Source organism: Mongoliimonas terrestris, from assembly GCF_001927285.1.
In the GTDB taxonomy this organism is placed as follows: Bacteria; Pseudomonadota; Alphaproteobacteria; order Rhizobiales; family Pleomorphomonadaceae; genus Chthonobacter; species Chthonobacter terrestris.
Window position 1 is genome coordinate 1 of sequence record NZ_MSIG01000023.1, and the last position, 47,000, is coordinate 47,000.

Below are 47,000 nucleotides of genomic sequence, written 5' to 3' on the forward strand. Positions count from 1 at the left end.
AACCTGCAGAACTGAGTTGATGACGATGGCGGAGGGTGGGGGGAGGGGTGGGGGGGTAGTTTGGGGGGTGACGTTGCGCTCAAGGCGCGCGATCGTCATCCCGACGGAAGTCGGGATCCAGCCGACGGCGGGGGCGGTGGGGCGGGTGCGGGTAATGGTGCGGACGGTGCGGGTGAGGGTGCGGACGGTTGGGCCCCGGCGTTCGCCGGGGTGACGACCTTCACCAAGCCGGGCGGTTCGTGCGGCCATCGTCGGGGTGCGGTTCAGCCGGACCGGCCACGCTTTGCTCCGGGCGCGGTTCATGCCGCCTATCCCACCCTCACCCCGTGACCGAGGTGCCGATGCGGGAGGCGGGGGCGGCGAGGAGGTCGGGGAGGCGGGGGTGGGTGGAGGGGCCGAGGAGGCGGATGGGGCAGGTGAGGCGGGCGGCGAAGGTGGGGAAGGCGCTGTCGACGAGGCCGTCGGCGGACAGGGCGGCGGCGCCGGAGAGGTTGGGGCCGTCGGTGGACTTCACCAGAATCAGGCCGGCGGCGGAGAGTTCGAAGGCGAGCCAGGCGGCGAGGCTGTCGGAGGTGACGTGCCAGCCGACCGGGATGCCGCCGCCGCCGGTGAGCAGCCGGTCCATGCGGAAGACCGGGACTCGGCCGGCGGCGTGGGCGGCGTCCACGTCGGAGCGGGTGGCCGCAAGGACGAGCGGCTTGTAGAGGTCGGCCAGCACCTCGGCGAAGAGGTTCATGGCGGCAAGGGCCTGGACGTGGGCGAGCCGGTCGGAATAGCCGAGGCTGGCCTGGACGGCGCGGACCGCGTCGGCGAAGAGGCCACCGCCGGGCACGATCACCACCCGGGCGGACGTGGTGGCGAAGGCGTCGGCGAGGGTGTCGAGGGTGGCGCGGTCATCGGCGAGGCTGCCGCCGATCTTGACGACCACGAGCTGTCCAGTGCGGGGCCATGCCATCGCCCGTCACTCCACCGGGGCGCGGCGCGCCCCGTGGACGGCGAGCGCGGTGGCGACCGCGCGGACGCGGGTCGGATCGAGCGGATTGGTGCGGATTCCGTCGACGCAGACGCCGCCGCGAAAGCCGATGACGTCCGGCTTGAAGGGAAGGAGCGTGCCGACGTCCACCACCTTCAGCGAGCCGGCGAGGCCGACCATCAGCTTGGCCCGGCGGGCGGCGGCGACGAACTGGGCGATGTCGGCAAGCTCCATGGCGTCCAGGAGGCCGGCGCCCTTGTCGGTGGTGTCCAGCATGACGCCGGAGAAGCCCGCAAAGGCGGCCACGGGCACGAGGCCGGCGTCGGGCGCCCGGTCGGCGGCGAACACGGCGACGAGGCGGGCGGTGCCGCCGAGCGCGGCGCCGAAAGTGGCCAGCGCCTGGGCGCCCGCTTCGCCGGACGGCACGGGCACCTTCACGGTGACGACTCCGGCCTCGTAGAGGGTGCGGGCGTCGTCCACGGTGGCGGCGTCTCCGGCGGCGGCGGTGAGCGTGCCGCGATGGCCGACCGCGGCGACGACGGCCTTGACGGTCTCCACCGGCAGGGCGCCGAGGGCGCCGGCGGTGGGGTCCTTCAGGTCGATGACGGTGGCGCCGGCGTCGAGGGCGAGGAGGGCCTCCTCCGGCGTTGTGACGGACACCAGAAGCTCGGTCATCGGTCCGTCTCCCCGGATCCCGGCGGCAGCCTGACGATGCCGGTGGCGTCGAACTGCAGGGCGTGCGCGGCGATGGTGGTGCCGCCGACCGTGAGGTCCGGGGCGATCTCGGCGAGCGGCACGAGCACGAAGGCCCGGTCGAGCATGTAGCGGTGCGGCACGATCAGGTCCGGCGTGTCGATCACCCGCTCCTCGTAGACGAGAACGTCGATGTCGATGACGCGCGGTCCCCATTTCTCGAACCGGATCCGGCCGAGTTCGGCCTCGACCGACAGGCAGAGGGCGAGGAGTTCGTGCGGGGAGAGGGAGGTCTCCACCACCGCGCAGGCGTTGACGAAGCTCTGCTGGTCGGTCTTGCCCCAGGGCGGCGTCTCGTAGTCGGCGGAGCGGCGCACGAGCCGGGCGCCCTTCTCTTCGAGGAGCACGAGGGCGTCCGCGATGGTGGCGCGCACGTCGCCGATGTTGCCGCCAAGGCCGAGGTAGGCGAGGGCGGGCTTGTGGAGCTGGAACGGCGGATGGTTGGGTGACTTCAGCGGCTCAGCCATCACGGCTCCGTTCGATCTCCACCGTCACGCCGTCGATGAGGGCCGGAACGGGGGCGGACGGCTTGTCCACCCGGACCACGATACTCTTGACGAGGGGGAGCCGCGCAAGGATTTCCGCCGCGATGGTCTCGGCGAGCGCCTCGATGAGCTTGAAGGTGCGGCCGGTGGCGACCTGAAGGGCGATGTCCGTCAGGTCCGCGTAGGAGACGGTCTTCTCAAAGTCGTCGGCAAGGCCGGCGGGGCGGGTGTCCACGCGCGCCTCCAGCCAGATGTAGAAGCGCTGGCCGAGCTTGGTCTCCTCCGGATGGAGGCCGTGGTGGGCGAAGACGGCGATGTTCTTCACGAAGATCCGGTCGGTCAACGCATCCGCTCCTTGATGGCTTCGACGACCCGGGCCGCCTCGATGTGGGCGCGCACGTCGTGGACGCGGAGGATGTCGGCGCCGAGCAGGATGGCGACGGCGTTCGACGCGATGGTGCCGTTGAGACGGTCCTTCGGGGCGAGCTTGTTGTCGTTGAGGATGCCGATCAGGGACTTGCGCGACGTGCCCATGAGGAGGGGATAGCCGAGCGCCCTGATCTCCGGCAGGCGGGAGACGGCGGCGAGGTTCTGCTCGAAGGTCTTGCCGAAGCCGACGCCCGGATCGAGCACGATGTGATCGTCGGGAATGCCGGCCTTGAGGGCGGTCTCGATGGAGCGGGCGAAGAAGGCCTTCATGTCCTCGATGATGTCGAGGGTCTCGTCGATGGTCTGCCGGTTGTGCATGACGAAGACCGGGGCGCCGTGGTCGGCGGCCACCTTGGCGATGTCCGGCTCCCGCTGGAGGCCCCAGACGTCGTTGACCATGCGGGCGCCGGCCCTGAGGGCCGCCTCGGCGGTGCCGGCCTTGTAGGTGTCGATGGAGACGGGCGTGCCGTGCCGGGCGACGATCTGGCGGATGACCGGCTCGACGCGGCGGATCTCCTCGTCCATCGGCACCGGCGTGTGGCCGGGGCGGGTGGATTCGCCGCCGATGTCGAGGATGTCGGCGCCCTCCTCCACCAGCGCGTCCGCATGGGCGACGGCCGCGTCGATGGCGGCGAAGCGCCCGCCGTCGGAGAAGGAATCCGGGGTGACGTTGAGGATGCCCATCACCAGGGTCTTGACCCCGAGTTTCGGCAGAAAGGCGATGCGGGACGGCATGTTCGGCACCCGATGCGGACGACGCGGTCAGACGCGCGTTCTACTCCGGGAACGGGGGATGATCCACCGGGGCGGGGAAGATTGTGCGCGCGGCGATGCCGCAGTGGGGGGTGGGGGGCGGTTGGGCGTGCGACGGGGATGCTGGCGGGCGATCGTCATCCCGACGGAAGTCGGGATCCAGCTGCGGCGTCCGCATCGCGACCGTCGAGGCAGCCGGCAACGACGGTTGGGCCCCGGCTTTCGCCGGGGTGACGCCTTGGGGAGAGGGCGGTGGGTTGCCAATGGCCCTCGGCGCTCCCGCATCGTCATGGTCCGCTTCTGGCGGACGAGCCACGCTTTCCTGCCGGGGTGGTTCGGGGAATGCGTGGGTGGTCCGCCTTCGCGGACCATGACGAGCGGGGAGGTGGAGGGGAGTGTGCGGGCCGATGGGAGCGCCATGCTTTTCCGCAGGAAACCGTGGGGTGGGGCGCACGGGCGGTTGCCACAAAGCGTTCCTGATTCTACCCATGCCGCATGGGAAAAGATCTGATTCCACCCGGTAGCGGCATCGAGCCTGTCAATCTGCGTTCGGCGCTGGAGGAACGCTACCTCGCCTATGCGCTCTCCACCATCATGCACCGGGCGCTGCCGGACGTGCGGGACGGGCTGAAGCCCGTGCACCGGCGGGTGCTCTATGCGATGCGGCTGCTCCGGCTCGATCCGGGGGCGGCGTTCAAGAAGTGCGCGCGCGTCGTCGGCGACGTGATCGGCAAGTATCACCCGCACGGCGACCAGTCGGTCTACGACGCGCTGGTGCGGCTGGCGCAGGACTTCTCGCAGCGCTATCCGCTGGTCGACGGGCAGGGCAACTTCGGCAATATCGACGGCGATAACGCCGCGGCCATGCGCTACACGGAGGCGCGGCTGACGGAGGTGGCGCGGCTGCTGCTCGACGGGCTCGACGAGGACGCGGTCGACTTCCGCGAGACCTACGACGGCGAGGACAAGGAGCCGATCGTCCTGCCGGGGGCGTTCCCGAACCTCCTCGCCAACGGGTCGTCGGGCATCGCGGTGGGAATGGCGACGTCGATTCCGCCGCACAACGCGGCGGAGCTCTGCGACGCCGCCATGCACCTGATCGACAAGCCGGACGCCACGGTGGAGGACCTCGTGGCCTTCGTGAAGGGGCCGGACTTTCCGACCGGCGGCATCCTGATTGAGCGCCAGGCCGACATCATCGAGGCCTACCGCACCGGGCGGGGCGGCTTCCGGGTGCGGGCGCGCTGGGAGAAGGAGGAACTGGACCGTGGCATGTGGCAGGCGGTCATCACCGAGATCCCCTACCAGGTGCAGAAGTCCCGCCTGATCGAGAAGATCGCCGAGCTGGTGCAGGAGCGAAAGCTGCCGCTCGTCGAGGACGTGCGCGACGAGAGCGCGGAGGACGTGCGGGTCGTCATCGTGCCGAAGAGCCGGAACGTGGACGAGACCATCATGATGGAGGCGCTGTTCCGCCTGTCGGAGCTGGAGAGCCGCATCCCGCTCAACATGAACGTGCTTTCGCGCGGGCAGGTGCCGAACGTCATCGGCCTGAAGCAGGTGCTGGTGGAATGGCTGGCGCACCGGCGCGAGGTGCTGATCCGGCGCACGAACTTCCGCCTCGGCGAGATCGTGCGGCGGCTGGAGCTCCTGGACGGCTACATCATCGCCTACCTGAACCTCGACGAGGTGATCCGCATCATCCGCGAGGAGGATGAGCCGAAGAAGGAGCTGATGGCCGCCTTCGGGCTGAACGACACCCAGGCGGACGCCATCCTCAACATGCGCCTCAGGAACCTCCGCAAGCTGGAGGAGATGGAGATCCGCAAGGAGCACGAGGAGCTGTCCGACGAGAAGCGCGACATCGAGGACCTGCTCGCCTCCGAGGCCAAGCAGTGGAAGACGGTGCGCTGGGAAATCTCCAAGGTGCGCAAGACCTTCGGGCCGGACACCCCGCTCGGCAAGCGGCGCACCACGTTCGGCGAAGCGCCGACCCACGGGGCCGAGGCGGTGAGCCAGGCGCTGATCGAGCGCGAGCCGATCACCGTGGTGATCTCCGAGAAGGGCTGGATCCGGGCGCTGAAGGGCCACGTGACCGACCTCTCCGGCCTGCAGTTCAAGGCCGGCGACAAGCGCGCCATCTCGTTCACAGCCCAGACCACCGACAAGCTGATGGTCTTCTCAGACTCGGGCAAGATGTACACCCTCGGCGCCGACAAGCTGCCGGGCGGCCGCTCCACCGGCGAGCCGGTGCGGCTGATGGTGGACATGGACGACGGCACCGACGTGATCGACGTGTTCGTGCATGCGCCGGAGCGCAAGCTGCTGCTCGTCTCCTCCGACGGCTACGGCTTCGTGACGGCGGAGTCGGACCTCGTCGCCAACACCCGCAAGGGCAAGCAGGCGCTGAACCTTTCCGCCGGCGCCAAGGCCCTGAAGGTGGTGCCGGTCGACGGCGACCACGTGGCCATCATCGGCGAGAACCGCAAGCTCCTGGTCTTCCCGCTCGGCCAAGTGCCGGAGATGAGCCGGGGCAAGGGCGTGCGGCTGCAGCGCTACCAGAGCGGCGGCGTGGCGGACGTGAAGGTGTTCCAGGGCGAGAAGGGCCTGACCTGGACGGATCCGGGCGGGCGGGTGTTCCTGCGCACGCTCGCCGACCTCGCCGACTGGTTGAGCGACCGGGCCATGGCGGGCCGGCTGCCGCCGACAGGCTTCCCGCGGTCGAACAGCTTCGGCGAGCGGGGGTTCTGACCGGGGGCGGCGAGCGGAGGAATGATTCCAGGCGGCCGGGCGGGGCGTTCAGGAATGGGAGCGCGCCCGCGACGGGCCGGGCGCGCCGGTGTCGGTCACGCCTTCTTGCGGCGGTTCTGCAGCGTCTTGCGGGCGGCCTGCTCGGCGGCGAACGCATCCTTGAAGACGATGCCCTCCAGGTCGCCGAGGCCCGGTTCCAGGGCGTGGAACGCGTAGGCGTCCCCTTCCCGGACCAGGATGCCGACCGGGTTGTTCTGCACTTCCACGAGATAATTGTTGAACATTTCCAGACCTAAACGTCGGCCGCTTCAAGTGCGGCTTCACCTTTGGACCAGGGGACGGGCCCCCGTGTGTCAGCGCTGATCGCGGCGCCCCGGACAACGCTTTCGCCAGACGGTTCGTTGCATCGATCGCGAACGCGCGACGAACGTCGGAGCGGGGACTGAAGCGCTGGGCTGACCTGGCGTCTGGTGGTGCATGTCGGTCATGGTCGTCGTCTCAGCCACGGCGGACCGTGGCACGGTTAGCGTTTGGTGTCGCGGCGCAACTGCCGGATGGAAAATCACCGCGGCCGTCGCCATGAGACTCTCGTGGCGGCGGCAAGAGCAACCGTAGCGGGTTTCAGCCGCGTTGGCGACCAACGCCGTTTCGGATCGTCGCTTGGATCCGCATCAGAAAACCGATTCCGGTTGCCGATAGAGCATGTGGTTCCGCAGCGTCACCCACGCAAGAGGAGTGGGGCTCGGGGCGCGGTGGTTGGTGCCATGGGAATGGTCGTAGAAACAAATGACAATCGGATTAAGCGGGCGGGGGAAAGGTGTGAGTGGTTCGTGTGACGATGGAGGAGGGGTGGGGAGGGGAAGGATGGGGGGGCGGTGCGGCCGGCGGGGCGCGGTTGACGCGAGACGCTCCATCCTCGTCATGGTCCGGTTCAGCCGGACCAGCCACGCATTGGGGCCGTGAGAATGCGTGGGTGGTCCGCCTGCGCGGACCATGACGATGGCGGAGGGGTGGGGAGGGAAAGGCGGGGACGTCGGGCGGCGGGCGGAAATGTTGTGCCGCTCCGCCCTGTCCTGCCTGGCCGTCATCCCAACGGAAGTCGGGATCCAGCCGGCGGTTCAGATGCCGTGACAGTGAGAGTGAAACCGCAGTCGGTTGTATCCCGGCGTTCGCCGGGATGACGATCTCGGCGGTAGGGGAAGTGTAAGTGCTGCTCCGCCCTATCCTGCCTGGCCGTCATCCCGACGGAAGTCGGGATCCAACCGGCGGTTCAGATGCCGTGGGGTGTTCCTGGGACGTGAAGAAGCCCGCTGCCGTGGGGTCGGCAGCGGGCTTTGAATGCGAGTCTCTGGTCAGGCTCGGTCAGGTGAGGAGGAACGCCTCACATCACGGCTGGTTCCGCCCGGACGCGAATGAGATTGGAAATGCCAGCGTCGAGGTTCACCTCTTCGATGGTGATCGTTTCGGGCGCGGCCGGGACCGTGGGGGCGATCAGGTCGCCCTTGATCATCAGGTCGCCGCGCGGCGCCGGCGTGTCGATCGCGTAGGCGGCGCCGACGAGCGCCATCGCCACGGCCGCAGCGCATCCCATCGTCACGAGAGTCGTGGAGGACTTCGTCATGATGTCCCACCCCTTCATGCCTGTGGCCTCGAATGCGCCTTTGGCGATGCCTTCGCCGACCGGCTTCGAAGCGCTTGCGAATGTTGATCCAGTGCCGAAGAGCATACGCGGTAAACTTTCTACGGCCCAATCACAGGTCAGAGATGACCTTGTGTTGCTTCAACGTGTCGGGGTGGGAATGGTTCCGCGGGGGCTCAGCCCCGCGATTCCACTTGTTCGATGATGGAGAGGCCGGGCATCACCTGATAGGCCTCAGTCGTCGTGGTGGGAAGCGTCACACCGGTACAGATCTCGGTGGTGATCATCTCGGCTTTACGGCAGTCGGCGACCGACGGCAGGCGATCGTCCTTGCCGACCACTGACCATTCGTAGCTGGATGCGCCGATGAACATGGAAAGAGCGGTGGCGCCCACGAGGCCGGCGGCGGCGACGCGCTTCAGCGTGTTCGGGATCGTCCGGGTCATGATCGGTTGTCCTTCGCTCTGAAGTGCCCCTTGAAGATCACTCTCGGCTGCGCCGGTTACTCGGATATGAATCGAAAGCCCCTGGTGGCCGGTGACGATCGAGCAAGCTTAACAAAGGGTTAAGCGGGTGGCGCGGGCGCCCGGGGACGGCCGGGCGCGGCGGAAATCCGGACTTTCCGGGCCGAACGGCGGGGTAGGCCGTTGTGGTGCGCGGCGGGCTTCTGTAATGACGAACCATGAAGACCGCGCTCTATTCCGGATCGTTCGATCCGGTTCATCTTGGCCATGTGGATGTGGTGCGCCGGGCCGCCCGCCTGTTCGACCGGGTGGTGCTGGCCATCGGCGTGCACCACGCCAAGGCCGGCCTGTTGTCGCCCGAGGACCGCGCCGCCATGCTGCGGGCGGTGGCGGACCCGATCACCGCGGAGACCGGCACGCCGATCGAGATCGTGACGTTCGACGGCCTGGTGGTGGACGCGGCGCGGGCGGCGGGCGCAGTGGCGATCGTACGCGGCCTCCGGAACACCACGGACTTCGAGTACGAGGCCCAGATGGCCGGGATGAACGCGGTGCTGGCGCCGGCGGTCGACACGATCTATCTCGGCGCGGCGCCGGAGGTGCGGCACATCGCGTCGAGCCTCGTGCGCCAGATCGCGGCGCTCGGCGGCGACATCGATGCCTTTGTTCCGCCTCACGTGGCGGAAAAGCTCCGCGCGCTGTATAGGCGCTGACGAAACAGGCGCCGACCGGGCCTTTGACGAGGTGAGGAGACCCCATGATCGCGAAATTCGCCACGGCCACCGCTGCCGCCCTCTGGCTTGCCCTGACGCCGCTCTCGGCGCTGGCCGCCGGCCCGGAGGACACGCTGGTGATGGAGACCACCAAGGGCCGGGTGGTGATCGAACTCAAGCCCGATCTTGCGCCCAAGCACGTGGCGCAGGTGAAGGCTCTGGTGGCCGACAAGTTCTATGACGGCATCGTCTTCCACCGGGTCATCCCCGGCTTCATGGCGCAGACCGGCGACCCGACCGGCACAGGCATGGGCGGCTCCGACCTGCCGGACATTCCGGCGGAATTCACTGCCGAGCCGTTCGAGCGCGGCACCGTGGGCATGGCGCGGGCGCAGAACCCGAACAGCGCCAACAGCCAGTTCTTCATCATGTTCGACGAGGGCAGCTTCCTCAACGGCCAGTACACGGTGTGGGGCGAAGTCACCGAGGGCATGGACGTGGTCGACCAGATCGCCAAGGGCGAGCCCCCGGCCAACCCGGACAAGATCGTGACGATGCGCCTCGCCTCCGAGGCCAACTGAGCGGACTGAAGACCCGCGCACGATCGCGACATACAGAAGGAGAGACGAGACATGGCCGACTACAAGGATCCCGAAAACACCCTGGTGATCGAGACCACCAAGGGCACCGTCGTCATCGAGATGCGGCCGGACCTGGCGCCGAACCACGTGGCGCACATCAAGAAGCTCGCCCGCGAGGGGTTCTACGACGGCATCGTGTTCCACCGGGTGATCGACGGCTTCATGGCCCAGACCGGCTGCCCGAACGGCACCGGCACCGGCGGGTCCAAGTACCCGGACCTCAAGGCCGAGTTCAACGCCGAGCCGCACGTGCGCGGCGTCGCCTCCATGGCCCGCGCGCAGAACCCGAACAGCGCCAACAGCCAGTTCTTCATCGTCTTCGACGACGCCCGCTTCCTGGACAAGCAGTACACGGTCTGGGGCAAGGTGATCGAAGGCATGGACAACGTGGACAAGATCAAGCGCGGCGAGCCCGTGCGCGATCCGGACCGCATGGTGAGCGTGAAGGTGGCGGCCGACATGGCGGCGTGAGGCTGCGGAGCCTGGGCTGTCCGCTCGGGCCTGCACCAACAAGAAGACGATCAGAGGCCGCGCTGGTGCAGCGCGGCCTTCTTCAATGCCGGCAAGGTCGCCGGAACCGTCCCCCAAGGTGGAGGCCGCGGCCCGCTCGGCGGCAAGTGGTCCGCGCCGGCGGAGGGGAGCCGCGCCTTTGGTTGGATCCCGGCTTTCGCCGGGATGACGGCAACCGGGGTTGGGGATCGCGCCGAGGTCCGTGCGGCGGTTGCCTCCGGCGTTGCCGTCGCGTATCGGTCGCTCCATGCACGTTTCCCTGTTCGACTTCGACCTGCCGCCCGAGCGGATCGCCCTTCGGCCAGCGTCGCCGCGCGATGCGGCGCGGATGCTTGTGGTGCGGCCGGGGGAAGTGCTTGAGGATCGGATCGTGCGCGACCTGCCGGCGCTGTTGGAGCCGGGGGATGCGCTCGTCTTCAACGATACAAGGGTGATTCCGGCGCAACTGGAGGGCGTGCGGCTGCGCGAGGGGGCGGAGCCGGTGCGGATTTCCGCGACGCTGCACATGCGTGTGGGGGATGACCGCTGGAAGGCGTTCGTCAAGGGCGCGCGCAAGCTGAAGGCGGGCGACCGGGTGCGGTTCGGCGCGGAGGAGGACGGCAGCGCGTGCCTGCTGGGGCGCCTGGAGGCGACCGTGGCGGAAAAGGGCGAGGACGGGGAGGCGACGTTCGCCTTCGACCTCGCCGGGCCGGTGCTGGACGAGGCGCTGGGGACGGTGGGGCACATTCCGCTGCCGCCCTATATCGCCGCGCGCCGGCCGGAGGACGCGCGGGACCGGGCGGACTACCAGACGGTCTATGCGCGCGAGGACGGCGCGGTGGCGGCGCCGACGGCGGGGCTGCACATCACGCCGGAGCTCCTGGCGCGGCTTGAGGCGCGCGGGATCGAGCGGCATTTCGTGACGCTGCACGTGGGCGCGGGCACCTTCCTGCCGATGAAGGCGGAGGACACGCGCGACCACCGGATGCACGCCGAGATCGGCCATGTGTCGGCCGAGACGGCGGCGGCGCTGAACGCCGTGCGGGCTCGGGGCGGGCGGGTGGTTTCGGTCGGCACCACGTCGCTGCGGCTCCTGGAGAGCGCGGTGGACGCGGACGGGCGGATCCAGGCGTTCGCCGGGCCGACGGACATCTTCATCACGCCGGGCTACCGGTTTCGCGCAATCGACGCGCTGATGACCAATTTCCACCTGCCGAAGTCGACGCTCTTCATGCTGGTGTCGGCCTTCTCCGGGCTTGAGACCATGAAGGCGGCCTACGGGCACGCCATTGCGGCGGACTACCGCTTCTATTCCTATGGCGATGCGTCGCTGCTCTTTCCGGACCTCTCATGACCGCGCCCTTCGCCTTCCGCCTGATCGCCACCGACGGCATGGCCCGCCGGGGCCAGATCACGACGCCGCACGGCACCGTGCAGACGCCGGCCTTCATGCCGGTGGGCACGCAAGGGACCGTGAAGGCCATGTTCATGGACGACGTGCGGGCGACCGGGGCGGAGGTGGTGCTCGGCAACGTCTACCACCTGATGCTCCGGCCCGGGGCGGAGCGGGTGGCGGCGCTCGGCGGGCTGCACCGCTTCTCCACCTGGCCGCACACCATCCTGACCGATTCGGGCGGCTTCCAGGTGATGTCCCTGGCGCAGCTGCGCAAGCTGACCGAGCACGGGGTGACGTTCCAGAGCCACATCGACGGGTCGCGCCATGAGCTGACGCCGGAGCGGTCGGTGGAGATCCAGGGGCTGCTCGGCTCCGACATCCAGATGCAGCTCGACGAGTGCGTGCGCCTGCCGGCGACGCCGGAGGAGGTGGAGCGCGGCATGCGGCTGTCGCTGCGCTGGGCGGAACGCTCGCGCCGGCGGTTCGAGGATCTGGGCGGGCCGGGCAAGGGGCAGGGGCTCTACGGGATCGTGCAGGGCGGGGACGTGCCGCACCTGCGCGTGGCGAGCGCCGAGGGGCTGCGGGCGCTGCCGTTCGAGGGCTATTCGGTGGGCGGGCTCGCCGTCGGGGAGCCGCAGGCGGTGATGCTCGCCATGCTGGACATCACCACGCCGGTGCTGCCGGCCGACAAGCCGCGCTACCTGATGGGCGTCGGCACGCCCGACGACATCGTGGAGAGCGTGGCGCGCGGCATCGACCAGTTCGACTGCGTGATGCCGACGCGCGCCGGGCGGCACGGGCTTGCCTACACGCGCTTCGGCAAGATCAACCTGAAGAACGCCCGGCACATGGACGACCCCCGGCCGCTCGACGAGGAGAGCGACTGCCCGGCTGCGCGCGACTACAGCCGCGCCTACCTGCACCACCTGGTGCGCACCGGCGAGGCGCTGGGCGCCATGCTGCTGACCTGGGTGAACGTCGCCTACTACCAGAGCCTGATGAAGGGCATCCGGACGGCGATCGAGGAAGGACGCTACGCGGCCTTCGTGGCGGAGACGAAGGAGGGGTGGGCCAAGGGCGACCTGCCACCGCTGTGACGGTGGAGTGGGGACGCGCGGGCGCTTGACAGGGTGACGGAGATGGGCGAGCTTCGTTAGTATACTAACGATAAAGGTTGCCGCCGTGCCTCAGTGCGCATCCTCGTCGGACATGACCGACCCGCCCGCCGAGCCGTCGGTGGTGGCCGGGATCGACGTCGGTGGCACCTTCACGGACCTTCTCCTTTTCGACGCGGCGCGCGGGACCGTCCGGCTCGCCAAGACGCCTTCGACGCTGGACAACCAGGCGGACGGGGTGATCCACGCCCTGGAGGCGGCGGACGCCGACATCGCGGCGCTGGACCTCATCGTGCACGGCACGACGACCACCACCAACGCGGTGCTGGAGCGGCGGCTCTGCCGGACGGGGCTCGTCACCACGGCGGGCTTCCGCGACGTGCTGGAGCTTGGACGGCGGACCCGGCCGCGGCCCTACGGCATGACGGGCACGTTCCGGCCGATCATTCCGCGCGACCTCCGCCTGGAGGTGCCGGAGCGGATGGACGCGCGGGGCGCGGTGGTGACGCCGCTCGACGAGGATGCGCTGCGGGCGGCGCTGCGGCGGCTCGCCGAGAGCGGCTGCGAGGCGCTGGTCATCCATTTTCTCCATGCCTACGCCAACCCGGCGCACGAGATCCGCGCCGGGGAGATCGCCCGGGAGGTCTGGCCGAATGGCAACATCACGCTCGGCCACGCGCTGCTGTCGGAGAGCCGGGAGTTCGAGCGCGGGGTGACGGCGGCGGTCAACGCGTCGGTGCAGCCGCTGCTGCGGCGCTATGTGGAGCGGCTGGCCGACACGCTGGCCGGGCGGGGCTACCGGCACGACGTGCTGGTGATGAACGGCAACGGCGGCATGGTCTCGGCGCGCTTCGTCGCCGACGAGGCGGCGAAGACGGTGATGTCGGGTCCGGCCTCCGGCGTGATGGCGGCGGCCTACACGGGGCGGCGGGCCGGGCGGCCCGACCTCATCACCTACGACATGGGCGGCACCTCCACGGACGTGGCGCTAATCCGGGGCGCGGAGCCGACGGTCTCCAACGAGATCGAGGTGGAATATGCCATGCCGATCCACGTGCCCATGGTGGACGTGCGCACCGTGGGGGCGGGCGGCGGCTCGATCGCGCGGGTGACCGCCGCCGGCCTGCTGCAGGTGGGGCCGGAGAGCGCCGGGGCGACGCCGGGGCCGATCTGCTACGGCAAGGGCGGCACGCGGCCGACCATCTCGGACGCGAACCTCCTGCTCGGGCGGCTCGATCCGGGCCGGCTCGCCAAGGTGCCGGGGGGCGTGACGGTCGCCGATGTGGCGGCGGTGTTCGGGCGGGCGATCGGCGATCCGCTCGGGCTCGACCCGGTGGCGGCGGCGGCGGCGGTGATCCGCATCGGCAACGCCCGCATGGCGGACGCGGTGCGCATGGTGTCGATCAGCCTCGGCGAGGATCCGCGCGACTTCGCGCTGTTCGCCTTTGGCGGCGCGGGGCCGCTGCACGCGTGCGCCATCGCCCGCGAGCTCGGCATTCCGGAGGTTCTGGTGCCGGCGCGACCCGGCATCACCAACGCGCTCGGCTGCGTGGTGGCGGATTTGCGGCACGACTTCGTGCGGACCTTCAACCGCCCGGTGGCGGCGGTGGACATGGAGGCGGTGCACGCGGTGTTCGCCGAGCAGAGCGCGGAAGGGCGGCGGCTGATCGGCCGGCAGCCGGTGGCCATCCGGGAGGTGCGGGAGATCCGGTCCGTGGACATGCAGTTCATGGGGCAGACCCATGTGCTCCGGGTGCCGCTGCCGACCGGCGCGCCGACGCGCGAGGACCTGCAGCGCCGCTTCGAGGAGGCCTATCTGGCGCGCTTCCATGTGGAACTGCCGGAGATCCGGGCCAATCTCGTCAACGTCAACACCTCGGTCATCGGCCGGCGGGCGGAGATCGACCTTTCCGCCCTCATCGATGCGCATCACCGCAAGGGCAGCCTCGAGGAGGCGACGACCGGACGGCGGCCGGTGTGGTTCGGGGCGTTTGTGGACACGCCGATCTATTGGCGCGATCATCTGCCGGCGGATGCGGTGATCGAGGGCCCGGCGGTGGTGGAGCAGATGGACACCACGATCCTGATCGAGCCGGGGGACACGGCCCGCCAGGACGCTGACGGCAACCTCGTCATCACGCTCGGGCGCTGATCCATGACCCTCGACCCGATCACGCTCACCGTCATCCAGTCCGGCCTGCAGCAGGTCTGCGACGAGATGGACCTCACCTTCTCGCGCGCCGCCTTCTCGCCGGTGATCGCCGAGGCGAACGACCGGTCGGACGGGATCTATTCGGCGGTCGACGGGTCGCTGATTGCCCAAGGGGCTGGCGGGCTGCCGGTGTTCGTCGGCACGATGCAGTATTCCACGCGGGTGCTGATCGAGATGATCGCCAACGGCAAGGCGGCGGCGCCGAAGCCCGGCGACATCTACATCGTCAACGATCCCTATCTCGGCGGCACGCACCTGATGGACGTGCGTTTCGCCATGCCGGTCTACCGGGAGGGGCGGATCTTCTGCTGGCTCTCCAACACCGGGCACTGGCCGGATACCGGCGGCGCGGTGCCGGGCGGATTTTCGGCGTCGGCGACGGCGGTGGAGCAGGAGGGGCTGCGGCTGCCGCCTGTGCGCCTCTTCAAGGAAGGGGTGCTGGACCCGGAGATCTACGCCATCATTTGCTCCAACATCCGGGTCGCCGAGCAGCGGATCGGCGACGTGAAGGCGCAGGCGGCGGCGCTTCTCGTCGGGGAGAAGCGGCTGGTGCGCCTGCTCGACCGCTATGGCGACGAGACCGTGTCGGCGGCGATCGCCGAGCTGCGGCGGCGGGCAGCGGCGCAGATGCGGGCGAACCTCTCGCTGATCCCGGACGGGGTCTACCGGTCGGTGGCCTATGTGGACAGCGACGGGGTGGTCAACGAGCCGCTGGAGATCCGCCTTGCGGTGACGGCGGCGGGTGGGGACCTGACCTTCGACTTCGCCGGCTCGTCGCCGCCCTGCCGCGGGCCGATGAACTCGGTGCTGGCGACGACGCTCTCGTCGGTCTACCTCGCCATGCGGCACATCTTCCCGGACGTGCCGATCTCGGCCGGCGCCTTCGAGCCGCTGCACGTGATCCGGCCGGAGGGCACCTTTCTCGACGCGCACTATCCCCGGCCGGTCTCCGGCTGCGCGGCGGAGGTGAGCCAGCGGATCGCCGAGGCGGTGTTCGCCGCCCTGGTGCAGGCGCTGCCGGACAAGGTCACGGCGGCGCCGGCGGGGACGTCGGGCAATTTCGCGCTCGGCGGCTTCGATCCGGACCGGGGGCAGGGCTATGTGATGTACCAGATCTCCGGCGGCGGCTATGGCGGCAACGCCGACCACGACGGGCTCTCCAACGGCTGCTCGACCATCGGCATCTCCAAGGCGCCGCCGGTGGAGATCATGGAGCAGCAGTATCCGGTGCTCTACCGGCGCTATGCGCTTCGCGAGGGATCCGGCGGGGCGGGGCGGCATCGGGGCGGGTTCGGGCTCGACTACGAGATCGAGCTGCGGCGCGGCGCGGCGACGGCGAGCTTCGTGATGGACCATGGGCGATTCGGCCCGCCCGGCGTGCTCGGCGGCGGCGACGGTCAGCCGAACCAGGTGACGGTGGTGCAGGGCGGCGTGTCGATGACGCCGGCGCATCTCTCCAAGGCGCAGGACATTCCGCTGGCGCCGGGCGATCGGGTGCGGGTGCGCACGCCCGGCGGCGGCGGCTACGGCGATCCGTTCGCGCGGGAGACGGCGGCGGTGGGCGAGGACGTGCGGCTGGAGCGCTATACGGCGGCGGAGGCGAGGGCGCTCTTCGGCGTGGTCGTTTCGGCCGACGGGGCGGTCGACGCCCTGGCGACGGAGGCGTTGCGGGCGGCGGGACGGCGGGGCTGAGGTCCGCGCCGAGACGTGCATGCGCTTGACGTAGTGTGGAGCGATCCCGTCGATTAAGAACGGGACGCGACCGGCAGGTTCCGAGGGATCATCACGACAGGGGAACGACAATGAAGATCAGGTCCGGGCTTTCCAATCTGTCGCTGCCACGGCGCGACGTGCTGAAGACGATCGGCGGCGCCGCGGCGCTGCTGGCGAGCCCGGCGGTCATCCGCCCGGGCTTTGCGCAGGAGAAGACCATCCGGCTCGGGGCGCCGTTCCATCGCACCGGCATCGGCGCGTCCTACGGCCGCTGGTACGAGCGCACGGCGAACGCGGCCGTGGCGCTCGTCAACGAGGCGGGCGGCATCAACGGCATGCAGGTGGAGATGATCGTCGAGGACGACGGCACCGACCCCAAGCGCGGCTCGGAGCTGATCGAGAAGTTCGCCACCGAGTACAAGGTGGACGCGGTGTTCGGTCACCTGTTCAGCCACGTGGTGGCGGCCTCGGCGCCGCGCGCGGGCGAGTTGAAGATGCCCTACTTCATCTGCTCGGAGGCGAGCCTGCTCGGCGCCGGCAAGCTCAATCGCTACACCCTGCAGCCGGGCATCACCGACGTGCGCTCGCAGGTGAAGGCGATGGCGCCGTGGATCGCCTCGACCCTCGGCAAGAAGGTGACGATGATCTTCCCGGACTACAATTTCGGGCACGACCACCGCGACTTCTTCTCCGCCGCCATCGCCGAGCAGGGCGGCGAGGTGGTGGCCAAGATCGCCATTCCGCCGACGGAGACCTCCTTCACCCGCTACCTGCCGCAGATCGCGCCCGAAACGGAGGTGATCTACCACGTGATGGTGGGGCCGGCGGTGCTGACCTTCGTGAAGGAACTGGGCGACTATCTGGGCAGCCAGCGGCCTGAGATTTTCGGCTTCATCGACTCGCTGGAGGCGGTGGACTTCTCCACGCCGCAGCTCTCCTTCCTGGACGGCACCTATTTCTGGGAGGCCAACCCGCGCTACGCGCAGGCCGAGCAGACCCCGTTCGACAAGTTCTACCGCGAGAAGGTGGGCGTGGACGCCAATGGCGCCAGCACGGCCGATCCGAAGGACATCTCGACCTACTCGCATATGTTCTCGGTCTGGGAGACGCTGTTTGCCATCAAGCAGGGCATGGAAGCGTGCAACTACCAGGGTCCGGCGAACCAGAAGGACCTGATCCTCGCCATGGAGCAGATCACGGCCTTCCCGGAGAGCAACGAGCACCCGCAGGGCGCCAAGGTGTTCAACGGCAAGCTGCACCAGGTGTTCGGCAGCCAGTGCATCTCCAAGGTGGAAGGCGGCAAGCTGGTCGTCGCCCACCGCACCTCCGTGGAGGACGGGATGTACGAGAGCGACGTCGACTACACCAAGATGGACCTCTGAGCGATTTCACCTCCACCGACCCCGACACCCGCCGGCTGATGGCCGGCGGGACGGACCAACCGTGGCCGCGGGCGGGCTGACCGCCGCCGCCACGATCGCGAAAAGGTGCCTTCAATGGGGTTCGGACCCTATCTGTTGCTCGCCACCCTGGAAGGCCTGGTGCAGGCGGCGGTGCTCTCGATCACCGCCGCGGGGCTTTCGCTCGTGTTCGGGGTGATGCGGGTGGTCAACGTGGCGCACGGGGAGTTCGTGATGCTGGGCGCGGTGATCGCCTGGTTCACGGCGAGCCTCCTCACCGGGCATCCGGCGATGGGCTTTGCGGCGGCGCTGCTGGTCAGCCCGCTCCTCGTCGGGGCGGTGGCGTTCGCCAGCGAGCGGGTGGTGCTGCGGCGGCTGGACTACAACCCGGAGGCGACGATCGTCGCCACCATCGGGCTCCTCTACATCCTCCAGCAGACCGTGCTCCTGGTCTACGGGCCGGACGCCCGGCCGGTGGATCCGCCCTTCTACTACACCATAAGGTTCCCCTGGTTCGGCTACTCGGCCTACAAGCTGTTCGTGATCGGCGCGGCGATCGTCATCATGGGCGGCATCTGGTTCGTGCTGCAGAAGACGCGGGCGGGCCTCGTGATGCGGGCGGCGCAGTACGACCGGGAGACCGCGCAGGCGTTCGGCATTCCGGTGGACCGGGTGTCCGCCTGGGTGTTCGCCCTCGGCGCCATGCTGGCGGCGATCGCCGGGGTGTTGGTGGTGCCGATCCAGCAGGCGCACTACCTGATGGGCGCCGATCCGCTTCTTCTTTCCTTCATCGTGGTCATCATCGGCGGGCTCGGCAGCATGTCCGGGACCGTGCTCGCCGCCGTGCTGGTGGGGCTTTCCGACGGCATCATCTCGATGATGTTCTCGCCGACCCTCGCCAAGATGGTGTCGACGCTGCTCGTCGCCCTGGTGCTGGTGTTCCGGCCGAACGGCCTTCTCGGGAAGGCCGCGCGATGAGCCGGGCGGCCTTCGCCAGGAATGCCTGGCTCGTTCTCGCCGTGCTGGCGGTGCTCTTTTCGTTGCAGTTCGTGCTGCCGGACTATCAGGTGCTGATGGCGACGCGGATGATGCTGCTCGCGGTGTTCGCGCTCGGCTTCAACGCGCTCCTCGGCTATGTGGGGCTCCTCAGCCTCGGGCACGCGCTGTTCTTTGCGTGCGGGCTCTATGCGTCGGGGCTGACGGTCTACCATTTCGGCTGGGGGCTGCCGGCGGCCTTCGTGTTCGCGGTCGGGGCGTCGGCCGTGCTGGCGCTCCTGATCGGCGCGGTGGCGCTGAGGACCATCCGCGTCTCCTTCATGATCGTGACGCTGATGTTCGCGCAGGTGGGGGCGCTGACGGTGCTCTACTTCGCCGCCTGGACCAACGGGCAGGAGGGCCTGTCGCTGCCGGCGTCGGCCCGGGTGGCGGACCTCGGGGTCGCCACCCTGGACCTCACGGACGCGCTGACGCGCTACAACATCGCCTACGGGCTGCTGGCGGCGAGCCTCTTGATCCTCCTCGTCTATCTCGGCAGCGCGCGCGGGCGGATCGCGACGGCGGTGCGGGACAACGAGGGCCGGACGGAGATGCTGGGCTTCAACGTGTTCGCCGCCAAGCTGGAAATGTTCGTCCTCTCCGGGGCGATGTCGGGCGCGGCGGGGGCGGCCTACGGGCTGCTGTTCGGCTATCTCGGTGCCACCTTCGCGTCGTTCCAGTATTCCATCGAGCCGTTGCTCTTCACGCTCCTCGGCGGGGCCGGGACGCTGCTCGGGCCGCTCGTTGGCGTGCTCTTCATGGTGGGGCTGATCGACAAGCTCTCGGAGCTGACGACCGCCTACCTGCTGGTGATCGGCGTGGTGCTGATCGTGCTCATCCTCTGGTTCCCGAAGGGGATTCTCGGCACCGTGCGCGAGAGGTGGCTGCCATGGCTGATGTGACGCCGCTGCTCGTTGCCACCGGGCTGAAGCGCCACTTCGGCGGCCTGAGGGCCGTGGACGGGGTGGACTTCTCGCTGCCGGCGGGGGAGATCCGGGCCATCATCGGGCCGAACGGGGCGGGCAAGACCACCTTCGTCAGCCTGCTCTCCGGCCGGCTGGAGCCCTCCGAGGGGCGGGTGACGTTCGCCGGGGAGGACGTGACGCGGCTGCCGGCCTATCGTCGGGTGCAGCGGGGCATCGCCTACACGTTCCAGATCACCAACATCTACCTGACGAAATCGGTCGCCGACAACGTGCGGGTGGCGGTGGAGAGCCGGGCGCGGCGGGAGCGGGGCGTCGAGTTCGAGGCGGCGACGCTGGAGGCCTTGCAGGCGGTGGGCCTTGAGGACCGGGCCGAGACGCCGGCCGGCGAACTCGCCTACGGGCACCAGCGGCTCCTGGAGGTCGCCATGGGCCTCGCGCTCCGGCCGAAGCTCCTGATCCTGGACGAGCCGACGCAGGGACTGTCGGACGCGGAGATCCGCGCCTTCATCGCGCTGGTGCGGCGGATCGCCGAGACCGCGACGGTGCTTCTGATCGAGCACAACATGGACGTGGTGATGGCGCTCGCCGACCGGATCACCGTGCTCGCCCGCGGGCAGGTGCTGGCGGAGGGCACGCCGGCGGAAATCCGCGCCAATTCCGAGGTCCAAGCCGCCTATCTGGGGACGCCATGCTGAAGGTCGAAGGCTTCGACACCTACTACGGCCAGAGCCAGGCGCTCCGGAACGTCTCGCTGACGGTGGCGCCGGGGGAGGTGCTCTGCCTGCTCGGCCGCAACGGGGCGGGCAAGACCACGACGCTGAAGTCCATCATGGGGCTGGTGCCGCCGAAGCGCGGGCGGATGTCGCTCGGCGGGGTGGACCTGACCGGCCTTCCGGCCCACCGCATCCCCAAGCACGGGATCGGCTACGTGCCCCAGGGCCGCAGGCTCTTCGCCGAGCACACGGTGCGGGAGAACCTGGAGATCGGCCTGATGGCGCGGGGCACCGGCCGGGAGGCCATGGAACGGGCGCTCGGCTACTTCCCGGCGCTCCGCGAGCGGATGGGCCAGCGGGCGGGGACGCTGTCGGGCGGCGAGCAGAGCATGCTCGCCATGGCCCGCGCGCTCTGCCTGGAGCCCACTATCATGATTCTCGACGAGCCGACCGAAGGCCTGATGCCGAGCATGATCGCCACCATCCGCGACGTGGTGATCCGGCTGCGGGCGGACGACGTGGGCGTGCTCCTGGTGGAGCAGCGGATCGACGCGGTGCTGCCGGTCGCCGACCGGATCGCCTTCATGGACCACGGCGAGATCAAGGCCGAACTCGGCATCGCCGAGGTGCGGGCGGACACGTCCATCCTCAGGACCTATCTCGGCGTCGGCTGAAACGACGATCAGCAAAGGGGTGTGCGCATGCGGATCTGCCTGCCGGCCCTGCTCGCGTCGGCCTTTGCGCTGCTCTTTCCTGCGGCGGCCCTGGCGCATGGGGCCGAGGGCGGCATCGTGCTGTTGCTGCCGACCGGCTATTACATCCTCGGCGCGGCCGCGACGGTGGCGGTGACCTTCCTGTTGATGTCCGCGCTACCCGATCGCCTCGCGCTCGGGCTTCATCGTCGGACGCTGGCGATTGGCCGGGTGCGGCTGCCGTCGGCGGTGGGGCCGAGCCTTCTGTCGGCAGGCGTGCTGATGCTGATGATCGCGGCGGGCTTTTTCGGGAGCCGCGATCCGCTGGACAACCCGCTGCCGGCCTTCGTCTGGACGGTGTGGTGGGTGTGCCTCCTGATCGCCCACGGGCTGTTCGGGCCGCTCTGGACCGCCCTCAACCCGTGGACCGGGCCGGCCGCCGTGATCGGATGGGCGAGCGGCGGGCGGCTGGGGGTTCGGCCGCTGGCGCGGCTGCCGGAGGGGATCGGCTACGGGATCGCGATCCTGCAGTTCTACGGTTTCGCCTGGTTCGAGCTGGTGGACCTCTCGCCGAGCGATCCGGGCCGGCTGGCGGCGGTGGTGCTTGCCTACTGGCTGGCGAACCTCGCCGGCCGGCTCGTCTACGGCGAGGACTGGATGCGGCGCGCGGAGCCGTTCGGCATCCTGTTCGGGCTGATCGGCCGGCTGGCGCCGCTCGCCGTGGTTCGGGCAAAGGACGGGCGGCATGACGTGGGGATGGTCTGGCCGGGCAAGCGCTTGTTCGACCTGCCGCCGCTGCCGGTGAGCGGCGTGCTCTTCGTGCTCCTGGCGCTCTCCACCGTGTCGTTCGACGGCCTGTCGCGCACCTTCGCCTGGCTGTCGGCGGTCGGGGTCAATCCGCTGGAGTTTCCCGGGCGGAGCGCGGTGGTGCTGTCGTCGAGCGCCGGGATTCTGCTCGTGTTCGCGGCCTTCGCCGCGCTCTTCTTCGGCAGCGTGGCGCTCGGCGGGCTGATGGCGGGCGAACGGCGGATCGGCCTGTTGGCAGGGCGGCTCGTCGTCAGCATCGTGCCGATCGCGGTGGTGTTCCAGTTCGCCCACTATCTGACGCTCGTGCTCGTCGAGGGGCAGAACTTTCTGAAGGCCGTGTCGGACCCGTTCGGGCGCGGGTGGGACCTGTTCGGCACGGCGGATCTCCACGTGACCACGTCCTTCCTGGCGGACTTCGACCGGGTGGAGACGATCTACAATGCGCAGACGGCGGCCATCATCATCGGCCATGTGCTGGCGGTGGTGCTGGCCCATGCGCTCCTCGTCGACATGCGGAGGGACGGGCGCGGCGCCTTTCGGCTGGAGCTGCCGTTCGCGGCGCTGATGGTGTTCTACACGGCGTTCGGTCTTTGGCTGCTCTCCACGCCGAGGATTTGACCGTTAGCCGCGTCCGGTCTGCAACGCTGCGGATGGCGCCATCGGCGGCGGCGCGTAGGATGGGAAGATCGGCAAAGGGGCGAGGGGACGCGATGGGGACGTGGACGATGGCTGTGCTCGCCGCGCTGGCCCTGCTCGCGGGTAACCGGATGGGCGGCACGGCGGTGGCGCACGAGTTCGAGCCGCCGGCGGACACGTCCGGCTACGCGGTGCCGTCGATCGACCATGGCGCCATGGCGGCGATCGACGGTTTTCGCGGGCGGATCCTCGCGCTCGCGGCAGCGGTCGAGGCGCCGGACGCGGAGCTTGCGGCGCTCATCCTTCACAACGGGACGCAGCGGGCCAACTGCCTGTGGCTCCTGGTGCCGGGCAGCGTCACGGACGAGGCAAGCCCGCTCAACCTCTGCGCCCACGCGGAGACGGCCGGCCTCAAGGCGATCGTCCAGAAGCTGCGGACGGTGGAGGAGACGCGCGCGGGCGCCGGTGCGCTGATTTCCGATCTCGACCACGCCATGGTGCTCCACGGAACGTCTTTCGCGCTCTGCGAATACAGCGGCGAGGTCTTCAACACCGCCTCGCAGGTGCGGCCGAAGCTTGCGGCGGTTCCGGGCTACCTCTTCGGGAAATTCATGTTCGAACTGGCGCTGATCTTGGGTTTTCTTTTTCTTGCGCTTGCGGGGCTTCGCGCCGTATTTCCGTCGCGTCGGTCCCATGGCGCCGATCGGACCCCGTGCGCGGACGTCCGGTCGGGCGGGGAGGGTGGGATCCGGGGTCGTTGACAGCGAGTTTTAGGTCGTTAGTGTACTAACGAATTGATCGGAAGGATCTGGCATGGACGCGATTGCCGACGCGGCGAGCCGCCCGTCGTTCCCCATCCCCGAGAACGTGTTCGCCGAGCGTGTCGTTTTCGTCAAGCACTACACCAGCCGTCTGTTCCGCTTCCGCATCACGCGGCCGGCGAGCTTCCGGTTCCGCTCCGGCGAGTTCGTGATGATCGGCCTGCCGAACGCCGAGAAGCCGGTGTTTCGGGCCTATTCGATCGCAAGCCCGGCGTGGGACGAGGAGATCGAGTTCTTCTCCATCAAGGTTGAGAACGGGCCGTTGACCGAGCACCTGCAGAAGATCGTGCCGGGCGACATCGTGCTGATGCGCAAGAAGCCGACCGGCACGCTGGTGCTGGACGCGCTGACCCCCGGCAAGCGGCTCTATCTCTTCTGCACCGGCACGGGCGTCGCGCCGTTCGCGAGCGTCATCCGCGACCCGGAGACCTACGAGAAGTTCGAGGAGGTCTATCTCGTCCAGACCTGCCGCGAGGTGGCCGAACTTGCCTATGCGCACGAACTGGTGGACGGGATCATGGAGGATCCGCTGGTGGGCGAGTTCGCCGCCGGCCGGCTCCACCTCTATGCGACGACGACCCGCGAGCCGTCGCCCCGCATGGGCCGCCTGACCGATCTGATGCGCGATGGCAGCCTGTTCGAGGCGCTCGGCGTGCCGCCGATCAATCCGGAGACGGACCGCGCCATGATCTGCGGGTCCATGGCCATGCTCAACGAGACCAAGGCGATCCTGGAAGGGTTTGGCCTGGAGGAGGGCGCCAACAACAAGCCGTCGAGCTTCGTGGTCGAGCGCGCCTTCGTGGGGTGAGTTCCGGGCGGTTGGCTTGGCACGGAAAAGCGCTGTCCGATGGAAAAAGGGCGACCCCTCCCCCGGCCTTTGGCCGGACCCTCCCCGCAAGGGGGAGGGAGGTAGGCTGCCGGCCGTTGTGGTCTTGAGGATCCGGGCTGGGTTCCGCTAACCGCCTTTAGATGAAATGCGCCGTGCATCGGCGCTGGCGGCCTCCACGTCGGTCCATGCCGGCTTGCCGGGAGCGAAGCGGGCGCGGAGGTAGGTGGCGAGGGCGGCGATCTGGCGGTCGGTGAGGCTGGCGGCGAAGGCCGGCATGGACATGACCTCCGCCGGTGAGCCGGGCCGGGCGGCAAGGCTCGCGGGGGCCTCGGCGCCGTGGAGGATGGTCCGGATCAGGTTCGCCGGCCGGTCCGCGTGGAGGGGGCTGTTGAGCGCGAGCGGGGCGAGCGTGCCGTCGGCTTCGTGGCAGGCGGCGCAGGCGCCCTCGAAGAGGCGCGCGCCTTCCGGGGCGACGAGCGCCGCGTCGGCCCTGGCTGCTTCAGAGGCCGCAAGGGCGGCGGTTCGCGCGGCGGCGGCGGCCTCGGGTGTTGCGGTGCCGGGGAAGCTGGCGAGATAGACCGCCATCGCCCGGATGTCGGCGTCCGGCAACGGCGCCAATGATTTGACCACCGCCGCCATTGGGCCGCCGGCGCTGCCGTGGTCGGCCGCGTGGCCGTCGCGGAGATAGGCGTAGAGCGCCGCCTCGGTCCAGCCGACCGGACCCGCCGCCGTGCCGTTGATGGCCGGCGCGTCCCAGCCCTCCGCCGTGCCGCCGGCAAGCCGCGCGGGGCCGGTGCGTTCCGCGCCGAGGGCGTTCCGCTCCGTGTGGCAGGCGGAGCAGTGGCCGAGGCCTTCCACCAGATAGGCGCCGCGATTCCAGGCCTCGCCCTTCAGCGGGTCGACCGCGACCGTGGTGGGGCGGAGGTACAGGGCGTTCCAGGCGGCCATCAGGCCACGGACGGCGAAGGGCGGCTTCAGGGCCGAGACGGGCGCCGGGGCGGCGACGGCGGGGGTCGTCATCAGGTAGGCGTAGAGGTCCTGCAGGTCGCCGTCGTCGACGTTGACGAAGGACGTGTAGGGGTGGACCGGGTAGAGGTGGGCGCCGTCGCGGCGGATGCCCTGGCGCATGGCGCGCTGGAAGGCCGCGAAAGACCAGCCGCCGATACCATTGGTCTCGTCGGGCGTGATGTTGGTGGCCCGGACGGTGCCGAAGGGCGTCTCGAAGGCGCGGCCGCCGGCGAGCGCCACGCCGTCCGGCCCCACGTGACACACGGCGCAGGCGCCGGCCGCGGCCACGAGCCGGCCGCGCTCTACGCTCGCCGGGCTGAACACCGCCGGGTCGGGCCGCTGGATCGGCGCGATCGCCGGCCGGAAGGGGGCGGCGAGGGCGAGGCCGCCCGCGGCGAGGCCGGCGAGGCCGGCGATGCCGACGCCGAGGCCGAACCAGCGCTTCGCCTTCCGCTTCACCGCGGCTCGGTGTTCGATGCGCTGCTCGATCCGCTGCCGGCCTTGCAGGGCGGCGAGGACGCGGTCGGGCGTCAGCGGCAGCTCGCGGAAGCGGAGGCCTGTGGCGTCATAGACCGCGTTGACGATGGCGGCGGCGCTCGGCACGGACGCGCTTTCGCCGACGCCGCGCGGCTCCTCGTCGGGGCGGGGGATGAGGAGGACGTCGATGTCCGGCGTCTCCTCGAAGGTGAGGATGGGATAGCCGCCCCATTCCAGGCTTTCCACGCCGGTGCCGGTGAAGCGCACCTCCTCCTTCAGCACCCGGCTCACCGACTGGATGACGTTGCCGTGGATCTGGTGGCGGACGCCGTCCGGGTTGATCATCAGCCCGCTGTCCTGGCCGACGGTGACGCGCGTGACCGTGACGACACCGGTGCGCCGGTTGACCGCGACGTCCGCCACCCAGGCGGCCCAGGCGGCGGGCGTGCCGGGGAATTTGCCGTGATTGTAGAGCGCATAGGCGAAGCCGCGGCCGTAGAGGAGGTCGCCCTCGCCGCCCTCGGTGCCCCAGGTGGTGCGCAGGCGCCACTTCGCGCGCTCGGCGACGGCGCGGACGAGGTCGACCGCGCGCGGGTCCGTCAGGTAGCGGAGCCGGTATTCGACCGGGTCGACGCCGGCAGCGTTGGCGAGTTCGTCGAAATAGCTCTCGTGGGCGAAGCTGTTGGGCATGGCCGACACGCCGCGGAACCAGGAGGCGCGGGCGAGCGGCGGCATGTCGTGCACGGCGATCCGCATGGGACCGACCGCATAGGGCGGGATGGCGGTGCGGTCGCCCATCTCGGCAACTTCGGGCACCGGCGGCAGCTTGCCGGTAAGGACGAGAGCGAGAGTGGGGGCGAGGTTGGACGGGTAGCGCGTCTCGAAGTCGTAGGCGACCGGGCCGCCGGCAAGATCCAGCCCGCCGCGCACGTCGATCACCTGGGCGGCGCCCTTCGGCTCCCAGCCGTGCTCCTCCTCGCGGGTGAGCTGCACCCGGACCGGCGCGCCGACCGCCCGGGAGAGGAGGGCGGCGTCGGCGGTGACGTCGTCGGCGCAGTTGCGGCCGTAGCAGCCGGCGGCCTCGTGGCGCTCCACCACGATGGCCTCTTCGGGCATGTCGAGGAGGCGGGCGAGGTCGCGGCGCATCCAGTGCGGGTTCTGGGTGCCGGACCAGACGGTGAGGCCGTCCGCCCGCCAGTCGGCGACCGCGCAGGACGGGCCGATGGAGCCGTGCATCTGGTAGGGCCAGACGTAGGTGCGCGGCATGGCGGGCGAGGCGGCGGCGAGCGCGCGCTCCACGTCGCCCTCGTGCTTCAAGACGCGGGTGCGGGCCGGGTTCGCCCGAAGGGCGGCTTCGACATCGTTGAGGTCCGGTCGCGGCGGCTGCGGCTTCCAGGTGACCTTGAGGCGGCGGGCGGCCTCGACGGCCTGCTCCTCTCGCGCGGCGACGACGCCGACGAAGTCGCCGATCGCCACCACGGCGACGAAGCCCGGCAGGTGGGCGACGGAGCTTTCGTCGACCGCAAGAAGGCTGGTGCCGACGCCCTCGCCGTGGTCGTAGCCCACATAGGGCGGGCGGACGACGCGGCCGTGCAGCATGCCGGGGACGCGGACGTCGTGGACGTAGGTCCAGAGGCCGAGGGCCTTCGGGCCGATGTCGGTGCGCGGCTGCGGTGTGCCGACGAGGCGGTAGTCGGCGACCGGCTTGACGGCGATGGCGGGGTCGATTTCCACGCGCGCGTGGCGGCCGCGGACGAGATCGCCGTAGCCGATCGCGGCGGATCCGGCGTGGACGGTTCCACCGTCGACGGTGAGGGCGTCCACCGTCGTGCCGAGACGGTCGGCGGCGCGCGCCAGCAGGTGGCGGCGGGCGGTGGCGGCGGCCTGGCGAAGCGGGATCGCGGTGATCTGGATCGTTTCGCTGGCGATAGTGGGGCCCTGGTCCGGCGCGGCGGAGGTGGTGCCGAGCACCAGGGAGACGCGCTCGAACGGCACGTCCAGCTCTTCCGCCACGATCTGGGCGAGGGCGGTGCGGATGCCGGTGCCGAGGTCCACGTGCCCGTTGAAGGCGATGACGGTGCCGTCGCCGGTGATCGCCAGGTGGATGTCCGGCGCATTGGCGGAACCGGGCCGGAGCACCAGCAGGATGTCGTCGGCCTCCAGGTAGGCGGCGAGGGCTTTCTCGCGGGGCCCGGTCATGAGGACGGCTCCATGCGCGCGGCCTCGGTGGGGGAGACGGCGAGGTCGTCGCGGGCGAGGCGGACGGCGGCGAGGATTTCCATGTGGGTGCCGCAGCGGCAGAGGTGGTGGCGAAGGGCGGCGCGGATCGCCGCCTCGTCGGGCGCCGGGTCGCGGGCGAGGAGCGCGACGGTTGCGATGATCATGCCGTTGAGGCAGTAGCCGCACTGCGCGGCCTGCATGGCCGTGAAGGCGCGCTGCACCGGGTGGGGCTCGCCGTCGGTGGCGAGCCCTTCGAGGGTGGTGACGGTCCGCCCGGCGAGGGTGCCGAGGCGGGTGGTGCAGGCGCGGACGGCGCGGCCGTCGACCAGCACCGCGCAGGCGCCGCATTCGCCGAGGCCGCAGCCGAACTTCGGGCCGTTGAGGCCGCAGTCGTTGCGAAGGACATAGAGGAGGGCGGTGTCGGCCGGCAGCGGGAAGCTCCGCGCCGCGCCGTTGATGGTCAGCGTCACCGGCGGTGTGCTCATCGGCGTTTCGGCCTCGTCGGCGATCACGCGCAGCGGTTCGGCCCGGGTTTCCGGCGCCGGATCGGCGAGCCTGCGACGTTCCCCGCCAGGGTGTTCCCTGATCGACTCTGTAACCCGGATGATAGCAAGGCTTCGTTGGTATGCAAACTATTCCGCGCCGGCGCACCGGGGACGATCGGCCGCGGCGCGCGGGTGCGAAGCGGCGGTCAGCAGATCTTCTTCAGGAGTTCGATCAGCATCAGCCGCTCGCCGGCGGTGAGCGGCGCGAGGGTCTCCTCCGTGATGGCGACGGCGGTGACGATGTTGCGGACCACGGCGGCTTCGCCCTCCGGCGTCAGCGAGAGCACCAGGCGGCGGCCGTCGGTCGGATCGGGGACGGTGCGCACGTGGCCGATCGCCACCAGGCGGTCGACGACGCCCTTGATGGTCGCCACGTCCATGGCGGTCTCGCGGCCGAGCCGGTTCTGGGACGTCGGCTGGATCTCGCGCAGCTTGTTGAGGGCGGACCACTGGGTCGGCGTCAGTCGTTCGGCCATGAGATCGGCGAAGATGGCCATGTGGCGCTGGTTGGCGCGCCGCAGGAAGAAGCCGACCTGCTGGTCCACACGGTAGTCGTCCGGGCCGGCGTCCGGGAGCGGCGCATCCGGGTCGACCTTGTCCTTTCCGGTCATGGCGATCTCCAGGAGGCGGCGTCTGCGTCATCCAAGCCGTAAGCGGGCGCTGTTTGTCAACGCGCATGGGGGCGCAGTCTGCTGCCTTGCGGTGCGGCGGCAGGGCTTGCCGGGGGTGCGGAACGGGGTATCCTCGGACAGAATGCTTGACAGCTGCCGGGGGCGGCGCAATCTTCGTTTGTACACTAACGATCTTGGTTCAGCCGTGCGGACGGGTTGCTCCGCCCAGTCCGAGGCGCCGGGAGCCAGCGATGGTCAAGCAGCAGGTCGAGAGCGTGGTGAACGGCAAGATCCGGTGCGATGCCTGCCCGGTGATGTGCTACATCGCCGACGGCCGCTCCGGTGCCTGCGACCGCTACGCGAACGTCGGCGGAGACCTCGTCCGCGTCGATCCGCTGACCATCATCGAGCAGCAGGTCGCCCATGGGGGCAGCGTCGTGCCGTTCGCGCCCGACGCGGAGGCGGGGGCGTGGGACGGGGATCTGGTCCACGCGCGCACGCCCTTCGTGACCGCCGTCGGTGCCGGCACCACCTACCCGGACTACAAGCCCGCGCCCTTCATCGTGTCGCAGCGCCAGAACGGCGTCGACATGGTCACCGTGGTGACGGAAGGAATATTTTCCTATTGCGGCGTGAAGGTGAAGATCGACACGGACCGTTTCGTCGGGCCGGAGATGGCGGTCGTCCGGGTTGACGACGAGCCGGTCGGGCACGTGACCACCGGCGAATACGGCTCGCAGATGCTGTCGCTCGGCGGCGTCCACCACCTCACCGGCGGCGGCAAGAAGGAGGGGCGGGTCACCTGCGAGGCGCTCCTGAAGCTCTGCAACCGGGAGCGGGTGGAGCTTGCGGTGGAGGGCGGCGCGATGCTGTCGATCCAGGCGGGCCAGCCGCCGGTGATCAACGGGATCGAAGAGACCCGCATGCGGGTCGGCTGCGGGTCGGCGGCGATCGGCATCTTCGCCCGGCAGTGGCGGGACCTGGTCGACGAGGTGGTGGTGGTGGACGACCACATCACCGGGGTGCTGTCGGAGCACCAGGCCGGCAAGCTTCTCGACATTCCGCCGACCGGCATCCGCATCAAGGGGCGGCGCTCCACGCCGGGGCGCTACTTCCAGGTGGCGGAGCCCGGCACCGGCTGGGGCGGCACCAACATCACCGATCCGCTGGCCATCCTCGGCGACTTCGACCCGAAGGTCGCCCGCCCGGGGATGCGGCTTCTGATGGTTTCCACCACGGGCGACCAGTCCGGCTACTACGTGCTCGACGAGGCGCTGCGGCCGGTGCGCCAGCCGGTGCTGCCGGCGGACCTGCAGGCCGCCGTGGACGTGGTGGCGGAGAACTGCGAGCCGGCGATGGTCTCCGTCCTCTTCGTCGGCGGCGCCGGCGGCAGCCTTCGCGCGGGGGTGACGACCAACCCGGTGCGGCTCACCCGGTCGGTGAAGGACGCGCTCACCCACGTCTCCTGCGGCGGCGCGCCGGCCTATGTGTGGCCCGGCGGCGGCATCACCGTCATGGCGGACGTGATGCAGATGCCGACCAACAGCTTCGGCTATGTGCCGACGCCGGCACTGGTGGCGCCGATCGAGTTCACCATGCGCCTCGACGACTACCGCGCGCTCGGCGGCCACATGGAGGCGGTGGTGCCGATCGAGGCGGCGGTGGCGCTCGCCGAGCGCACGATCGCGCCCATCGTGGAGGGCGCCTGGCCGACCGCCGAGCGGAACTTCAAGTGGGGCGCCGGGCGGAGCTGACCGGGACGCGGGCGCCGGGCGCGTTCGGCCGCGCGACCCGGGGAGGGAGGATGGATGCCGGGACCGACAGCCGCCTACCTGGACGGATCGCCCGACGGCCGGCTGCACCTGCAGCACGGCCCGATCGACCTCGTGATCGGCGTCGACGGCGGGCCTTCGCCGGAAGCGGAGCGGCGGCTGCGGGCGACAGCCTTCAGGCTGGCCCACCGGCGGTTCCAGACCGTGCTGGCCGAACTGGTGGAGGAATTGCCGCTCCTGAAGACGGCCATGCGGCCGGGCTTCCCGCAGCCGGCCCGGTCCACGGCGCGGCGAATGGTGGCGGCGGTACGGCCGCTGTCGGAGCGCTTCATCACGCCCATGGCGGCGGTGGCGGGGTCTGTCGCCGACGAGATCCTTTCCGCCATGCTGGCCGGCTTCGACGGGCCGGAGCGGCCCGGCCGCATCGCGGTCAACAACGGCGGCGACATCGCGCTCCACCTCGATGGCGGCCACGTCTACCGGCTCGGCATCCGCGGGCAGGACGGGGCGGACCTCGGCGCCTTCACGGTGCGGGCGGGGGAGGGCATCGGCGGGGTCGCCACTTCCGGGCGCGGCGGGCGGAGCCTTTCCATGGGCATCGCCGACAGCGTCACGGTGCTGGCCGGAAACGCCGCGAGCGCCGACGCGGCGGCGACCCTGATCGCCAACGCGGTCGACCTGCCCGGCCATCCGGCCGTGACGCGGGTGCCGGCAAACCGCCTTGTCGACGACAGCGACCTCGGCGACCGGCTGGTGACCACCGGCTGCGGGCCGTTGACCGACGCCGAGATCGACGACGCCCTAGACCGCGGCGCGGCGTTCGCCGCGGACCTGATCGCGCGCGGCCACATCCGCCGGGCCGCGCTCCACCTTCGGGCGCGCAGCCGGATCGTCGGAGACGGTCCGCGACCCGCCGCCGCGCCCATCCTTTTTCGGGAGTCCTGCCATGCCTGAGCCGAAGATCCGCAAGTTCGTCACCACCGTGGAAGAGATCTTCCACGAGGGCGGCCCGGTGGCGGCGACGCCGCTGAAGCGGGCGTCCGTGGTGGCGGTGATCGAGAACCCGTTCGCCGGCCGCTACCACGCGGAGATCGCCGGCTTCATGAAGGACCTGGAGCCGCTGGGTTTGGAGATGGCCGAGCGGCTGATCCGGGCGCTCGGCGGCGACAAGGCGGCCGTGGAGGGCTACGGCAAGGGGGCGATCGTGGGCCAGGCGGGCGAACTGGAACACGGGGCGCTCTGGCATGTGCCGGGCGGCTACGCCATGCGGGCGGCACTCGGCGAGGCGAAGGCGATCGTGCCGTCCACCAAGAAGGTGGGCGGACCCGGCACGCGGCTCGACGTGCCGGTGACGCACATCAACGCGTCCTACGTGCGCTCGCACTTCGACGCCATGGAGGTGGGCGTGCCGGATGCCCCGCGCGCGAACGAACTGGCGCTCGTGCTGGTGATGACCACCGGCGCCCGCATCCACGCCCGCGTCGGCGGCCTGAAGGCGGACGACATCAAGGGCGAGGACGGCCTCCGGTGACGGCCACCATCCGCAAGCTCGCCGTCGTCGTCGACGAGGTCCACCGGGAGGCGGACCGCCCCGTGCGGCCGCCGATCCGCCGGGCGGCGGCGCTCGCGGTGATCCGCAACCCGTTCGCCGGGCGATACGAGGACGATCTGGCGGCGCTCATCGCCTTGGGGGCGGAACTGGGCGACCTGCTGGCGCAGAGGGCGCTGGCGGCGCTCGGCGGCGCGGTGGTGGAGAGCTACGGCAAGGCGGCGCTGGTCGGCGAAGAGGGCGAGCTGGAGCATGCCGCCGCGCTGCTCCACCCGGCCATGGGCAAGCCGGTGCGGGACGCGATCGGCGGCGGGGCCGCGCTGATCCCGTCGTCCAAGGCGCGGGGCGGACCCGGCGCCATCCTCGACATCCCGCTCGGGCACCGGAACGCCGCCTTCGTCCGCTCCCACTTCGATGGGATGCGGGTGCTCCTCAACGACGCGCCGCGGCCGTGGGAGATCCTGGTGGCGGTTGCGCTCACGGACGGCGGCCGGCCGTTGCCGCGGGTGGGCGGGCTGACGGTGGACGCGGTGGTGGGCAAGGACGGGCTGCGCTGAAAGTGGCCGAGCGGGTCCGAGCCCGCCGTTCCCTTCCTACTCGGGAACGGCCGCGGACAAGCGAGCCGTTCGCCCAAACCGAGACGCCATCCCGGCGAAGGCCGGGATCCAACCGATGGCGAAAACCTTGCGCCGTCGGGGTCTCCAACACCGTCGGCTGGACCCCGGCTTTCGCCGGGGTGACGTCTCCCACCAGCGGCGGCGGTCAATTCCCCTTCACCGCATGGGCCTCGCTCAGTTCTCCACGACCACCCGCATGTTGTCGCGGCCGAACTCCTTGGCGAGCTTGAACAGCACCTTGGCGTGGTCCGGATGGAGCCGGACGCAGCCGTGCGAGGCCGGCCGGCCGAGACGCTTCACGTGCGGCGTGGCGTGGATGGCGTAGCCGCCGGTGAAGAAGATGGAGTGCGGCATCGGCGCGTTGTCGTATTTGCGCGAGTACCACATGGTGTGCATGCGATAGGGGGTCCAGACGCCCTTCGGGGTCTTGTAGCCCTTGCCGGCGGTGGAGACCTTCCAGGTGTGCGCCACTTCGCCGTCGACCATCACGGTCATCTCCTGGCGCTCCAGGCTGACCTTGGCGACGAGCTTCGGCCGCATGGCATAGCGGGCGTCGAGGGCGGGCTGCACGGCGTTGACCAGGGGCGCCATCTCGGCGGCGGGATCTTCCGACGGCGTGAGGCTGGCGATCTGCAGCGCCGGGCGCAAGGTCGCGTCCGCCGTGGGATCGACGGTGGCGAGCGGCGCCTCGGACCGGACGGGCTCGGCGGCGGCGGGGCAGAGGAGGGCGACGGGCAGGGCGCAGGCGAGGGCGAGTGCGGCAACGCGGGACATGACCACCTCGGACACGGAAAGGATCGTGCCTCAGTGTCGCGGACGTCGGTTGAAATGGCGCTAAGGGGAACGGTTCACACAAGGTATGCTCGCGGCACCGCATCCGTTCCCGCTTCATGAAGGCGCCGAACCACCATGGCACTCCTCGTTCTCGGTCTCGTCCTCTTCCTCGGCGTTCATTCCCTGCGCATCGCGGCGACCGGTCCGCGCGACGCCCTGATCGCGCGCTTCGGGGAGGGCGGCTTCAAGGGCGTCTACAGCGTGGTCGCAGCCATCGGCCTCGTGCTCATCGTGATCGGCTACGGGGCGGCGCGCGAGGCGCCGATCGTGCTCTACGATCCGCCGACCGCCACGCGGCACATCGCCCTTCTCCTGATGCTGCCGGTGTTTCCGCTGCTCCTTGCCGCCTACCTGCCGGGCCGCATCAAGACCGCGGCCAGGCACCCGATGCTGCTGGCGGTGAAGATCTGGGCGCTGGCGCACCTGTTGGCGAACGGAACGCTCGCCGACCTCCTGCTCTTCGCCGGGTTTCTCGCCTGGGCGGTGGTCGACCGGATCTCGGTGAAGCGCCGGCCGCGCGCCCCGGCAGTGGGGGCGCCTCCCGGGCGCTTCAACGACGCGGTGGCTCTCGTCGGCGGGCTTCTTCTCTACGTCGCCTTCGTCGGCGGCCTGCACGCGTGGCTCTTCGGCGTCTCGCCGATCGGGTGATGATTTCCCGGAGAAGCAATGCCGCTCCGGTTGGCGCCGCTCCGGAAACCCTGTAAACGCGTGGGATCGATGCGACGGCGCTGACGGCGCCGCGCGTCCACGGCAGGGATACGGGACCACGATGGCGGACATCTTCGACGAGGTCGGCGAAGACCTTCGGCGCGAGCAAATGAAGCGGATCTGGCAGCGCTACGGCGTGCTGATCATCGGCGTGGCCGTGCTGATCGTCGTCGGCGTGGCGGGCTGGCGCATCTATGAACACTACGCCACCACCCGCGCCGCCGAGGCGGGCGACGCTTTCCTGGCGACGCTGAAGGCCACCGAAGGCAACCCGGCCGAGGCCTCCCAGCGGCTGCTCGCCTTCGCGGCCGAGGCGCCCACGGGCTACGCGGTGCTGGCGCGCTTCCGCGCCGCCAGCGAAAAGGCCGCCGCCGGCGAGACGGCCGGCGCCATCGCGGCGTTCGAGACGATCTCCACCGAGGGGGCCGTTCCGGCGGACCTGAAGGACCTCGCCCGCGTCCGCGCCGCCATGCTGGCGCTCGACACGGAAGAGCTGCCGGCGATCAAGGCGCGGCTGGAACCGCTCGCCGCGCCGGAGAACCCGTGGCGCACCATCGCGACCGAACTCCTCGCCGTGGCGGCCCTGAAGGCCGGCGACTATGCCGAGGCGCGCACCCGCGTGGAATCGGTCGCCTCCGATCCGAGCCTGCCGGGCGACGTGCGCAACCGCATCACCATCCTGCGCTCCGTGATCGACGCGGAACTCGGTCCGGTGCCGACGGCGGATGCGGAGACCGGATCATGACGCGCTCCCGGCTCCCCGCCGTCGTCGCCCTGGCGGCCCTTGCGGCCGCACTGGCAGCCTGCGCGGACGGGCCGGGCGAGACCCTGTCGGGGCTCAACCCGTTCAAGGCCGAAGAGCAGATCCTGCCCGGCGAACGCCGCTCCGTCCTGCCGGGCGGCGATCCTGTGGCAAACGCCAGCGGGCGGCCCGCCGTGATCGGCGCGGCGACGGCGCTTGCCGACTGGCCGCAGCCCGGCGGCACGGCCGGCAACGACCCCGGCAACGTGGCGGTGGCCGGCACCGGGGCCCGCGCCTTCGCGGTGAAGGCCGGCGGCGCCGGATCGGGCGGCGGTTTCGGCTTCGGCATCGGCTCCACCGTCGGCATCCGCCTGTCGGCGCGGCCGGTGGCCGCCGGCGGACGCGTCCATGTGTACAGCCCGACCGGCACCGTCAGCGCCCACGCGCTTGCCAACGGCGCCCGCGCCTGGAGCGCGGACGTGAGCCCGGACGGAGAGGACACGGCGGTCTCCGGCGGCGGCATCGCCATCGACGGCGGGCGCCTCTATGCGGCGACCGGATACGGCGAATTGCGCGCGCTCGATCCGGCGACCGGCGGGGTGCTCTGGACCGCCCGGCTCGACGGACCCGCCCGCGGCGCGCCGACGGCGGCCGGCGGCCGGGTGTACGTGGTGACCCGCGCGAATTCCGTGCTGGCGGTCGACGCCGGCACCGGCCAGACCGTCTGGACCGGCTCGACCAGCGGTTCCGGCGCGAGCCTTCTCGGCGCGGCGAGCCCGGCGGTCGGCGGCGGTCTCGTGATCGTGCCGTCCTCTTCGGGCGAGATCCTCGCCTTCGACGCGGCGACCGGCGCGCAGAAGTGGGGTGCCTCCGTCGGCGGCGGTTCGCGCACGTCGGCGGTCACCGGCATCCAGGACGCCTCGGCGAGCCCCGTCATCCACGACGGCGTCGTCTATGCGACGGGCATCGGCGGGCGTATCATCGCGGTGCGGCTGGCGACCGGCGAGGAGATCTGGGCGCGCGAGATCGGCAGCGCCCACATGCCGATCGTCTCCGGCGGCACGGTGTTTCTCGTCGACCTCAACGACCGCGCCGTGGCGCTCGACCGGCAGACCGGCGCGGTGTTGTGGGCGACGCAGCTGCCTGTGGTGCGGGACAAGAAGACCCGCACGAGCTGGGCCGGGCCGCTGCTCGGCGGCGGCCAGCTCTGGTTCGTGTCGGTCGACGGCAAGATCATCACCGTGGACGCGGTGAGCGGAGCGGCCGGGACGCCCGGCGCGATCGGCCTGGAAGGCGTGATCCCGCCGATCGCGGCCGGCGGCGCCATCCTGGTGCTCGGCGGCGACGGTACACTGGTGGCCCTGAACTGAGGGGCCTTCAACCGGGGCGCCGCTCCAAAAATGGGCGCGATCGACCATAGGGTCGATCGACCGCCTTTGACCCGACGGCATCCGCCCGGCGCTTCGGCGCCTGTCCGGGTGCCGTTCTTCATTCCCGTCGCGGCCTGCGCATCCGGCGCGGTCCGCCCGAAAAGTTAGGAAAGACATGCCCATGAGCGCGACCGTCGCCATCATCGGCCGGCCGAACGTCGGCAAGTCCACGCTGTTCAACCGCCTCGTGGGCAAGAAGCTCGCCCTCGTCGACGACACCCCTGGCGTCACCCGCGACCGGCGGGTCGGCGACGCCAAGCTCGGCGACCTGCGCTTCCAGATCATCGACACGGCGGGCCTGGAGGAGGCCGATCCGGAGAGCCTGGAGGGCCGCATGCGCGCCCAGACCGAGATGGCGATCCGCGAGGCGACCGCCATCCTGTTCGTGATCGATGCCCGGGCCGGGCTGACCCCGATCGACAAGCACTTCTCCGAAGTGGTGCGCCGCATCGACCGGCCGGTGATCCTGATCGCCAACAAGGCCGAGGGGCGGCAGGCGGAGCCGGGCATCATGGAGTCCTTCGAGCTCGGGCTCGGCGAGCCGATCGCGCTCTCCGCCGAGCACGGCGAGGGCCTCGCCGACCTCTATCAGGCGCTGCTGCCGATCATCGAGGCGGAGCCGGACCCGTCGCTGGACCTGACCGAGGAAGCCATCACCGGCGTCGACATCGACGAGGAGGGCAACACGGTCGGCGAGGACCCGGTGCGACCGCTGCGCATCGCCGTCGTCGGCCGGCCGAACGCCGGCAAGTCCACGCTCATCAACCGGCTGATCGGCGAGGACCGGCTGCTGACCGGCCCGGAGGCCGGGATCACGCGCGATTCGATCGCGGTGGACTGGATCTGGAAGGGCCGGGAGGTGAAGCTCTTCGACACGGCGGGGCTGCGCAAGAAGGCGCGCATCTCGGCCAAGCTGGAGAAGCTCTCGGTCGCCGACGCGCTCCGCGCGGTCAAGTTCGCCGAGGTGGTGGTGGTGCTCCTCGACGCCACCATCCCGTTCGAGAAGCAGGACCTGCAGATCGCCGACCTGGTCATCCGGGAGGGGCGGGCCATCGTCATCGGGCTCAACAAGTGGGACCTGATCGAGGATCGGGGCGCCAAGATGAAGGAGCTGCGCGAGGAGGCCGACCGCCTGCTGCCGCAGGCGCGCGGCCTGCAGCTCGTGCCACTGTCGGGCCTCGCCGGCCAGGGCCTCGACAAGCTGATGGACGCCTGCGTGCGCGCCTACGACCTCTGGAACACGCGCATCTCCACCGGCCGCCTGAACCGCTGGCTGTCGGCCCTTATCGAACATCACCCGCCTCCGGCAGTGTCCGGCCGGCGGCTGAAGATCCGCTACATGACCCAGGCGAAGACCCGCCCGCCCTTCTTCGTGCTGTTCGGCTCGCGGCCCGAGGCCATGCCGGAAAGCTATATGCGCTATCTGGTGAACGGGCTGCGCGAGACGTTCGAGATGCCGGGCGTGCCGATCCGCATCCAGATGCGCACGTCAGGGGACAATCCGTACGACAAGAAGGATTGAGGGGGGATGCGTGGGTGGTCCGCCTGCGCGGACCACGACGGCGGTGGGTGGGCCTGTGCTGGTGGGCGTCCGAGGTCGGTCGTCACCCCGGCGGACGCTGGCGCCGACCGGAGGTGAGGACGAGCACGCCGTCGACGGCGGTGGGTGGGCCTGTGCTGGTGGGCGTCCGAGGTCGGTCGTCACCCCGGCGGACGCTGGCGCCGACCGGAGGTGAGGACGAGCACGCCGTGCGGATGCTGTCGCCGTCGGTTGGATCCCGGCGTTCGCCGGGATGACGGGTTAGGGGTGGGGCGCCGCAATGCGTGGGTGGTCCGCCTGCGCGGACCATGACGGCGGTGGGTGCGCGTGTGCTGGTGGGCGTCCGAGGTCGGTCGTCACCCCGGCGGACACCGGGGGCCGACCGGAGGTGAGGACGAGCACGCCGTGCGGATGCTGTCGCCGTCGGTTGGATCCCGGCGTTCGCCGGGATGACGAGTTGGATGATGGACGGGATGATGGGTTGAGGGTGGGGCGCCGCAATGCGTGGGTGGTCCGCCTGCGCGGACCATGACGATCGGGGCGGGTAGGATGGGGCGGTAAGGCTCGACTGTGGGGGAGAGGTTTGAGGGCCGATCGGCGGGGAATTGCCGCGCACCGCTCGCCTCTCACCCTCCGTTCATCCTCCATCGTCATGGTCCGCTTCAGGCGGACTAGCCACGCTTTTTCAGCGCGCCCGATCAACGAAAACGCGGTGGGTCCGCCGTTACGGACCGTCTCGACTGGGAGGGAGTTGGGATGGCACGGCCTACGGGAATCGAACCCGTCTCTCCAGCGTGAAAGGCTAGTGTCCTAACCGATAGACGAAGGCCGCCCAACGGGAGCGGGATATAGAGGACTTCCCGGCGGGTGGCAACCCCCTCGGCGCGGTGTCGTCGGAGGGCGGTCGGCTGAGGAGAGGATCCTAGCCGGGCTTGCGGTAGCGGCGGGCGAGATAGACCACGTCGCCGGTGCGCAGGCCTCGGTAGAGGAGGCTGCCGCGGCGCCGGAGAACGCGGTCATGAAGCGGCGGACGAGCCGGATACGGCCGAGGCGGGCTGCTTTACTGGCCTCCGCCGCGTCGAGGGCGGCGACGACGCCGGGGTGAGGTCGCGGCCGTCGGTCTGAAGGAGGCCGGATGCGGCAAACAGAACGGAAATGGTGAAATGGCGGGCCGAGGCCGGCTGTTCAGACCGCCGGCCGGGACGGGATGCTGAGATGTCGAATCAGGAAACGGCGGCAGGCGGTTGATTCGTCGGTTCAGCCGCGGCTCCGTCGGTTCAGCCGCGCCGGCCGCGGCTCCGTTGCTTCAGCCGCGCCGGCCGCGGCAGGGCCAGCGCCACTGGCGCCGCTTGCCGGTGTCCACGTGGATGGAGCGGGTGTGGCAGTAGATGCCGATGCCGCCGCGATCCGACTGGGCGTAGAAGAAGCGGGCGAGATCGTCGCGGGCGACGCCCGGCATGTAGAGGTCGAGCGCGTTGCAGGCCATGTGCTGGGAATGGCGGGCGCCGCGGACGCGCCGGTTGTGCGACGGCGAGCGGTAGCCGGAGGTCACCACCACCTTCTTGCCGAAGTGCGATTCGGCGCGGCGGACGAGCTGCAGCAGGCCCGGCTTGATGCAGGAGACGTTGATCGCCGAATGGGCGAGCAGGAGGCCGTTGGCCGCCTGCACGGTCTGGCGCGGCACGCCCGGCACGGTGCGGGCGAACGGGTGCAGCGGGCCGTCGAAGAAGCCGGACGGGTCGTCGTCCGGGGTGCGGGAGACGAGCACGATGCCGTCCTTCCAGGTGACGCCTGGGAGGCCCTCCACCACCTCGACCGGCTTGTCCGGCCGGGAGGTGTAGACGTTGACGAAGTCATGCGCCTCGCCGTCGTCGAAGGGCAGCTCCACCGGGGCGATCTTGGTCGGGTCGGCTTCTTCCTCGCCGGCGAGATCGGCCTCGGAGAACTCCTCCTCGAGGTTGGCCTCGATCGGCGCGTCCACGGCGGCGGCGACCTTGCGGGCGATCGGCGTGGCGCCGGCCGCGGCGGTGCTGTTCACCGCCTGGACCTCGGGCGCCGCCGGGGCCGGATCGACGCTGCGGAACATGGAGAGGAGGCCGCGCGGGGCGGTGGATGCCTCCGCCATGACGGGTGGGGTGGCGGGGGCGGCAGGCGCGCCGGGGGCAGCGGGTGTGCCGGGTGCGGCGGGCGTGGCAGCGGTATCGGTGCTGGCGGGGAGGGCTGCCGCGTCAGCGGCCTGGGTGGACTCGCTGGAGGCCGCAGGCGCCGCGCTGTCGGCGGTCGGGACTTCGGTGGTCGCGGCGGTTTCGGCCGGAGGATTCGCGTTCGCGGGAGTCGGGGTCGCCGTCGCCGGTTGGGAGTCGGTCCGCCGCGCCGTCATGAAGTCGGAGGTGTCGTAGATCCCTCCCGAACAGGACGCCATCATGACAGCCGCGGCCGCTGCGGCGAGAATGCGAACCTTCATGCAGCCAATCCCCCGAGAACTGAAACGGGACGACGGCGCAGAGCGCAAATCGGTCCCGCTCCGCATCGGCCGCAGGACGGCGCGATGCAAGGCGCGCCAAAACAATACCGGGGACAAGCCGCTGGCAAGCGAAAAAGCGCCGATCCGGGGATCGACGCCTTTCAGGCTGGCCGCGGCGGACAAGCAGCACGATTCGTCTATTGTCGTAAATGACAATCAATGGCGCGATCCGGGCGACTTCGGCGTTTCGGCCTGCCGCCCGGCGCTAGGCCCGGCTCACCACTTGCCGGTGTTCGGCATGGAGGCCCAGGGCTCCTGCGGCGGCAGGGCGGGGCCCTTCTGGAGAAGCTCGATGGAGATGTTTTCCGGCGAGCGCACGAAGGCCATGTAGCCGTCGCGCGGCGGGCGGTTGATGGTGATGCCCGCATCGGCGAGCTTCCGGCAGGTGGCGTAGATGTCGTCCACCTCGTAGGCGAGATGGCCGAAGTTGCGGCCCTCGCCATAGGTCTCCGGGTCCCAATTGTAGGTGAGTTCCACGAGCGGGGCGGCCTCGGCCCGGCCGCGGGCGACGTCGTCCGGGGCGGCGAGGAAGACCAGGGTGAAGCGACCCTTCTCGCTCTCGGACCGGCGCACTTCGACGAGGCCCATGTGCTCCGTCCAGAAGGCCAGGCTGCTGTCGAGGTTGTTCACCCGGACCATGGTGTGGAGATAGCGCATGTCATGTCCTTGGCTTTGAAATCGATGGTGGAAGCGGCGAACCGCGAGAAAACGGTGACGGATCCGGCGCGCCCCTCCGATTGAAGCATCCAGAGTGCCCGAGGCGCCGTTCCAGGCCGTCAACGGCCGTGGCGCATGGTCAGTTCCGCGAAAGCGAGATCTGACCATTCTCCTGGATAACGACGGCACTGATCCGACTACAGTCTTGCGATATGGCCGATGATCGATGCTAGTCTTGGTTAACGGGAATGCAATGGGTGCGAACTCGAGGCTGATTCGACCCGACGGCATTCAGGTGCGGCGTATTTGCGGGGGCTGTCTATGGCCAAACTTCACATGGACCCGTCGGTTTCTGTCGGGGGCGAGGAGGAATCCGGCCTCGACGTGATCGAGGTGGCAGGGACCATCAAATGGTTCGATGTCGCCAAGGGCTTCGGTTTCATCGTGCCGGACGAGCCCGGCATGTCGGACGTGATGCTGCACGTGACCTGCTTGCGCCGGGATGGGTTCCAGACCGCCTACGAGGGCGCCCGCGTGGTGTGCGAGGTCCTGAACCGGTCGAAGGGCCTGCAGGCGCTCCGCGTGCTCTCCATGGACGAGACCACGGCCGTCCATCCGTCCCAGCTGCCGCCGTCGCGCACGCACGTGCAGGTGGTGCCGACCAGCGGGCTGGAGCAGGCCGAGGTGAAGTGGTTCAACCGCATCCGCGGCTTCGGGTTTCTCACCCGCGGGGAGGGGACGGAGGACATCTTCGTCCACATGGAGACGCTCCGCCGCTACGGCATGGCCGAGCTGCGGCCCGGCCAGATGGTGATGGTGCGCTTCGGCGACGGGCCCAAGGGGCTGATGGCCGCCGAGATCCGGCCGGTCACGCCGGGCGGCATTCCGTCGTCGCACTGAACTTCAGGCGGCCATGAACCGTTCAGCGTCCGGGTTCGGCCGGATCCGCCGCGCCGACGGCCGGTCTCGCCCTGCGGCGGGCACGGCGGGTCGGGGTGGCGGTGCTTGGCCGCCGACCACCGGGAGATGTCGGGCCGCATGAGATCCTTCGTCCATTCCTGTCTTGTGGCCGTCGCGTTGGCGGCGGCGCCGCTGTCCGCGACCGTCGAGGTCCGTGCGGAGGGCACGCCGGAACAGCCGGCGGCCAGCCTGTCGCGGCTGACCGTGGAGACGGCATCGGGCCTCCACGCCTACGACGTCGAGCTTGCCGTCACGCCGGCGGAGCGGTCGCGCGGGCTGATGTACCGCAAGAGCCTGGCGGCGGACCGCGGCATGCTGTTCGACATGGGCGTTGCCGGGCCGGCCGCCTTCTGGATGCGCAACACCTTCGTGTCGCTCGACATCATCTTCATCGGTGCCGACGGGCGGGTGCTGAACGTGGGCGCCCGCACGACGCCGCTCTCGGAGGCGACGGTGCCGTCGGACGGCGACGCACGCTTCGTGCTGGAGCTCGTCGCAGGGCAGGCGGACGCCATCGGCCTGAAACGAGGCGACCGGGTGAGGCACCCGATCATCGACGCGATCGCCGGTCCCTGAGCGGACGCCGCAAGGAACCCCCGGCGCCGGTCGCCGCTTCTCCTCTCGACATCCGGTCCCGAAGGGCGGGACCGGTCAGGAGCGGAGATGGCGATGGCCAACCAGATGGATCCCAACCAGCGCGGCAGTGGCAGCAACCGCAAGCTCATCACGATCATTCTCGGCGTGTTCGCCGTGGCGGTGCTGGCGATCGGCATCTGGGGCACCGTGGAAACCTCCGACATCGAGGCCATTCCGGACGAGGCCAACATGTCCGCGCCGGGCGAGGGCTCCATCGAGAACAACCCGACCGGCACCACGCGTCCGGCCCCCGCGCTCGGTCCCGACGACCAGGTGGCGCCGTCGAACAATCCGGTCGCCACGGAGTAGACCGGCTCCCGGCCCGGTTAACCACCTGCGGCATTGTTCGGGGCCTGACCGTCCCGGACGTGCCAAATGGTGGTCTTAGTATTTAAGATGCATTAAAGATTGACCGGTTTGACAGGGTCCGGCGGCTGCGGGTCCGTGGGGGCTGGGGCGTCGGTTCCGTCGGATAGCGGACAGCGTCCGGCCGATCGCCCTTCATCCAGCAAAGCGAGGGTTCCTTGACGGCAACCATCACCGTTGCGATGGCCACCTACAACGGGGCCCGTCACATCCGCGAACAGTTGGACAGTCTGGCGGCCCAGACGCGGTTGCCGGCGGAACTCGTCGTCTGCGACGACCAGTCCGGCGACGACACGGTCGCCATCGTGCGGGACTTTGCCCAGACGGCGCCGTTTCCGGTCCGCGTGGTGGTGAACGACGAGCGCCTCGGCTGGCGCGGCAACTTCCTGAAGGCCGCCGGCCTTGCCACGTCGGACCTGATCGCCTTCTGCGACCAGGACGACGTGTGGTACCCGCAGAAGCTCGCCACCCTGGCGCCGCACCTCGACGGGGCGGACGTGCTGCTCGTCTCGCACAACGCCGACCTGGTCGACGGCAGCGGCACCGCTTATGGAACGCTGCTGCCGGTGGAGGAGGGCGTGCAGGTGATCGCGCCGCTGTCGCGGCCGACCCACTGGAGCAACCCGCTCGGCCTCACCCAGCTGTTCCGCCGCGAACTCCTTCAGTTCAACGACCTGTGGAGCCGGACCGCCGACCTGACAGCGCCGCAGCACCCGGCCGCCCACGACCAGTGGTTCTTCCAGCTCGCGACCAATCTCGGAACCGTGGTGGCCATCCCGGACCGCCTGCTCGCCTATCGGCAGCACGGCGGAAACACGGTCGGCTGGGCGCCGCCGCCGAAGACCTGGCGCACGGCCATCCAGACCATGGGGGCGACCGCCGGCGCCATCGAGCGCACCAAGGTGATGCTGAACCGCTTCTCGGCGGTGTTGGAGACCGCCGCCGAACGCGCGGACGGGCCGATGCGCCAGCGCCTCCTGAGGGCAGCGACCGAAAACCGCGCGCTGCTGGCGCGCCTGGACGGCCGCGGCCGGGTCTACGGGACGGCGGGCATCATGCGCCGCGCGGGGGTTCTGGCCGACATGGTGCGGGACGGCGCCTACAGCCGGCGGATCGGCTGGACGCTCGGCTACCGGGCGCTCGCCGCCGACCTCACGGTCGGGCTCCTGTGCGGGCCCTCGCTCGGCCGGCGGTTCGGCGCATCAGGGTGACGCGCCCGCACGGGGCGGCTGCGCCTCCGGGCTTCAGTCCTGCTTGAGGCGCTTGCGCATCCCGGCGAGGGCGCGCGGGATGGTGATGCCGACAAGCTGGCGCACGGTCATGTGGTCGGCCGTCTGCGAGTTGAGGTAGTTCTGGGTGAGATGCTCCACCACCCGCTCCGGATAGGTCGCCTCGAAGAGGTCGAGGGTGCCTTGACGGCGGAAGACCTCGTGCAGGAAGGAGCCTTCCGGCGGCGCGATGGCCTTCCAGTAGCCGGACTTCTCCACGATGTTGTTCCAGAGATGCAGGGTGCGCGCGCCCTTGCAGAGCGCCTCCGCTTCCGCCCGCGCCGAGGGCAGGAAGGGCTTCCACCAGGTCTCCCAGGGGATCGGATAGAAGACGCAGGACGGATGGGCGTCGGCGAAGGCGTCCTTGCCGAACGACCGCGACACTAGGATCGGCCCGGTCGCACCCCATTCCATTCCGCTGCCGAACGCGAAGCTTTCGGTTTCGGCGATCAGCGGCTTCAAACCCGGCTCGGCGGGGTCGATCCGCATGATGGCGTTGTTGACGCTCGTTGCGGTTTCGTAGGCGAACAGGTTGCCGCTGGTGGGCACGCTGAAATCGGACAGGCAGACGAGGTCGGTGTCGATCCAGGTGGAGCCGGTCCGCTCGAACATGCGATAGCGGAAATAGTCGCTGAAATGCTGGAGGCTCGGCTTGCCCTGCACCACGAAGCCGTCGAGGTACTTGCGATCGACGATCTCGCCGGCGTCGGCCACGGCGATGTCCGCGGGCAGCCCCTTCAGCGGGCCGTAGGCGTAGATCGTGACCTTGAAGCCGTGGTGGACGAAGGAGAGCAGGCAGGCGAGATCGAGCGGCGTCAGGGACGCGCCGTGCCAGAAGGTGGAGACGGACTTGCCGGCCGCGTCAGCCATGGAATGCTCCGTTGCGGCCTTGGCGGCCGTCGTGTTTGAGATCGGAGAGGCCTTGATCCGCTCCAGGCTGTCGACCGGGGTCATCGGGCGGTCTCCCGCGAGGGAACGGGGTCGGGGCCGCCGTAGCGCTCCGCCCTGGTGCCGAACAGCCCCACCACCCGGCCGGTCGAGCAGGACAGACGATGGAAGACGAGGCCGGCGGCGAGCTTCCAGTCGCGCTCGCGGGTCAACGCCCGGGCGGCCGCCACGGGCGTGCCGGCCAACTCGCGGGCGATCTTGGCGATGAGCGGCCCGGTGCCGAGATGGCGAAGGTCCGCGCGGCTCTGGGAGGCGGCGGTGGAATAGGACCGCCAGGCGAAGCCCTTCGCGGTCAGGCGCGACAGCGGCACCGCTTCGGTCACATGCGCGTCGGGCGCCCAGACCAGGCGGGCGCCGCGGGCGAGCGCGGCGAGGAAGAACTCGTAGTCCTCGCCGCCGGTGCGGGCGAAGTCGGCCGAGAAGGGCTCGCGGCCGAACCGCGCCAGGAAGGCGGTGGAGAGGAGCAGGTTGCCGCACTCGTTGAGCATGCCGGTCGGCCCCTCCGCCTTCGGCAGATAGGGCTTGTCGACCGCGGCACGGGCAAAGAGGGTCTCCACCTCCGCGACGAGGCGGACGGGGCCGCCGGCGATGTCGGCCGCGTGGCGCCGTCCGGTGGCGACGAGGGCGGCCAGCCAGTCGGGCGCCGGCACCTGGTCGTCGTCGATGAAGGCGATCCAGGCGGGCGGTTCCGGCGCGTGGAGCGCCGCCGCCACCAGGGCGTTGCGCACCGCCGAGACGCCGGGCGTCGCGACCGCGATCACCGTGCTGGGCGGCAGGTCGGGGTCGGCGAGGACCGGATAGGTGTCGAGGTCGCGGCTGTCGTTGTTGCCGACGAGAATGGAGTAGGGCTCCGCGAACGTCTGCAGCTTCAGGGCGCGCAGGAGCGCGGCGAGCTTCTCCGGCCGCCTGCACGTGGGAATGCAGACGACGACGGCATTCTCGCGGGTGGAATTTTCAACCAAGACAATACCTCTTCGGCGATTCGACGGAGGCAACCGTGGCGCCGGACCATGCTAGATCCTACAGATGCAGATAGGCGAAATCGAGGGCAGGGCGAGAAAGTTCGATGGCGTCGTCGAACAGCGTAAGCGGGGCGGCAGCTGCGGAAGGGGTCCACGCGTCCGTGTGGGGATGTGGTCGCGCGGGCCGTCGCGACGCGGCGTGCCGGACGGAACCAGCTTGCCCTTTCGGGCGTAAAACGCTACG

Annotated in this window: 45 protein-coding genes and 1 tRNA gene; 28 read left to right on the forward strand and 18 right to left on the reverse strand. The window is 70.2% G+C overall.

The features are described from left to right. The 6 genes from BUQ68_RS24030 to folP form a co-directional block, all read right to left on the reverse strand. Positions 1 to 303 (reverse strand): hypothetical protein (locus BUQ68_RS24030; RefSeq protein WP_210215667.1); only part of this gene is annotated, 303 nt, incomplete at its 3' end. A 16-nt stretch (positions 304 to 319) separates the two neighbouring features. Then, positions 320 to 955, reverse strand: a complete 636-nt coding sequence (locus tag BUQ68_RS20680) for an amino acid kinase family protein (protein ID WP_075217930.1) — start codon at positions 953 to 955, stop codon at positions 320 to 322. Positions 956 to 961: 6 nt separating this feature from the next. Continuing rightward, positions 962 to 1,648, reverse strand: a complete 687-nt coding sequence (locus BUQ68_RS20685) for a (5-formylfuran-3-yl)methyl phosphate synthase (protein ID WP_075217931.1) — start codon at positions 1,646 to 1,648, stop codon at positions 962 to 964. Continuing rightward, complete coding sequence (gene folK / locus BUQ68_RS20690; RefSeq protein ID WP_075217932.1) at positions 1,645 to 2,193, reverse strand: 2-amino-4-hydroxy-6-hydroxymethyldihydropteridine diphosphokinase; 549 nt, start codon at positions 2,191 to 2,193, stop codon at positions 1,645 to 1,647. Before folK ends, BUQ68_RS20685 begins: the two co-directional genes overlap by 4 nt. Continuing rightward, complete coding sequence (gene folB / locus BUQ68_RS20695) at positions 2,186 to 2,554, reverse strand: dihydroneopterin aldolase (protein WP_075217933.1); 369 nt, start codon at positions 2,552 to 2,554, stop codon at positions 2,186 to 2,188. The genes folK and folB overlap by 8 nt, the downstream gene beginning before the upstream one ends. After that, on the reverse strand, positions 2,551 to 3,375 hold the full coding sequence (gene folP / locus BUQ68_RS20700; protein ID WP_075217934.1) for a dihydropteroate synthase: 825 nt from the start codon (positions 3,373 to 3,375) through the stop codon (positions 2,551 to 2,553). The genes folB and folP overlap by 4 nt, the downstream gene beginning before the upstream one ends. Before the next feature lie 513 nt (positions 3,376 to 3,888). On the opposite strand from folP, the gene parC reads away from it, so the two are divergent. Next, the gene (parC, locus tag BUQ68_RS20705) at positions 3,889 to 6,141 is read left to right on the forward strand and encodes a DNA topoisomerase IV subunit A (RefSeq protein WP_075217935.1); all 2,253 of its coding nucleotides are present in this window, start codon (positions 3,889 to 3,891) and stop codon (positions 6,139 to 6,141) included. Between the two features lie 95 nt (positions 6,142 to 6,236). On the opposite strand, the gene BUQ68_RS20710 is transcribed toward parC, so the two are convergent. The 3 genes from BUQ68_RS20710 to BUQ68_RS20720 all read right to left on the reverse strand — a co-directional run bounded on the left by BUQ68_RS20710 (position 6,237) and on the right by BUQ68_RS20720 (position 8,226). Continuing rightward, positions 6,237 to 6,425 (reverse strand): hypothetical protein, encoded by a 189-nt coding sequence (locus tag BUQ68_RS20710; protein ID WP_075217936.1) that lies wholly within the window; start codon positions 6,423 to 6,425, stop codon positions 6,237 to 6,239. A 1,097-nt stretch (positions 6,426 to 7,522) separates the two neighbouring features. After that, positions 7,523 to 7,867 (reverse strand): hypothetical protein, encoded by a 345-nt coding sequence (locus tag BUQ68_RS20715; RefSeq protein ID WP_075217937.1) that lies wholly within the window; start codon positions 7,865 to 7,867, stop codon positions 7,523 to 7,525. Between the two features lie 89 nt (positions 7,868 to 7,956). Further along, positions 7,957 to 8,226: a hypothetical protein gene (locus BUQ68_RS20720; protein WP_075217938.1), complete on the reverse strand. Its 270-nt coding sequence runs from the start codon at positions 8,224 to 8,226 to the stop codon at positions 7,957 to 7,959. A 236-nt stretch (positions 8,227 to 8,462) separates the two neighbouring features. On the opposite strand from BUQ68_RS20720, the gene coaD reads away from it, so the two are divergent. The 15 genes from coaD to BUQ68_RS20795 all read left to right on the forward strand — a co-directional run bounded on the left by coaD (position 8,463) and on the right by BUQ68_RS20795 (position 24,361). Continuing rightward, entirely contained in the window at positions 8,463 to 8,957 is a 495-nt protein-coding gene (coaD, locus tag BUQ68_RS20725; protein WP_075217939.1) for a pantetheine-phosphate adenylyltransferase, read from the forward strand. Positions 8,958 to 9,001: 44 nt separating this feature from the next. Then, a complete protein-coding gene (locus BUQ68_RS20730; RefSeq protein WP_075217940.1) occupies positions 9,002 to 9,538 on the forward strand; it encodes a peptidylprolyl isomerase in 537 nt (178 codons plus the stop codon). 51 nt (positions 9,539 to 9,589) lie between these two features. Then, positions 9,590 to 10,069: a peptidylprolyl isomerase gene (locus tag BUQ68_RS20735; RefSeq protein ID WP_075217941.1), complete on the forward strand. Its 480-nt coding sequence runs from the start codon at positions 9,590 to 9,592 to the stop codon at positions 10,067 to 10,069. Positions 10,070 to 10,355: 286 nt separating this feature from the next. Next, on the forward strand, positions 10,356 to 11,441 hold the full coding sequence (queA, locus tag BUQ68_RS20740; protein WP_075217969.1) for a tRNA preQ1(34) S-adenosylmethionine ribosyltransferase-isomerase QueA: 1,086 nt from the start codon (positions 10,356 to 10,358) through the stop codon (positions 11,439 to 11,441). Then, positions 11,438 to 12,580, forward strand: coding sequence for a tRNA guanosine(34) transglycosylase Tgt (gene tgt / locus BUQ68_RS20745; protein WP_075217942.1), 1,143 nt, complete (start codon positions 11,438 to 11,440; stop codon positions 12,578 to 12,580). The genes queA and tgt overlap by 4 nt, the downstream gene beginning before the upstream one ends. 112 nt (positions 12,581 to 12,692) lie before the next feature. Next, entirely contained in the window at positions 12,693 to 14,750 is a 2,058-nt protein-coding gene (locus BUQ68_RS20750; protein WP_075217943.1) for a hydantoinase/oxoprolinase family protein, read from the forward strand. 3 nt (positions 14,751 to 14,753) lie between these two features. Further along, on the forward strand, positions 14,754 to 16,502 hold the full coding sequence (locus tag BUQ68_RS20755) for a hydantoinase B/oxoprolinase family protein (protein ID WP_075217944.1): 1,749 nt from the start codon (positions 14,754 to 14,756) through the stop codon (positions 16,500 to 16,502). 110 nt (positions 16,503 to 16,612) lie between these two features. Continuing rightward, positions 16,613 to 17,905: an ABC transporter substrate-binding protein gene (locus tag BUQ68_RS20760; protein ID WP_075217945.1), complete on the forward strand. Its 1,293-nt coding sequence runs from the start codon at positions 16,613 to 16,615 to the stop codon at positions 17,903 to 17,905. Between the two features lie 114 nt (positions 17,906 to 18,019). Further along, the gene (locus BUQ68_RS20765) at positions 18,020 to 18,901 is read left to right on the forward strand and encodes a branched-chain amino acid ABC transporter permease (protein WP_075217946.1); all 882 of its coding nucleotides are present in this window, start codon (positions 18,020 to 18,022) and stop codon (positions 18,899 to 18,901) included. Continuing rightward, positions 18,898 to 19,860 (forward strand): branched-chain amino acid ABC transporter permease, encoded by a 963-nt coding sequence (locus BUQ68_RS20770; protein WP_075217947.1) that lies wholly within the window; start codon positions 18,898 to 18,900, stop codon positions 19,858 to 19,860. Before BUQ68_RS20765 ends, BUQ68_RS20770 begins: the two co-directional genes overlap by 4 nt. Further along, the gene (locus BUQ68_RS20775; RefSeq protein WP_075217970.1) at positions 19,857 to 20,579 is read left to right on the forward strand and encodes an ABC transporter ATP-binding protein; all 723 of its coding nucleotides are present in this window, start codon (positions 19,857 to 19,859) and stop codon (positions 20,577 to 20,579) included. Before BUQ68_RS20770 ends, BUQ68_RS20775 begins: the two co-directional genes overlap by 4 nt. Further along, positions 20,573 to 21,271: an ABC transporter ATP-binding protein gene (locus BUQ68_RS20780; protein ID WP_075217948.1), complete on the forward strand. Its 699-nt coding sequence runs from the start codon at positions 20,573 to 20,575 to the stop codon at positions 21,269 to 21,271. Before BUQ68_RS20775 ends, BUQ68_RS20780 begins: the two co-directional genes overlap by 7 nt. A gap of 27 nt (positions 21,272 to 21,298) precedes the next feature. Further along, entirely contained in the window at positions 21,299 to 22,714 is a 1,416-nt protein-coding gene (locus tag BUQ68_RS23920; protein WP_075217949.1) for a hypothetical protein, read from the forward strand. A 107-nt stretch (positions 22,715 to 22,821) separates the two neighbouring features. Next, a complete protein-coding gene (locus tag BUQ68_RS20790) occupies positions 22,822 to 23,493 on the forward strand; it encodes a hypothetical protein (RefSeq protein WP_075217950.1) in 672 nt (223 codons plus the stop codon). Between the two features lie 52 nt (positions 23,494 to 23,545). After that, positions 23,546 to 24,361: a ferredoxin--NADP reductase gene (locus tag BUQ68_RS20795; protein WP_075217951.1), complete on the forward strand. Its 816-nt coding sequence runs from the start codon at positions 23,546 to 23,548 to the stop codon at positions 24,359 to 24,361. A 147-nt stretch (positions 24,362 to 24,508) separates the two neighbouring features. Here the strand turns inward: BUQ68_RS20795 and BUQ68_RS20800 are convergent, their stop codons facing one another. The 3 genes from BUQ68_RS20800 to BUQ68_RS20810 all read right to left on the reverse strand — a co-directional run bounded on the left by BUQ68_RS20800 (position 24,509) and on the right by BUQ68_RS20810 (position 29,243). After that, entirely contained in the window at positions 24,509 to 28,066 is a 3,558-nt protein-coding gene (locus BUQ68_RS20800; protein ID WP_075217952.1) for a molybdopterin cofactor-binding domain-containing protein, read from the reverse strand. Further along, positions 28,063 to 28,572 (reverse strand): (2Fe-2S)-binding protein, encoded by a 510-nt coding sequence (locus tag BUQ68_RS20805; RefSeq protein ID WP_083656776.1) that lies wholly within the window; start codon positions 28,570 to 28,572, stop codon positions 28,063 to 28,065. Before BUQ68_RS20805 ends, BUQ68_RS20800 begins: the two co-directional genes overlap by 4 nt. 206 nt (positions 28,573 to 28,778) lie before the next feature. Beyond that, positions 28,779 to 29,243 (reverse strand): MarR family winged helix-turn-helix transcriptional regulator, encoded by a 465-nt coding sequence (locus BUQ68_RS20810; protein ID WP_075217953.1) that lies wholly within the window; start codon positions 29,241 to 29,243, stop codon positions 28,779 to 28,781. A 251-nt stretch (positions 29,244 to 29,494) separates the two neighbouring features. Between BUQ68_RS20810 and BUQ68_RS20815 the strand changes: the two genes are divergently transcribed. The 4 genes from BUQ68_RS20815 to BUQ68_RS20830 are packed head-to-tail and all read left to right on the forward strand — an operon-like array spanning position 29,495 to position 33,121. Then, positions 29,495 to 30,997 (forward strand): 6-hydroxynicotinate reductase, encoded by a 1,503-nt coding sequence (locus BUQ68_RS20815; RefSeq protein WP_075217954.1) that lies wholly within the window; start codon positions 29,495 to 29,497, stop codon positions 30,995 to 30,997. Positions 30,998 to 31,051: 54 nt separating this feature from the next. Next, complete coding sequence (locus BUQ68_RS20820; RefSeq protein ID WP_075217955.1) at positions 31,052 to 31,969, forward strand: UPF0280 family protein; 918 nt, start codon at positions 31,052 to 31,054, stop codon at positions 31,967 to 31,969. Next, complete coding sequence (locus BUQ68_RS20825) at positions 31,962 to 32,546, forward strand: amino acid synthesis family protein (protein WP_075217956.1); 585 nt, start codon at positions 31,962 to 31,964, stop codon at positions 32,544 to 32,546. The genes BUQ68_RS20820 and BUQ68_RS20825 overlap by 8 nt, the downstream gene beginning before the upstream one ends. After that, positions 32,543 to 33,121: an amino acid synthesis family protein gene (locus tag BUQ68_RS20830; RefSeq protein ID WP_075217957.1), complete on the forward strand. Its 579-nt coding sequence runs from the start codon at positions 32,543 to 32,545 to the stop codon at positions 33,119 to 33,121. Before BUQ68_RS20825 ends, BUQ68_RS20830 begins: the two co-directional genes overlap by 4 nt. Before the next feature lie 234 nt (positions 33,122 to 33,355). Here BUQ68_RS20830 and BUQ68_RS20835 read toward each other — a convergent pair whose 3' ends face one another. Then, the gene (locus BUQ68_RS20835; RefSeq protein ID WP_342587030.1) at positions 33,356 to 33,955 is read right to left on the reverse strand and encodes a L,D-transpeptidase; all 600 of its coding nucleotides are present in this window, start codon (positions 33,953 to 33,955) and stop codon (positions 33,356 to 33,358) included. A 135-nt stretch (positions 33,956 to 34,090) separates the two neighbouring features. Between BUQ68_RS20835 and BUQ68_RS20840 the strand changes: the two genes are divergently transcribed. The 4 genes from BUQ68_RS20840 to der all read left to right on the forward strand — a co-directional run bounded on the left by BUQ68_RS20840 (position 34,091) and on the right by der (position 38,417). Next, entirely contained in the window at positions 34,091 to 34,663 is a 573-nt protein-coding gene (locus tag BUQ68_RS20840; RefSeq protein WP_075217958.1) for an NnrU family protein, read from the forward strand. Positions 34,664 to 34,784: 121 nt separating this feature from the next. Next, a complete protein-coding gene (locus BUQ68_RS20845) occupies positions 34,785 to 35,468 on the forward strand; it encodes a tetratricopeptide repeat protein (RefSeq protein WP_075217959.1) in 684 nt (227 codons plus the stop codon). Further along, on the forward strand, positions 35,465 to 36,835 hold the full coding sequence (locus BUQ68_RS20850) for a PQQ-like beta-propeller repeat protein (protein WP_075217960.1): 1,371 nt from the start codon (positions 35,465 to 35,467) through the stop codon (positions 36,833 to 36,835). The genes BUQ68_RS20845 and BUQ68_RS20850 overlap by 4 nt, the downstream gene beginning before the upstream one ends. A gap of 181 nt (positions 36,836 to 37,016) precedes the next feature. Continuing rightward, positions 37,017 to 38,417, forward strand: a complete 1,401-nt coding sequence (gene der, locus BUQ68_RS20855; RefSeq protein WP_075217961.1) for a ribosome biogenesis GTPase Der — start codon at positions 37,017 to 37,019, stop codon at positions 38,415 to 38,417. Positions 38,418 to 39,192: 775 nt separating this feature from the next. On the opposite strand, the gene BUQ68_RS20860 is transcribed toward der, so the two are convergent. From BUQ68_RS20860 to BUQ68_RS20875, 3 genes are all read right to left on the reverse strand, one after another. Next, a tRNA-Glu gene (locus BUQ68_RS20860) sits at positions 39,193 to 39,267 on the reverse strand. Positions 39,268 to 39,741: 474 nt separating this feature from the next. Then, a complete protein-coding gene (locus BUQ68_RS20865; RefSeq protein ID WP_139315289.1) occupies positions 39,742 to 40,899 on the reverse strand; it encodes a YcbK family protein in 1,158 nt (385 codons plus the stop codon). 276 nt (positions 40,900 to 41,175) lie between these two features. Next, positions 41,176 to 41,616, reverse strand: a complete 441-nt coding sequence (locus BUQ68_RS20875; protein WP_075217964.1) for a VOC family protein — start codon at positions 41,614 to 41,616, stop codon at positions 41,176 to 41,178. A 321-nt stretch (positions 41,617 to 41,937) separates the two neighbouring features. Here BUQ68_RS20875 and BUQ68_RS20880 point away from each other — a divergent pair, with 321 nt between their 5' ends. From BUQ68_RS20880 to BUQ68_RS20895, 4 genes are all read left to right on the forward strand, one after another. Next, a complete protein-coding gene (locus BUQ68_RS20880; RefSeq protein WP_075217965.1) occupies positions 41,938 to 42,516 on the forward strand; it encodes a cold-shock protein in 579 nt (192 codons plus the stop codon). Positions 42,517 to 42,654: 138 nt separating this feature from the next. After that, positions 42,655 to 43,152 (forward strand): DUF192 domain-containing protein, encoded by a 498-nt coding sequence (locus tag BUQ68_RS20885; RefSeq protein ID WP_075217973.1) that lies wholly within the window; start codon positions 42,655 to 42,657, stop codon positions 43,150 to 43,152. Between the two features lie 87 nt (positions 43,153 to 43,239). Beyond that, the gene (locus BUQ68_RS20890; protein WP_075217966.1) at positions 43,240 to 43,521 is read left to right on the forward strand and encodes a hypothetical protein; all 282 of its coding nucleotides are present in this window, start codon (positions 43,240 to 43,242) and stop codon (positions 43,519 to 43,521) included. Positions 43,522 to 43,736: 215 nt separating this feature from the next. Then, positions 43,737 to 44,789, forward strand: a complete 1,053-nt coding sequence (locus BUQ68_RS20895) for a glycosyltransferase (protein ID WP_139315290.1) — start codon at positions 43,737 to 43,739, stop codon at positions 44,787 to 44,789. Positions 44,790 to 44,822: 33 nt separating this feature from the next. Here the strand turns inward: BUQ68_RS20895 and BUQ68_RS20900 are convergent, their stop codons facing one another. Together BUQ68_RS20900 and BUQ68_RS20905 are read right to left on the reverse strand one after the other, a co-directional pair. Beyond that, complete coding sequence (locus BUQ68_RS20900; protein WP_083656774.1) at positions 44,823 to 45,800, reverse strand: hypothetical protein; 978 nt, start codon at positions 45,798 to 45,800, stop codon at positions 44,823 to 44,825. Continuing rightward, positions 45,797 to 46,756 (reverse strand): glycosyltransferase family 2 protein, encoded by a 960-nt coding sequence (locus tag BUQ68_RS20905; RefSeq protein ID WP_075217968.1) that lies wholly within the window; start codon positions 46,754 to 46,756, stop codon positions 45,797 to 45,799. The genes BUQ68_RS20900 and BUQ68_RS20905 overlap by 4 nt, the downstream gene beginning before the upstream one ends. Positions 46,757 to 47,000: the final 244 nt, after the last annotated feature.

Coding starts and splice junctions, on each gene's coding strand:
- BUQ68_RS20755 (WP_075217944.1), top strand. CDS start 14,754: ATGACCCTCGACCCGATCACGCTCACCGTCATCCAGTCCGGCCTGCAG.
- BUQ68_RS20815 (WP_075217954.1), top strand. CDS start 29,495: ATGGTCAAGCAGCAGGTCGAGAGCGTGGTGAACGGCAAGATCCGGTGC.
- tgt (WP_075217942.1), top strand. CDS start 11,438: ATGACCGCGCCCTTCGCCTTCCGCCTGATCGCCACCGACGGCATGGCC.
- BUQ68_RS20885 (WP_075217973.1), top strand. CDS start 42,655: ATGAGATCCTTCGTCCATTCCTGTCTTGTGGCCGTCGCGTTGGCGGCG.
- BUQ68_RS20835 (WP_342587030.1), bottom strand. CDS start 33,955: ATGTCCCGCGTTGCCGCACTCGCCCTCGCCTGCGCCCTGCCCGTCGCC.
- der (WP_075217961.1), top strand. CDS start 37,017: ATGAGCGCGACCGTCGCCATCATCGGCCGGCCGAACGTCGGCAAGTCC.
- BUQ68_RS20685 (WP_075217931.1), bottom strand. CDS start 1,648: ATGACCGAGCTTCTGGTGTCCGTCACAACGCCGGAGGAGGCCCTCCTC.
- BUQ68_RS20750 (WP_075217943.1), top strand. CDS start 12,693: ATGACCGACCCGCCCGCCGAGCCGTCGGTGGTGGCCGGGATCGACGTC.
- BUQ68_RS20715 (WP_075217937.1), bottom strand. CDS start 7,867: ATGCTCTTCGGCACTGGATCAACATTCGCAAGCGCTTCGAAGCCGGTC.
- BUQ68_RS20760 (WP_075217945.1), top strand. CDS start 16,613: ATGAAGATCAGGTCCGGGCTTTCCAATCTGTCGCTGCCACGGCGCGAC.
- BUQ68_RS20710 (WP_075217936.1), bottom strand. CDS start 6,425: ATGTTCAACAATTATCTCGTGGAAGTGCAGAACAACCCGGTCGGCATC.
- queA (WP_075217969.1), top strand. CDS start 10,356: ATGCACGTTTCCCTGTTCGACTTCGACCTGCCGCCCGAGCGGATCGCC.
- BUQ68_RS20765 (WP_075217946.1), top strand. CDS start 18,020: ATGGGGTTCGGACCCTATCTGTTGCTCGCCACCCTGGAAGGCCTGGTG.
- BUQ68_RS20810 (WP_075217953.1), bottom strand. CDS start 29,243: ATGACCGGAAAGGACAAGGTCGACCCGGATGCGCCGCTCCCGGACGCC.
- BUQ68_RS20800 (WP_075217952.1), bottom strand. CDS start 28,066: ATGACCGGGCCCCGCGAGAAAGCCCTCGCCGCCTACCTGGAGGCCGAC.
- folK (WP_075217932.1), bottom strand. CDS start 2,193: ATGGCTGAGCCGCTGAAGTCACCCAACCATCCGCCGTTCCAGCTCCAC.
- BUQ68_RS20820 (WP_075217955.1), top strand. CDS start 31,052: ATGCCGGGACCGACAGCCGCCTACCTGGACGGATCGCCCGACGGCCGG.
- BUQ68_RS20840 (WP_075217958.1), top strand. CDS start 34,091: ATGGCACTCCTCGTTCTCGGTCTCGTCCTCTTCCTCGGCGTTCATTCC.
- parC (WP_075217935.1), top strand. CDS start 3,889: ATGGGAAAAGATCTGATTCCACCCGGTAGCGGCATCGAGCCTGTCAAT.
- folP (WP_075217934.1), bottom strand. CDS start 3,375: ATGCCGTCCCGCATCGCCTTTCTGCCGAAACTCGGGGTCAAGACCCTG.
- BUQ68_RS20680 (WP_075217930.1), bottom strand. CDS start 955: ATGGCATGGCCCCGCACTGGACAGCTCGTGGTCGTCAAGATCGGCGGC.
- BUQ68_RS20825 (WP_075217956.1), top strand. CDS start 31,962: ATGCCTGAGCCGAAGATCCGCAAGTTCGTCACCACCGTGGAAGAGATC.
- BUQ68_RS20720 (WP_075217938.1), bottom strand. CDS start 8,226: ATGACCCGGACGATCCCGAACACGCTGAAGCGCGTCGCCGCCGCCGGC.
- BUQ68_RS23920 (WP_075217949.1), top strand. CDS start 21,299: ATGCGGATCTGCCTGCCGGCCCTGCTCGCGTCGGCCTTTGCGCTGCTC.
- BUQ68_RS20780 (WP_075217948.1), top strand. CDS start 20,573: ATGCTGAAGGTCGAAGGCTTCGACACCTACTACGGCCAGAGCCAGGCG.
- BUQ68_RS20795 (WP_075217951.1), top strand. CDS start 23,546: ATGGACGCGATTGCCGACGCGGCGAGCCGCCCGTCGTTCCCCATCCCC.
- BUQ68_RS20890 (WP_075217966.1), top strand. CDS start 43,240: ATGGCGATGGCCAACCAGATGGATCCCAACCAGCGCGGCAGTGGCAGC.
- BUQ68_RS20865 (WP_139315289.1), bottom strand. CDS start 40,899: ATGAAGGTTCGCATTCTCGCCGCAGCGGCCGCGGCTGTCATGATGGCG.
- BUQ68_RS20845 (WP_075217959.1), top strand. CDS start 34,785: ATGGCGGACATCTTCGACGAGGTCGGCGAAGACCTTCGGCGCGAGCAA.
- BUQ68_RS20790 (WP_075217950.1), top strand. CDS start 22,822: ATGGCTGTGCTCGCCGCGCTGGCCCTGCTCGCGGGTAACCGGATGGGC.
- BUQ68_RS20850 (WP_075217960.1), top strand. CDS start 35,465: ATGACGCGCTCCCGGCTCCCCGCCGTCGTCGCCCTGGCGGCCCTTGCG.
- BUQ68_RS20880 (WP_075217965.1), top strand. CDS start 41,938: ATGGCCAAACTTCACATGGACCCGTCGGTTTCTGTCGGGGGCGAGGAG.
- BUQ68_RS20735 (WP_075217941.1), top strand. CDS start 9,590: ATGGCCGACTACAAGGATCCCGAAAACACCCTGGTGATCGAGACCACC.
- BUQ68_RS20805 (WP_083656776.1), bottom strand. CDS start 28,572: ATGAGCACACCGCCGGTGACGCTGACCATCAACGGCGCGGCGCGGAGC.
- BUQ68_RS20770 (WP_075217947.1), top strand. CDS start 18,898: ATGAGCCGGGCGGCCTTCGCCAGGAATGCCTGGCTCGTTCTCGCCGTG.
- coaD (WP_075217939.1), top strand. CDS start 8,463: ATGAAGACCGCGCTCTATTCCGGATCGTTCGATCCGGTTCATCTTGGC.
- BUQ68_RS20900 (WP_083656774.1), bottom strand. CDS start 45,800: ATGACCCCGGTCGACAGCCTGGAGCGGATCAAGGCCTCTCCGATCTCA.
- BUQ68_RS20730 (WP_075217940.1), top strand. CDS start 9,002: ATGATCGCGAAATTCGCCACGGCCACCGCTGCCGCCCTCTGGCTTGCC.
- BUQ68_RS20875 (WP_075217964.1), bottom strand. CDS start 41,616: ATGCGCTATCTCCACACCATGGTCCGGGTGAACAACCTCGACAGCAGC.